30 protein-coding genes and 3 pseudogenes (1 of these 33 only partly in view) are annotated in these 57,671 nt (G+C 75.4%); 18 read left to right on the top strand and 15 right to left on the bottom strand.

Going from position 1 to position 57,671, the window contains the following annotated elements; translation table 11 throughout:
• The 3 genes from ACGFT1_RS30135 to ACGFT1_RS30125 all read right to left on the bottom strand — a co-directional run.
• Positions 1 to 17,381, bottom strand: the 5' portion of a protein-coding gene (locus tag ACGFT1_RS30135) for a non-ribosomal peptide synthase/polyketide synthase (RefSeq protein WP_373912142.1). It extends 1,597 nt beyond the left edge of the window; only the first 17,381 of its 18,978 coding nucleotides appear in the window; it begins with the start codon at positions 17,379 to 17,381; the stop codon falls past the left edge of the window.
• Positions 17,382 to 17,677: 296 nt separating this feature from the next.
• Positions 17,678 to 19,030, bottom strand: coding sequence for a serine hydrolase domain-containing protein (locus tag ACGFT1_RS30130; RefSeq protein WP_373912141.1), 1,353 nt, complete (start codon positions 19,028 to 19,030; stop codon positions 17,678 to 17,680).
• Positions 19,031 to 19,129: 99 nt separating this feature from the next.
• Entirely contained in the window at positions 19,130 to 20,254 is a 1,125-nt protein-coding gene (locus ACGFT1_RS30125; protein ID WP_373912140.1) for a cytochrome P450, read from the bottom strand.
• 1,489 nt (positions 20,255 to 21,743) lie between these two features.
• On the opposite strand from ACGFT1_RS30125, the gene ACGFT1_RS30120 reads away from it, so the two are divergent.
• Entirely contained in the window at positions 21,744 to 23,894 is a 2,151-nt protein-coding gene (locus tag ACGFT1_RS30120; protein WP_373912139.1) for a SpoIIE family protein phosphatase, read from the top strand.
• Between the two features lie 105 nt (positions 23,895 to 23,999).
• Here the strand turns inward: ACGFT1_RS30120 and ACGFT1_RS30115 are convergent, their stop codons facing one another.
• Entirely contained in the window at positions 24,000 to 25,502 is a 1,503-nt protein-coding gene (locus ACGFT1_RS30115) for a S1 family peptidase (RefSeq protein ID WP_373912208.1), read from the bottom strand.
• A 664-nt stretch (positions 25,503 to 26,166) separates the two neighbouring features.
• Between ACGFT1_RS30115 and ACGFT1_RS30110 the strand changes: the two genes are divergently transcribed.
• From ACGFT1_RS30110 to ACGFT1_RS30095, 4 genes are all read left to right on the top strand, one after another.
• Positions 26,167 to 26,382, top strand: coding sequence for a type A2 lantipeptide (locus ACGFT1_RS30110; protein ID WP_361991322.1), 216 nt, complete (start codon positions 26,167 to 26,169; stop codon positions 26,380 to 26,382).
• Between the two features lie 108 nt (positions 26,383 to 26,490).
• Positions 26,491 to 27,297, top strand: coding sequence for an HlyD family efflux transporter periplasmic adaptor subunit (locus ACGFT1_RS30105; RefSeq protein WP_373912138.1), 807 nt, complete (start codon positions 26,491 to 26,493; stop codon positions 27,295 to 27,297).
• The gene (locus tag ACGFT1_RS30100) at positions 27,294 to 29,516 is read left to right on the top strand and encodes an NHLP family bacteriocin export ABC transporter peptidase/permease/ATPase subunit (RefSeq protein ID WP_373912137.1); all 2,223 of its coding nucleotides are present in this window, start codon (positions 27,294 to 27,296) and stop codon (positions 29,514 to 29,516) included. The genes ACGFT1_RS30105 and ACGFT1_RS30100 overlap by 4 nt, the downstream gene beginning before the upstream one ends.
• A 1-nt stretch (position 29,517) precedes the next feature.
• Entirely contained in the window at positions 29,518 to 32,334 is a 2,817-nt protein-coding gene (locus ACGFT1_RS30095) for an NHLP bacteriocin export ABC transporter permease/ATPase subunit (RefSeq protein WP_373912136.1), read from the top strand.
• 44 nt (positions 32,335 to 32,378) lie between these two features.
• On the opposite strand, the gene ACGFT1_RS30090 is transcribed toward ACGFT1_RS30095, so the two are convergent.
• Positions 32,379 to 33,302, bottom strand: coding sequence for a ribonuclease BN (locus ACGFT1_RS30090; protein WP_373912135.1), 924 nt, complete (start codon positions 33,300 to 33,302; stop codon positions 32,379 to 32,381).
• Positions 33,303 to 33,529: 227 nt separating this feature from the next.
• On the opposite strand from ACGFT1_RS30090, the gene ACGFT1_RS30085 reads away from it, so the two are divergent.
• Positions 33,530 to 34,576 (top strand): galactosyldiacylglycerol synthase, encoded by a 1,047-nt coding sequence (locus ACGFT1_RS30085; protein ID WP_373912207.1) that lies wholly within the window; start codon positions 33,530 to 33,532, stop codon positions 34,574 to 34,576.
• 71 nt (positions 34,577 to 34,647) lie between these two features.
• On the opposite strand, the gene ACGFT1_RS30080 is transcribed toward ACGFT1_RS30085, so the two are convergent.
• From ACGFT1_RS30080 to ACGFT1_RS30070, 3 genes are read right to left on the bottom strand one after another with little or no spacing between them, the layout of a single operon-like run.
• Positions 34,648 to 35,415, bottom strand: coding sequence for a polysaccharide deacetylase family protein (locus tag ACGFT1_RS30080; protein ID WP_373912134.1), 768 nt, complete (start codon positions 35,413 to 35,415; stop codon positions 34,648 to 34,650).
• A 49-nt stretch (positions 35,416 to 35,464) separates the two neighbouring features.
• Positions 35,465 to 36,391, bottom strand: coding sequence for a DMT family transporter (locus ACGFT1_RS30075; protein ID WP_373912133.1), 927 nt, complete (start codon positions 36,389 to 36,391; stop codon positions 35,465 to 35,467).
• Positions 36,392 to 36,397: 6 nt separating this feature from the next.
• Positions 36,398 to 37,249 (bottom strand): SDR family NAD(P)-dependent oxidoreductase, encoded by an 852-nt coding sequence (locus ACGFT1_RS30070; protein ID WP_373912132.1) that lies wholly within the window; start codon positions 37,247 to 37,249, stop codon positions 36,398 to 36,400.
• Between the two features lie 251 nt (positions 37,250 to 37,500).
• Between ACGFT1_RS30070 and ACGFT1_RS30065 the strand changes: the two genes are divergently transcribed.
• The 4 genes from ACGFT1_RS30065 (at position 37,501) to ACGFT1_RS30050 (ending at position 39,632) form a co-directional block, all read left to right on the top strand.
• Entirely contained in the window at positions 37,501 to 37,668 is a 168-nt protein-coding gene (locus ACGFT1_RS30065) for a hypothetical protein (protein WP_373912131.1), read from the top strand.
• Positions 37,669 to 37,741: 73 nt separating this feature from the next.
• The gene (locus ACGFT1_RS30060) at positions 37,742 to 38,779 is read left to right on the top strand and encodes an iron-containing redox enzyme family protein (protein WP_373912130.1); all 1,038 of its coding nucleotides are present in this window, start codon (positions 37,742 to 37,744) and stop codon (positions 38,777 to 38,779) included.
• A 45-nt stretch (positions 38,780 to 38,824) separates the two neighbouring features.
• The gene (locus ACGFT1_RS30055) at positions 38,825 to 39,454 is read left to right on the top strand and encodes a HemK2/MTQ2 family protein methyltransferase (RefSeq protein ID WP_373912206.1); all 630 of its coding nucleotides are present in this window, start codon (positions 38,825 to 38,827) and stop codon (positions 39,452 to 39,454) included.
• Positions 39,435 to 39,632 (top strand): CDGSH iron-sulfur domain-containing protein, encoded by a 198-nt coding sequence (locus ACGFT1_RS30050; RefSeq protein WP_373912129.1) that lies wholly within the window; start codon positions 39,435 to 39,437, stop codon positions 39,630 to 39,632. The genes ACGFT1_RS30055 and ACGFT1_RS30050 overlap by 20 nt, the downstream gene beginning before the upstream one ends.
• Before the next feature lie 205 nt (positions 39,633 to 39,837).
• Here ACGFT1_RS30050 and ACGFT1_RS30045 read toward each other — a convergent pair whose 3' ends face one another.
• A complete protein-coding gene (locus ACGFT1_RS30045) occupies positions 39,838 to 40,272 on the bottom strand; it encodes a protease inhibitor (RefSeq protein WP_373912128.1) in 435 nt (144 codons plus the stop codon).
• Between the two features lie 417 nt (positions 40,273 to 40,689).
• On the opposite strand from ACGFT1_RS30045, the gene ACGFT1_RS30040 reads away from it, so the two are divergent.
• Positions 40,690 to 41,859: a lactate 2-monooxygenase gene (locus ACGFT1_RS30040; protein ID WP_373912127.1), complete on the top strand. Its 1,170-nt coding sequence runs from the start codon at positions 40,690 to 40,692 to the stop codon at positions 41,857 to 41,859.
• 95 nt (positions 41,860 to 41,954) lie between these two features.
• On the opposite strand, the pseudogene ACGFT1_RS30035 reads toward ACGFT1_RS30040, so the two are convergent.
• The 3 genes and pseudogenes from ACGFT1_RS30035 to ACGFT1_RS30025 all read right to left on the bottom strand — a co-directional run.
• A pseudogene (locus ACGFT1_RS30035) lies at positions 41,955 to 42,920 on the bottom strand (RICIN domain-containing protein); the annotation flags it as partial.
• Between the two features lie 1,634 nt (positions 42,921 to 44,554).
• The gene (locus ACGFT1_RS30030; RefSeq protein ID WP_121785572.1) at positions 44,555 to 44,932 is read right to left on the bottom strand and encodes a toxin Doc; all 378 of its coding nucleotides are present in this window, start codon (positions 44,930 to 44,932) and stop codon (positions 44,555 to 44,557) included.
• 3 nt (positions 44,933 to 44,935) lie between these two features.
• Positions 44,936 to 45,175 carry a hypothetical protein gene (locus ACGFT1_RS30025; protein WP_373912126.1) on the bottom strand — a complete coding sequence of 80 codons (240 nt, stop codon included), beginning with the start codon at positions 45,173 to 45,175 and terminating at the stop codon, positions 44,936 to 44,938.
• Positions 45,176 to 45,335: 160 nt separating this feature from the next.
• Between ACGFT1_RS30025 and ACGFT1_RS30020 the strand changes: the two genes are divergently transcribed.
• On the top strand, positions 45,336 to 45,854 hold the full coding sequence (locus tag ACGFT1_RS30020; RefSeq protein ID WP_373912125.1) for a methylated-DNA--[protein]-cysteine S-methyltransferase: 519 nt from the start codon (positions 45,336 to 45,338) through the stop codon (positions 45,852 to 45,854).
• Between the two features lie 118 nt (positions 45,855 to 45,972).
• On the opposite strand, the pseudogene ACGFT1_RS30015 reads toward ACGFT1_RS30020, so the two are convergent.
• A pseudogene (locus ACGFT1_RS30015) lies at positions 45,973 to 46,370 on the bottom strand (DUF4982 domain-containing protein); the annotation flags it as partial.
• A gap of 539 nt (positions 46,371 to 46,909) precedes the next feature.
• Between ACGFT1_RS30015 and ACGFT1_RS30010 the strand changes: the two are divergent.
• A complete protein-coding gene (locus ACGFT1_RS30010) occupies positions 46,910 to 49,291 on the top strand; it encodes a SpoIIE family protein phosphatase (RefSeq protein WP_373912124.1) in 2,382 nt (793 codons plus the stop codon).
• 3 nt (positions 49,292 to 49,294) lie between these two features.
• On the opposite strand, the gene ACGFT1_RS30005 is transcribed toward ACGFT1_RS30010, so the two are convergent.
• Positions 49,295 to 49,843, bottom strand: a complete 549-nt coding sequence (locus ACGFT1_RS30005) for an RNA polymerase sigma factor (RefSeq protein WP_373912123.1) — start codon at positions 49,841 to 49,843, stop codon at positions 49,295 to 49,297.
• Between the two features lie 47 nt (positions 49,844 to 49,890).
• Here ACGFT1_RS30005 and ACGFT1_RS30000 point away from each other — a divergent pair, with 47 nt between their 5' ends.
• From ACGFT1_RS30000 to ACGFT1_RS29980, 5 genes and pseudogenes are all read left to right on the top strand, one after another.
• Positions 49,891 to 51,285, top strand: a complete 1,395-nt coding sequence (locus ACGFT1_RS30000) for a serine/threonine-protein kinase (protein WP_373912122.1) — start codon at positions 49,891 to 49,893, stop codon at positions 51,283 to 51,285.
• A 148-nt stretch (positions 51,286 to 51,433) separates the two neighbouring features.
• On the top strand, positions 51,434 to 52,153 hold the full coding sequence (locus ACGFT1_RS29995; protein WP_373912205.1) for a DUF4232 domain-containing protein: 720 nt from the start codon (positions 51,434 to 51,436) through the stop codon (positions 52,151 to 52,153).
• A 189-nt stretch (positions 52,154 to 52,342) separates the two neighbouring features.
• Positions 52,343 to 53,577: pseudogene (locus tag ACGFT1_RS29990) on the top strand (hypothetical protein).
• 63 nt (positions 53,578 to 53,640) lie between these two features.
• The gene (locus ACGFT1_RS29985; RefSeq protein ID WP_373912204.1) at positions 53,641 to 54,894 is read left to right on the top strand and encodes an SLC13 family permease; all 1,254 of its coding nucleotides are present in this window, start codon (positions 53,641 to 53,643) and stop codon (positions 54,892 to 54,894) included.
• A 33-nt stretch (positions 54,895 to 54,927) separates the two neighbouring features.
• Positions 54,928 to 55,443: a universal stress protein gene (locus ACGFT1_RS29980; RefSeq protein WP_373912121.1), complete on the top strand. Its 516-nt coding sequence runs from the start codon at positions 54,928 to 54,930 to the stop codon at positions 55,441 to 55,443.
• 4 nt (positions 55,444 to 55,447) lie between these two features.
• Here ACGFT1_RS29980 and ACGFT1_RS29975 read toward each other — a convergent pair whose 3' ends face one another.
• Positions 55,448 to 57,607, bottom strand: coding sequence for a ricin-type beta-trefoil lectin domain protein (locus tag ACGFT1_RS29975; protein ID WP_373912120.1), 2,160 nt, complete (start codon positions 57,605 to 57,607; stop codon positions 55,448 to 55,450).
• Between the last annotated feature and the right edge of the window lie 64 nt (positions 57,608 to 57,671).

The following is a 57,671-nucleotide window of genomic DNA, read 5'->3' as shown; positions in this document are numbered from 1 at the left end:
CGCTCCTCGGGGTAGGCGGGGTCGACGGGCAGGAACGCGGCGCCCGTCTTCGCCACCGCCAGCTGGGCCAGCACCATGTCCGCCGAGCGCGGCAGCAGCAGGGCGACGAGGTCGCCGGGGCCCGCGCCGCGGGCGATGAGCGCGTGTGCCAGCCGGTTGGCCGCCGCCTCGGCCTGCGCGAAGGTGAGCAGGGTGCCGGGTCCGGCGAGGGCGGGGGCGGCGGGCCACCTGTCGACGGCGGCCTCCACGAGGGCGGGCAGCGTCGCGGCGGGTACCGGTGTGCGCGCCGGGCGGGCCGGCGGGTGCAGCAGCCGGTCCCGTTCGGCGGGCGGGAGGACGTCGATGTCGTCGAGGCGGGTGGTGCCGTCGGTGGCCGCCAGGGCATGCAGGGTGTGCAGCAGCTGGCCGGCCAGGGAGCCGGCGGTGGCCGGGTCGAAGCAGCGCGGGTCGTAGCCGAGTTCGACGGCGAGCCGGTCACCGGGGGAGACGACCACGGTGAGCGGGTAGTTGGTGGCTTCCCGGGCGTCGAGGTCGCGCACGGTCAGACCGTGGGCGCCGGCCGTCGCGTCGCCGACGGGGTAGTTCTCGAAGACGACGAGGCTGTCGAACAGTTCGGTGCCGGGCGGCAGTTCGGTGAGACCGTGCAGCTCGTTGAGGGGCATGTGGTCGTGGCGGCGGTCCTCGGCGCGGGCCTCCTGCACGGCGCGCAGCCAGGCGGCGCAGGGCGCGGCGCCGTCGACGGCGGTCCGGGCCGGCAGGGTGGTGATGAACAGGCCGGTGATGGTGTCGGCGCCGGGCAGGTCGGCGGGCCGGCCGGAGACGGTGGTGCCGAAGCACACCTCCCGCTCCCCGCTCCACCGGGCCAGCAGCAGCGCCCAGGCGCCCTGCACGAGGGTGTTGAGGGTGAGGCGGTGGTGGCGGGCGAACTCCTGGAGCCGGCTCGTCTCCTCGGCACCGAGCCGCTGGGACAGCCAGGTGCCGGAGCGGGCCGTGGTGCCCGGCGCGGGCCTGCGGTCGTACGGCAGCGGGGTGGGGCCGCTCAGGCCGGCGAGGACGCCGCGCCAGTGCTCCGCCGCCCGGCCGGTGTCGCGGGCGGCCAGCCAGCCGGCGTAGTCCGCGAACGGCCTGCGTTCGGGCAGCCGGGGCGGCTCGCCGCGGACCAGGGCGGCGTGCGCGGCCATGACGTCGGACAGGACGTGGAAGACGCTCCAGCCGTCCAGCAGGACGTGGTGGAAGGTCCACACCACCCGCACGGCGTCCGGGCCGAGCCGGACCAGGGCGAGCCGCAGCAGCGGGGCCCGGTCCAGGGCGAGGCCCCGGGCCCGTTCGCCGGCGAGCAGCCGCTCCAGTTCGGTGTCCCGCCGGTCCGCCGGCACACCGCTCCAGTCGTGCTCGGTGACCGGCAGGGTCACGTCGCGGTGGACGATCTGGAGGGGCACGGGTACGCCGTGCAGGGCGACGGAGGTGCGCAGCACGGGGGTGCGGTCGACGACGTGCTGCCAGGCGGCGGCCAGCTGCCCGGGGTCCCGGGCGCCGTCCGCCACGAAGGTGATCTGCTCGACGTACAGGCCGTGTCCGGCCTCGTCCAGGCCGTGCACCACCATGCCGGTCTGGGTGGGCGTGAGCGGATACACGTCCATGACATCCGTTCCGGTGCCCACGAGCCGGTCCACGGCGGCCTGGTCGAGCGGGGCCAGCGGGAAGTCGGACGGGGTGCGGCCGCCGGCGCCCGGCTCGGCGCAGTGCCGGACGATCTCCCTGAGTTCGGCGGTCAGTTCGGCCGCCAGCCGGGCGACGGTGTCGTGCCGGTGCAGCTCGCGGGAGTAGGACCAGGTGAACTCCAGCCGGCCGTCGCTCACCCGGCCCAGCACGTCGAGGAGGTGCGGGCGTTCGGCGGAGGTGTCCATGCCGCCGCCGAGCGCGCCGTGGGGCGCGTGCAGCAGGCCGCCCGGGGCGGGTGTCCAGTCCTGCTGGCCCAGGTAGTTGAAGCAGACCTGGGGCAGGCCGGGCAGGGCGGGGCCGGCCGTGGGGTGCAGGTGGCGCAGCGCGCCGTAGCCCAGTCCGCCGTGCGGGACGGCGCGCAGGTTCTCCTTGACGGCCTTCAGGACGGTGCCGGTGTCCGCGTCGCGGGGCACGTCCAGGGCGACCGGGTACATCGCGGTGAACCAGCCGGCGGTGCGGGCGAGGTCGGTGTCGTCGAACAGCTCCTCGCGGCCGTGGCCTTCGAGGGTCACCGCGACCCGGTCCCGGCCGGTCCAGCGGGCCAGGACCCGGCCCAGCGCGCACAGCAGGACGTCGTTGACGCGGGTGCGGTACGCCTCCGGTACGTCCTGGAGCAGCCGGCGGGTGTCCTCGGACCCGAGGACGGTGGTCACGCTCTCCTCGACGGCGGCGGTGTTCGCGCCGCCGGTGTGGTCGGTGGGCAGGGCGGTGGCGGCGTCCAGGTCGCGCCAGTGGGCGAGTTCGCCGTCGAAGCCGCCCGCCGCGGTGTGGTCGGCGAGCCGCCGGGCCCAGGCCGCGAACGAGGTGCTCTTGGCGCCGAGGGCGGGCCGTTCGCCGTCCCGCAGGGCGCGGTAGGCGGTGTCCAGGTCCTCCAGGATCAGCCGCCAGGACACCGCGTCCACGACGAGGTGGTGCGCGGCGAGCAGCAGCACCGGCCGGCCGCCGTCCCCGGGACGGCACAGCGCGGCCCGCAGCAGCGGCCCGGCGGCCAGGTCGAACCCGGCGGCGAGGGCGGCGGCCACCTCGGGCACGGCCGCGTGGTCGTGCACCTCCAGGTGCGGGGCTTCACCGCCGGGCGGGGTGCCGTACTGCCGCCACCGCCCGTCCCCGGCCGGTTCGAAGCGCATGCGGAGCGCGTCGTGGTGCTCCAGTACGGCGGCCAGAGCGGCGCGCAGCAACGGCTCGCCGGGGTCTTCGGCCAGCTCGAAGGAGACCGTCTGGCTGAAGTGCGCGGGGTCGCCGGTCAGGGTGTCGAACAGCCAGTGCTGTACGGGGGTGAGCGGGGCGTCGCCGACGACGGGTCCCTGTTCGGCGGTGACGGCGGTGCCGTGGAACTCCGTGGCGGCCGAAGCGAGTTCGGCGAGGGTCTGGTGGGTGAACAGGTGCCGGGGGGTCAGGGCGAGACCGGCGCGGCGGGCGGCCGAGACGATCTGGATGCCGAGGATGGAGTCGCCGCCGAGGGTGAAGTAGTTGTCGTCGGCGCCGACTTCGGGCACGCCGAGCACCTCGCACCAGATCGCCGCGAGGGTCTGTTCCGCCTCGGTGCGCGGCGGCCTGGCGGTGGCGCCGGTGGCCGGTGCGGCCCACTGCGGTGCGGGCAGTGCCCGCCGGTCCAGTTTGCCGGTGACGCCGAGCGGCAGCCGGTCCAGCGGCACGACCAGGGCGGGGACCAGGTGGTCGGGGAGGCTGTGGGCGAGGAAGGCGCGCAGTTCGGCGGGGTCCGGCAGGGCGGCCCCGCGGGGCACGGCGTAGCCCACCAGCCGGCGGTGGCCGGCGTGTTCGACCACCCGGGCCGCCGCGGCGGCGACGGCCGGGTGCCGGGTCAGTGCGGCCTCCAGCTCGCCGAGCTCGATGCGGAAGCCGCGCACCTTGACCTGGTCGTCGCCGCGGCCGAGGTAGCGCAGGTCGCCGTCGGACGTCCAGCGGACCAGGTCGCCGGTGCGGTACATGCGGGCGCCGGGCGGGCCGAACGGGTCGGGCAGGAAGCGCGACGCGGTCAGGCCGGGGCGGCCGAGGTAACCGCGGGCGACGCCGGTGCCGGCGAGGAAGAGTTCGCCGGGCGCGCCGGCGGGGACCGGGCGCATGTGCGCGTCCAGGACGTAGGCGCGGGCGCCGCCGACGGGGCGGCCGATCGGCGGGTCGCGGTCGGGGTCGGCCGGGTCGCAGGTGAAGGCGGTGGCGTAGACGGTGGCCTCGGTGGGGCCGTAGATGTTCATGACCCGGCAGCCGGGGACGGCCTCCCGGACCCGGCGTACGGTGCGGGCGGGCAGCCCCTCCCCCGCGAGGACGACCGTGTCCGCGCTGACCCGTACGGCGTCCTCCGCGAGCAGCCGGTCCAGGGCGGAGGGCACCGCGCTGAGCAGCCCGGCACGCCAGGGTCCGGGGCGTTCGGACAGGGCCAGGAGGTCGCGGACGATCTCGACGCAGCCCCCGGACAGCAGCGGGGAGAAGATCTCGAACACCGACACGTCGAAGTTGAGGGAGGTGGAGGCCACGACGTGGGCCAGTCCCCGGCCGGTGAACTCGGCCGCGGCCCAGTCGGTCAGGGCCAGCACCGAGGCGTGGGTGACGACGACGCCCTTGGGGCGGCCGGTCGAGCCGGAGGTGTGGATGACGTAGGCCGGGTGGCCGGGCAGCAGCGGGCCGTGCCGCTCGTCGTCGCCGACGGGCGGGTCCGGGACGGCCGCGGCAGGGGCCTGGTCCTGGTCCAGCAGGATCCGGGTGTACGGGCCCTCGGGCAGCCGGCCGGCGGTCGCCGCGCTGGTGATCACGGCGTCGGGCCCCACGTCCTCGAAGAGGAACGCGACGCGCTCGGCCGGGTACTGCGGGTCGACCGGCAGATAGGCGGCGCCGCTCTTGAGCACGGCCAGGAGCGCCACGACGAGGTCCTCGGTGCGGGGCAGGCACAGGGCGACGAAGCGCTCGGGTCCCGCGCCGGCCGCGATCAGCCGCCGCGCCAGCCGGCTGGAGCGGGCGTCGAGTTCGCGGTAGGTGAGGCACGCGTCGCCGTGGCGGACGGCCGGGGCGTGCGGGGTGCGCTCGGCCTGCCGCCGGAACGCCTCGGGCAGGGTGTCCCGCGGCGCCTCCCGTACGTGTCCGCCGAACCGGCCGACGAGGTCCCGGCCGCCGGCCGGGTCCAGGAGGGGCAGGTCGGCGAGGCGGCGGTCGGGGTCGGTGGCCATCCCGGTCAGCAGGGTGCGCAGGCTCTCGCCGAGCGCCTCCACCGTCGCGGGGTCGAACGCCGCGGGGTCGTAGTCGAGGTTCACGGCCAGGCTGTCGCCGGGCGCGATGACCACGCTGAGCGGGTAGTTGGTCGGCTCGAGGTCCCGTTCCTGTTCCATGGCCAGGCCGTGCCGGGCGAGCGAGCCCTCGTCGAACGGGTAGTTCTCGAACACCACGATGGAGTCGAACAGGCTGGTGCCGCCGGGCACCTCGCTCCAGGACTGCACCTGGGCCAGCGAGACGAAGTCGTGGCGCCGGGCCTCCGACTGGGCGGCCTGCAGGTCGCGCAGCCAGTCCGGCAGCAGGCGCCGTCCGTCGACGCGGGCCCGGGTGGGCAGGGTGTTGATGAACAGGCCGACCATCGAGGTGACACCGGGCAGGCCGGCGGGCCGGCCGGAGACGGTGGTGCCGAACACCACGTCGTCACCGCCGCCGTAACGGGCCAGCAGCAGCGCCCACGCGCCCTGGAAGACGGTGTTGAGGGTCAGTCCCGCCCGTTGGGCGGTCTCCCGCAGCCGCGCCGAGACGTCTGGGCCGAGGGTCACCCGCACCGTCCCGGAGGAGGCGTCGCGGTGGGCCTGGGCGGGCCGCCGGTCGCGGGGCAGCTCGGTGGGCGCCTGGAAGCCGGCGAGGGTCTCGCGCCAGTACCGTTCGGCCTGGCCGGTGTCCTGCCCGGCGAGCCAGTGCAGGTAGTCGGCGAAGGGCCGGCGCTCGGTCAGCCGCGGGCGGCGCCCGGAGGTCAGGGCCGCGTACCGCTCGCACACCTCGTCGAAGACCTGGGCCGCGCTCCAGCCGTCGAGCAGCACGTGGTGGAAGGTCCACACCAGGCGCACCCGGTCCGGCGCCAGCCGGATCAGCGTCAGCCGCATCAGGGGCGCCGCACCGAGGTCGATGCCCGCCTGCCGGTCCTCGGCCAGCAGCCGGTCCAGGTCGTGGGCTCCCTGGTCGGCGGGCCGTCCGGACCAGTCGTGGTGGGTGACGGGCACGGTGGCCCGGTGCCGCACGACCTGGAGCGGTTCGGCGGTCTCCTGCCAGACCAGGCCGGTGCGCAGGACCGGGTTGGCGTCCGCGGTGTGCTGCCAGGCCGTGGCAAGGGCCCGCGGGTCGGTGACGCCGGACAGCACCAGCTGCACCTGGTTGACGTAGGTGCGGCCGTCGGGGTCCAGCAGGCTGTGGAAGAGCATGCCCGCCTGCATCGGCGTCAGCGGGTACACGTCCGCGACCTCGCGTCCGTCGCCGGCGATCCGGTCCACGGCGGCCTGGTCCAGCCGGGCCAGCGGGAAGTCCGAGGGCGTACGGCCGCCCGCGCCGGGGCGGGCGCAGTGGGCGACGAGCTCCTCCAGCGCCCGCAGCATGCCCTCGGCGAGCGCGGTGACGGTGTCCTCGCGGTGCCGGCCGGGGCTGTAGTGCCAGGTGATCTCCAGCTCGTCGTCCTCGACGCGGGCGATCACGTCCAGCAGGTGCGGCCGTTCGGTGCCGGGTGCCTCCGCGCCGCCGAGCCCGCCGGGCACCGCGCCGATCAGGGTGCCTGCGCCGGCGGACCAGTCGAAGCGGCCCAGGTAGTTGAAGCTGATGCCGGGCATCGGGGTGCCGGTGAGGGCCGCGTCGCGGGCGAGGTGACGCAGGACGCCGTAGCCGAGACCCCGGTCGGGTACGGCCCGCAGCTGCTCCTTGACCGACTTCAGGGCGGCTCCCCAGTCGCCCTCCGGGACGGTGAGGGCGACCGGGTACAGGGAGGTGAACCAGCCGACCGTGCGGGACAGGTCGACGTCCTCGAACAGCTGGTCCTCGCGGCCGTGCCCCTCCAGGCCGACGGCGACGGTGGCGCGTCCGGTCCAGTCGGCCAGGACCCGGCCCAGCGCGGTGAGCAGGACGTCGTCGATCCGGGTGCGGTAGGCGCCGGGTACGCGGCGCAGCAGGTCGTCGGTGCGCCCGCGGTCCAGGCGCACGCTGACCTCGCGGACGCCGGCCATGGTGGCGTCCCCGTCGCCGTCGGCGGGCAGCGGGGCGGCGCAGTGCCGGGCGGTCTCCTCCCAGTGCTCGCGCCGGGCGGCGAAGCCGGTCCCGGCGCGCTCGCGCAGCCGGTGCGCCCACTCGCGCACGGAGGTGGTACGGGCGGGCAGCCGTACGGGTTCGCCCGCCGCCGCCTGCCGGTAGCCGGTCTCCAGGTCCTCCAGCAGGATCCGCCAGGAGACCCCGTCGACGACCAGGTGGTGGACGACGAGCAGCAGCCGGGCGGGCCGGGTGCCGTCGGCGGTGAACAGGCGGGCGGCGCACAGGGGTCCGGTGGCGAGGTCCAGTCCGGCGTGGGTCTTCGCCGTGACGTGTTCCTCGGCCTGCGGGCCGTGGATCCGCAGCAGTTCGGGGACCGGGCCGTCGGCGGCCGGTATGTGCTGGCGCCAGGTGCCGTCGCCGTCCAGGTGGAACCTGGCGCGCAGGGCGTCGTGGTGCGTCCACAGGGCGGTGAGGGCCTGGCGCAGGGCGTCCTCGTCGACCGGGCCGGCGGCCTCGATGACGACGGACTGGTTGAAGAACCCGGCCTGGGCGGGCCGCGGGTCGAGGAACCAGTGCTGGATGGGGGTGAGGTCCGCCTCGCCGCTGACCGGTCCGGTGCCGGCGACGGCGGGCGCGCCGGCCCCGCCGGCGGCGAGCCCGGCCACCGTGGGGCGCCGGAACAGGTCGCGCGGGGTGAGGGTGAGGCCCGCCGCCCGGGCACGGGAGACGACCTGGATGCTGAGGATGGAGTCGCCGCCCAGCATGAAGAAGTTGTCGTCCACGCCGACCCGTTCCACACCGAGCAGGTCGGCCCAGATCCCGGCGAGCAGCCGTTCGGCCTCGGTGCGCGGGGCCCGGTAGGCGTCCTCGGCACCCGCCGACCAGTCGGGGGCGGGCAGCCGCCGCCGGTCGACCTTGCCGTTGGCGGTCAGGGGCAGCGCGGACACGGTGACGAACGCGGCGGGCAGCATGTAGTCGGGCAGCCCGCCCGCCAGGTGGTCGCGCAGTGCGCCGGCGGAGGGCACCGCGGCGCCCTCGGCCGGCACGAGGTGGGCTGCCAGCCGCTTGCGGCCCGCGTCCTCGTACAGGGAGACGACGGCCTCGGCGATGCCGGGGTGAGCGGTCAGCCGGGCCTCGATCTCGGCGGGTTCGACGCGGAATCCGCGGATCTTGATCTGGTCGTCGGCGCGGCCGACGAAGTGCAGTTCGCCGTCGGCGCTCCAGCGCACGACGTCACCCGTGCGGTACATCCGCGCGCCGGCCGGTCCGAAGGGGTCGGCGAGGTAGCGGGCGGCGGTGGCGCCGGGCCGGCCGGCGTAGCCGCGGGCGAGTCCCGCGCCGGCGATGTACAGCTCGCCGGGGACACCCGGCGGCTGGGGCTGGAGGGCGCCGTCCAGGACGTACACGCGGGTGTTGTCCAGCGGGCGTCCGATGGGCAGCACGGCGGGCAGCGGGTCGCCGGCGCGGAAGACGCGGCGGGTGGCGAACGTGGTGGTCTCGGTGGGGCCGTAGCCGTCCACGACGGTCAGGCCGGGGCAGGCGTCCAGCACCCGGCGCACGACCGCGCCCGGCACGGCCTCGCCGCCCGTCCACACCTCCCGGGCGCCGCGCAGGCAGCCCGGGTCCTCCTGGGCGAGGAGGCGGAACAGCCCGGCGGTGAGCCACAGGCAGCCGACGCCCTGCTCGGTGACGGCACGGCGGACCGCGGCGGCGTCCAGGTCGGCCGGCGGGGCGAGGACGGCCGTGCCGCCGCGCAGCAGCGGCACCCACACCTCGTAGGTGGCGGCGTCGAAGGCGTGCGGGGAGTGCACGAGGACCCGGTCGTGCCCGGTGAACGCCCGGTCCAGGGCGAGCGCGACGACGTCCCGCTGGCGCACCGCGACCCCCTTGGGTACGCCGGTGGAGCCCGAGGTGAACATCAGGTACTGGACGTTGTCGGGGTGGACGGCGTGGGCGGGCGCGGGGTGGTCCGCCCCGGCCGGGACGTCGACCCGCAGGACGCGGTCGTCCGGCAGCAGGCCGCGGGCGGTCTCCTCCCAGGCGGCGTCGGTGAGCAGCAGGTCCGCTCCGGCCTCGGCCAGCATCCGGCGCAGCCGCTCGCGCGGTGCGCGGCCGTCCAGCGGGACGTACACCCCGCCGGTGCGGACGAGGGCCAGCTGGGCGACGACCAGCTCCACGGAGCGGTCCACGAGCACGCCGACCGGGTGTTCCGGCCGTACGCCGAGCGCGGCCAGCCGGGCCGCCCGGCGCGCCGACCGCGCGTCGAGTTCCCGGTAGGTGACGCGCTCGGCTCCGGCCTCCAGCGCCACGGCGTCGGGGGTGCGCCGCACCTGGGCGGCGAAGAGGCCGGCGACCGTGGTGTCGGGCAGGTCGGTGGCGGTGTCGTTCCAGGCGTGCAGCACCTGTGCGCGGCGGTCCGGGCCGAGCAGCGGCAGCCGGGCGGGCGGGCGCTGGGAAGCGCCGGGCATGCCCGTGAGCAGCACGGTCAGGTACTCGGCCAGCCGCCCGGCGGTGCCGGTGTCGAACAGTTCCGGGTCGTAGCCCAGGCGCAGGGTCAGCTCCGGGCCCGGGTAGGCGGTCAGGCTCAGCGGGTAGTTGGTGGTCTCGATGCCCTCCAGGCCGCTGAGGCGCAGTCCGTGGGCGGCGGCGAGACCGTCGTCCACCGGGTAGTTCTCGAAGACGACGATGCTGTCGAACAGGCCGACGCGCTCCGGGAGTGAGGTGAACGTCCGGATCCGGGTGAGCGGCACGTGGTCGAAGCGCCGGTCCTCGCTCTGGTCGCGCTGGAGGGCGCGCAGCCAGTCCACGAGGGTGCCGCGGTCCGGGACGGTGACCCGGGTGGGCAGGGTGGTGATGAACAGGCCGGTCATGGCGTCGGAGCCGGGCAGCTCGGGCGGCCGTCCGGACACGGTGGTGCCGAACACCACCTCGTCACGTCCCGCCTGCCGGCCCAGCAGCAGCGCCCAGGCGCCCTGCACGAGGGTGTTGAGGGTCAGGCCCGAGGTCCGTGCCAGCTCCTCCAGCGCCCGGGTCGCGGCGGCGGGCACGGTGGCCCGGACCTCGTGCGTGGACTCGGCGCGGTGGCTCTCGCGCGGCTCGCGGTCGTACGGCAGGGGGGTGGCCTCGGTCAGGCCGGACAGGCGGTGCCGCCAGTGCCGTTCGGCCTCGGCCGTGTCGCGTCCGCGCAGCCACGCCAGGTAGTCGCGGTAGGGCGGGCGGTCCCGGCCGGTCTCCGGCGCGGTGCCGGCGTGCCGGGCGAAGACGTCCGTGAGGACCTGGAACAGGCTCCAGCCGTCCAGGAGCAGGTGGTGGAAGGACCACACCACGCGCACGGCGGTACCGGACACGCGGGCGAGCAGCAGGCGCTGGAGCGGGGCCCGGGTCAGGTCGATGCCCTCCGCGCGGTCGCGGGCCAGGACGTCGTCCAGCCGGGCTCGGCGCTCGTCCTCGGGCAGGTCGCGCCAGTCCAGGTGGGTGACCGGCAGGGCGGCGTGGCGCTGCACCACCAGCAGCGGCTCGGGTATGTCCTGCCAGACGACCCGGCCGCGCAGCACCTCGGTGCGGTCGGTCACGTGCTGCCAGGCGGCGGCGAGGGCCTCCGGGTCCGGCACACCGTCCAGGACGAAGGTCAGCTGCTGGAAGTAGACGCCGCGGTCGTCCTGGGAGAGCCCGTGGAAGAGCATGCCCGCCTGGGTCGGCGTGAGGGGCAGTACGTCCGCCACGGCGGCCGGGTCCGCGCCGGTGACGCGGTCCACGGCGGCCTGGTCGAGCCGGGCCAGCGGGAAGTCGGACGGGGTGCGCCCGGCGGCGCCCGGTGACGCGGCGTACCGGGCGAGGTCCGCCAGCGCGTCCGCGAAGCCTTCCGCGAGGGCCCGGACCGTGTCGTGCCGGTGCAGCCGGTCGGAGTAGAACCAGGTGAACTCCAGGCGGTCGCCGTCCAGGTGGCCGACGACCTCCAGGGCGTGCGGGCGCTCGGCGGCCGGGTCGGCGTCCAGCTCCAGCGGCCGGACGGTGCCCCGGTACAGTCCGTCGCCGCCGTCCGGCAGCCCCATCCGGCCAAGGTAGTTGAAGCTGATCTGCGCGTGCGGGGCGCCGGGCGCGGCACCGGGAGCGGCGAGGTGGCGCAGCGCGTCATGGCCGAGGCCGTGCCGGGGTACGGCGCGCAGCTGCTCCTTGACCCGCTTCAGGACGGTGTCCCAGCCGGCGTCCCCGGGGACGGTCAGGGCGACGGGGTAGCGGGTGGTGAACCAGCCGACCGTACGGCTGAGGTCCAGATCGGGGAAGAGTTCCTCACGGCCGTGGCCCTCGACGTCGACCACCACCCGCTCCCGCCCGGTCCCGGCGCACAGGGCGCGGCCGAGGGCGCCGAGCAGTACGTCGTTGACCTGGGTGCGGTAGGTCTCGGGCAGGGTGCGCAGCAGGGCCGCGGTGTCCTCGGGGCTCAGGCGGACGGTGACCGCGCGCTGGGAGGCGTAGGTGTTGATGCCGTCCCGGTCCTGGGGCACGGCGGGAGCGGTGTCCGGGACCTGGCGGGTCCAGTAGTCCCGCTCGTCGTCGAAGCCGCCGTCCGCCGCGTGCGCGTGCAGCCGGCGCGCCCACTGCCGTACGGGGGTGGACTTCGCGGGCAGGGCCGCCGCCCCGTCGTCGCCCGCGCGGCGGGCCCGGTAGGCGGAGTCCAGGTCGTCCAGCAGGATCCGCCAGGACACGCCGTCGACCACCAGGTGGTGCACGGCGAGGTGCAGGACCCGTGGCAGGCCGGGGCCGCGGTCGTGCAGCACGGCCCGCAGCAGCGGCCCCGCGGCGAGGTCGAAGGGGCCGAAGTGGGGGGTGTCCTCGTCCGGGCCGGTGTGCCGGCCCAGGACGACCCGGGGCGCCCGGTCCGCGACGGCCCAGCTGACCCGCTGGGTGCCGTCACCGGCGGTGAAGCGGGAGCGCAGGGCGTCGTGGTGGGCGGCCAGGTCGTTCAGCGCGTCCTCGAGTGCCGCCGCGTCCAGGTCGTCGGGCACCTGGACGGACAGCGCCTGCGCGAAGTGGGCTGCCCGCTCGGCGGCCGTGCCGAACAGCCAGTGCTGGATCGGCGTCAGGGGGGCCGCTCCGGTGGCCGCCTCCGGTGCCGGGGCCGAGGCGCGCGGGCTTCCGGCGGCGTCCGCGCGGCGGGCGAGGGCGGCGACCGTCTGGTGCTGGTAGAGGTCCCGGGAGGTCAGCATCAGGCCCTCCTGCCGGGCCCGGGCCACCACCTGGATGCTGAGGATGGAGTCGCCGCCGAGTTCGAAGAAGTTGTCGTCGACGCCGATCCGCTCCACGTGCAGCACGTCGGCCCAGATCGCGGCGAGGGCGTGCTCGGTGGGGGTGCGGGGGGCGACGTGCCGTACGGCCCGCACGGCGGGGCCGGGGTCGGGCAGGCGTGCGCGGTCGATCTTGCCGTTGGGGTTGAGCGGCAGGTCGTCCAGCACGACGACGACCGCCGGGACCATGTAGTCGGGCAGCGTACGGCCCAGTTCCCGGCGTACGGTCTCGGGGTCGACCCGCGCTCCTGGGGCGGGGACGACGTAGCCGGCGAGGCGCCGGTGGCCGTCGGTGTCGGCCGCGATGGCCGCGGCCTCGGCCACGCCGGCGCAGCGGCGCAGCGCCTCCTCCACCTCGCCCAGTTCGATCCGGAAGCCGCGCACCTTGACCTGCTGGTCGATCCGGCCGAGGTACTCCAGCCGGCCGTCGGCCCGCCGGCGCACCAGGTCGCCGGTGCGGTACATGCGCTCGCCGGGCGCGCCGAACGGATCGGCCACGAAGCGGGCGGCGGACAGTCCCGGACGGTTCAGGTAGCCGCGCGCCAGGCCGCCGCCACCGAGGTACAGCTCACCCGTGACGCCGGGCGGCTGGGGCCGCAGGGCGCCGTCCAGGACGTAGGCCCGGGTGACGGCCACGGGTTCGCCGATGGGCGGGGACTGCTCGGGCAGCCTGCCGTCGGCGAACCAGGCGGTGGCGTACACGGTGGCCTCGGTGGGGCCGTAGATGTTGGCGATCCGGGCGGCGGGCATGGCGGCGCGGACGTCGTGCACCGTCTGGGCGGGCAGGGCCTCACCGGCCAGCACGACGGTGTCCGCCGTCACGGGTGCCGTACCGCCCGCGACCAGCCGGGAGACCACGGAGGGCACTCCGCTGAGCAGCCCGGCGCTGCGCGGGGCCGGCGTGTCGGCGAGGGCCGGCAGGTCGGCGACCACCTCCACGGAGCCGCCGGCCAGCAGCGGGCACAGCAGCTCGAAGACCGAGACGTCGAAGTTGAGGGAGGTGGAGGCGATCACATGGGAGAGTCCGTCGGGTCCGAACCGCTCCCCCGCCCAGGCGGCCAGCGCGGCGACACTGCGGTGGGTCACCACGACCCCCTTGGGGCGCCCGGTGGAACCCGAGGTGTAGATGACGTACGCGGGATGGTCGGGCAGCAGCGGCCGGATCCGGTCGGCGTCGGTCAGGTCCTGGTCGGCCTGTTCCTGGCCGGGCACGTCCTGGCCCGCGCAGTCCTCCAGGAGCAGCGGGACGCAGTCCTCGGGCAGGGCGGACGCGGTGTCCCGGGTGGCGAGGACGAGGGCGGGCCCGGCGTCGCCGAGCATGAAGCGGATCCGCTCGGCGGGATAGGCCGGGTCCACCGGCAGATAGCCCGCGCCCGACTTCAGCACCGCCCACAGCACGGGCACCAGGTCGACGGAGCGCGGCAGGCACAGCGCGACCAGGGTCTCCGGGCCGGCGCCGCGCGCGACGAGCAGCCGCGCCAGCCGGCTGGCGCGCCGGTCGGTCTCGGCGTAGTCGAGCCGCTCGGGGCCGCAGACGACGGCGGTCCGGCCGGGGGTCCGGGCGACCTGGGCGCGGAACAGCCCGGGCAGCGTGACGTCCCCGGTGTCCCGGCTCCGGCGCGCGGGCGGGTTCCAGGCGTCCACCAGGGTGTGCTGCTCCGCGGCCGACAGCATGGGCAGCTCGGCCAGCGTGCGGCCCGGGCCGTCCGCCATCCCCTCCAGCAGGCGGTGCAGATGACCCGTCAGGCGGCCCACTGTCGCCGCCTCGAACAGGTCCGTGTTGTACTCGACGGTCAGCGCGCAGCCGCCGTCGGCGTCCGGCGTGAACTCCAGGACCAGGTCGAAACGGGCGGCCGGGCGGGGCAGCGGATGCTCCTCCAGGCGCAGGCCGCCGGCGAGTGGTGGCACGCCGAGAGGCGTCTGCTGGACGACGAGCGCCTGCACCAGCGGTGTGCGGCTGGGGTCCCGGGTGGGCGCCAGCTCCTCCACCACCCGGTCGAACGGCACGCCGTCGTGGGCGAAGGCGTCCAGCACCGTGGTCCGCATGCTCTCCACGAACCGGTCGACGGTCGCCCGCTCGTCCACGTCCGTGCGCAGCACCACCGTGTTGGCGAAGAAGCCCGGCACGTCCTCCAGTTCCCGGCGGCCCCGCCCGTTGGTGACGGTGCCGAACGCCACGTCCCGCTGCCCGGAGTAGCGGGCGAACAGCAGCGCCGCGGCCCCCGCGAACAGGGTGAACACGGTCGTGCCGCGGCCCGTCGCCAGATGCCGCAGCCGCGCCGTCAGCTCCGCGGGGAGACGGTGGTGGTGTGCCGCTCCGGCGGTGGTGCGCACCGCCGGACGCGGCCGGTCGGTGGGCAGCTCCAGGTGCTGGAGGTCCGACAGGTGCCGCCTCCAGTAGGCCAGGTCCGCGGCGTCTGTGTCCCCGGCGTTCCCGGCCCGCTTCCCCTGCTCCCACACGGCGAAGTCGGGGTACTGCACGGCCGGCCGGGGCAGTCCGTCGGGCTCGCCGGTGGCCTCGGCGCGGTAGAGGGCGGCGAGTTCCCGGGTGAGGACGCCCACCGACCAGCCGTCGGTGACGATGTGATGCTGGGCCAGCAGCAGCAGGTGGTCGTCCTCGGCGAGCCGGACGAGCAGCGCGCGGGTGAGCGGGCCCGCCTCCAGGTCGAAGGGGCCGCACAGCTCCCCGGTGAGCAGTTCCTCGGCCGCCTCGGCCCGGCGCGCTCCGGGTACGCCGGTGAGGTCGGCCGTCCGCAGGGGCAGGTCGGCGTCGGCGGCGACGCGCTGGACGCCCTGTCCGTCGACGGTGGTGAACGTGGTGCGCAGCGAGGCGTGCCGGGCGGCGAGGCGGTGCAGGGACCGGCGCAGCGCGTCCTCGTCCAGCGCGCCGCGCAGCCGCAGGGACACGCCGGTGTTGTACTCGGTGCCGCCGTCGGTCAGGTCGTCCAGGAACCACAGCCGGCGCTGGGCGCTGGACAGCGGCAGGACGCCCTCACCGGGGGCCGGCGGGATCGGCTCCGGTGGCGCGGCGGCGGACGGGTCCCCGAGCAGGGGCGCCAGAGCGGCGATCGTACGGGCGGTGAAGACGTCCCGTACGGTCAGCCGCACTCCCAGCTCGTCCCGGATGCGGGACAGGGCGCGCGCGGCGAGAACCGAGTCGCCGCCCAGGTCCAGGAAGTCGTCCGTCACGCCGATCCCGTCGACGCCCATGACATCGGCCCAGATGGCGGCGAGGGAGCGCTCCCGGGGTGAGCGGGGCGGCACGCGGCCCGCCGTGGACACCCTCTCCGGAGCGGGCAGGGCCCGCCGGTCGATCTTGTGCTGCGGGGTGAGCGGCATCCGTTCCAGCACCACGACGGCGGCCGGCACCATGTGCCCGGGCAGCACGGCGGCCAGGGCGGCCCGCAACGCGGCCGGATCGAGGGGGCGGGCGGGGGTGGAGACACCGGCGGTGCCGAGCTGCTCCACGGAAGCGGAGGGGCCGGAGGAGACGGGCGGGTGGCCCACGGCCGCCGAACCCGAGGGCCCCTCCTCGCCCACGACACCGGGTCTTCTCCCGGCCCCGGCGGCCCTGCTGGCGGCCCCGGCGCCATCGGACTCGGCCACCCCGCCGGCGGACTCCTCCCCGGCGGCCCCCGCCGAGCCGGCCACCCCGCCCCCGGAACCGGCAGCCCCGGAGGAAGCCACCGCACCCCCGGTCCCAGCCGCTGCGAAGGAACCCACCGGATCCCCGGTCTCGGTCGCCCCCCGCGGGTCGTTCGGGGTGACGTAGGCGACCAGGCGGCGGTGGCCCGGTTCGTCCTCGCGGACCACGACCACGGCCTCTCCGACGGCGTCCCCGGCCAGCCGGCGCAGGGCCGCCTCGATCTCGCCGGGTTCGATCCGGAAGCCGCGGATCTTCACCTGCCGGTCCAGCCGGCCCAGATACTCCAGTTCCCCGTCGGCGGTGCGGCGCACCCGGTCGCCGGTGCGGTACAGACGGGTTCCGGGCGGGCCGAAGGGGTCGGCCACGAAGCGGGCGGCGGTCAGGCCCGGCCGGCCCAGGTAGCCGCGGGCCACCGCGTCGCCGCCCACGAACAACTCGCCGTCCGTGCCGGGCGCCACGGGGCACATCGCGGTGTCGAGGACGTACACCCGGGTGTGCGGCAGCGCGTCGCCGATCGTCGGGGTGCCCCGGCCGGCGGTGAGGGGCCCGGTCCAGGTGGCGACGATGGTGGCCTCGGTCGGGCCGTAGGAGTTGATCATGCGGCGGCCGGGGGCCCAGCGGTCGACGAGCCCGGCCGGGCAGGCCTCGGCACCCACGATCAGGGTGCGCAGCGATCTCGCGGTGCCCTGCGCCGGGTCGGGGAGGGTGGCCAGCGCGGCCGGCGGGATGAGGGCGTGGGTGATGCGGTGCTCGTCCACGACCGCGGCGAGCTCGTCGCCGAGCCAGGGCCCGTGCGGCGGTACGACCAGCGTGGCACCGGACAGGACGGAGACGCACAGCTCCAGGACGGAGGCGTCGAAGCTGGGTGAGGAGAACTGGAGCACGCGGTCGCCCGGACCGACGGCGTACCGCTCGGCGGCGGCGGCCGTGAAGCCGCCGATGCCGCGGTGGGTGACCGTCACGCCCTTGGGGGTACCGGTGGATCCGGAGGTGTAGATGACGTAGGCGGCGTGGTCGGCCCCGGCGCCGGCCGGGTGCTCCGTGCCGTCCGCACCGTCCGCGCCGTCCGTGCCGTCCAGCAGTTCGCCGGTCCGCCGCGGGTCGTCGAGGACGACCGCGGGTGCCGCGTCGGCGAGCATCAGCGCCCGGCGGTCCGCCGGGTAGGCGGGGTCCACGGGCAGGAAGGCCGCTCCGGCCCGGGCGACGGCCAGCTCTGCCGCTATCAGCTCCATGGAGCGCGGCAGCACGAGCGCCACCACCCGGTCGGGGCCCGCCCCGTGCCGCGTCAGGTACCCGGCCAGCCGGTCGGCGCGGGCGGACAGTTCCCGGTAGGTCCAGGTCCGCCGGCCGTCGGTGAGGGCCGGTGCGTCCGGGGTGCGGGTCACCCACGCGCTGAACAGCTCGCCGAGCGTCGGGTACGCCGTCGCCGCGGCGCTCTCCGGCGCCCCGTCGGTGTCGCCGGCCCGCGGCAGGGAGGACGCCGGCGCGGGCTTGTCGTGCAGGTCCGTCATGGGTGAAGTCCTTAGGAGGGCGGGACGGTACGGCGCGGGTTACGGAGGCGGACGCGGGCAGCGCCGCGCCCCACCGGGACAGTGCGGTGGGTCGCGGCGGCACGGCGGGCGTGCGCGACGGAGGGACTGCGGGCCGGGGGCGGTGGCCCGGGCCGGTGGCGGTCCGGCGGCAGTGCGTGCCGGCCGCCGGCGGCGCCGCCCGGCCGGTCGGCGCGGGGGCCGGGGACGGGCTCGCGGTCCGCGGGCGCGGGCCACCTGGCCGGTGACCGGCCGCCGGGTCCGGTGGTGAGCGCGGGTCAGCCGTCGTCGGTACGGCGTGCCGTGCGCCCGGATATCTGCACCCGGTCGATGCGGCCGGTGGCGGGATCGCGGTGGAAGCGGCCGCCGGGTTCGAGGCGGCCGGTGGCCGGATCGACCAGGTCGCACGTGAGGTCGGCGTAGCACACCAGCGGAAGGGCCAGGTCACCGTCCACGGACAGGGCCGGCGTTCCGTCCGGCCTGGGTGCGACGCGGTACGTCGTGGTGCCGTTGCGGTAGCTGCCCAGGCACTCGGGCAGGGCCACGGGGCGGCCCCGGTCCGTGTCCTGGGCGGCGGCGGGCACCCGGATGCCGGTGAGCCGGGCCAGTTCGCCGGTGAGGTCGCGCCAGAGAGCGGTGGCGCTCGCGGCGTTGCCCGTGAAAGCGACCACGATCCCGGTCTCCGGGTCGGCCCGCAGGTGGCAGGAGGTGCCCTGGGCGTTGCCGTCGTGGCCGCACCACACACGGTCGTCCTGCCGGTACAGGGCGAGGCCGGGGCCCCAGCCGTCGGCCAGCGCGCCGGGGCGGGCGGCGGTCTCGGGGCGGCGCATCTCCTTGGTGACGGCGGGCGGCAGGACGTCGGAGCGTCCGATCAGCGCGTTGCCGAGCGCGGCCAGGTCGAGGGCGCTCGCCAGCAGGGCACCGGCCGGTGCCTCCAGCGGTGCCAGGGTCTGCCGGGCGGGACGGGGCAGGCCGGTCGCGGTGTTGACGGCGTGTCCGGAGGCGACGGGACGGCGGGGCGTGCTGTCGCCGATGAACGCGGGTGCCGTGCCGAGTGGTTCGAGGAGCAGGGCGCTCACCGCCTCGTGCCACGGCATGCCGGTGACGGTCTCGGCCAGCCGGCCGGCGGCGACGTAGCCCGCGTTGGAGTAGGAGAAGTCGGTGCCCGGGGCGAACAGCAGGTCGCGGGCGGTGCAGACGGCCGCGAGGCAGCGGGCGGCCGTGGTCCCGGCGGCGGTGTCGGAGTCGGGCCCGGTGGGCAGGCCGCCGGTGTGGCTGAGCAGCTGGCGGATCGTCACCCCGGGCGTGTCTCTCAGCTCCGGGAGTTGCCCGGCGGCGGACTCGTCCAGGTCGAGGTCACCGTCGTCGGCCAGCAGCATGACGAGGGCGGCGGTGTACGGCTTGGTGAGTGACCCCAGGGGGACGGCCGTGTCCGCGGTGAAGGGCGTACCGGTCGCCGCGTCGGCGAGGCCGGTGTGCACGGCTATGAGGTCGGTGCCGGTGTCCAGGACGAGCTGGGCGCCGGGTACCCGGTGGGCCCGGGCGAGCGTGTCGAGGCGGTCCTGTAGCTCCGCCCTCAACAGCGGGGGCGTCCAGGAGGCGGCCGGAGCGGTGGGGATGGAGTACGGCATGAGAAGGGGACTCCCGTTGGGTGGGTCTCATGTGCGGGTGTGCCGGTGCGGCCCTGGCGAGCGGAGCGGGGGCCGGCCGGGGATGTGCGCGTGCTCGGGTTACGGCCTGCTGACCTCGACGGGCAGATGCCGTACGCCGATGATCACGGCCGGGTTCTGGAAGACGATGTCCTCGTGGGAGGGGACCGTCAGGATGCGGAATCGTTTATGCAACATGTGAAGAGCGATCCGCGCTTCCAGCCGTGCCAGGGGCGCGCCGAAGCAGAAGTGGATGCCGTGCCCGAAGGTCAGATGCGGGTTGGGGTCGCGCGTCAGGTCGAGGACGTCGGGGTCGTCGAAGCGGGCGGGGTCCCGGTTCGCGGCCCCGAGGTGGGTCATCAGCAGGGCGTCCGCCGGGATGTCCTGACCGCCGAGGACGACCGGGCGGGTGACCCGGCGGCCCAGCTCCGGGAAGGGGGGCAGCCAGCGCAGCACCTCCTCGACGGCGGCCGGGATCCCCGCGGGGTCGGCGCGCAGCGCGGCGTCCGTGCCGGGGTGCAGGTCGAAGGTGACGATGGCGTTGCCGAGCAGCGCGGTGGTGGTGATGTGCCCGGCGACCAGCAGGAGGGCCACGAATCCGACCATCTCCTGGTCGGCGAGGCGGACGCCGTCGACCTCGGCGGCGATGAGCCTGCTGGTGAGGTCGTCCCCGGGATCGGCGCGGCGGGCGCGGATGTGGTCCAGCATGTAGCCGTTCATCTCGCGCACCGTGGGGGCGATGGCCTCCAGGGCGCGTTCCAGGTCGGCCATGTCGGGGGCTTCGCCGAGCTGGTCGCCGCCGAACAGGACGCTCGCCCACTCCTGGAAGAGCCGGTGTTCCTCGGCGGGGATGCCGAGCAGTTCGGCGATCACGATGATGGGGAGCGGATAGGCCAGCGCGTCGACCAGGTCGAAGCGGTCCTGGTCCGCGACGGCGTCCAGCAGCCGCGCGCAGACGGCCTCGATGCGGGGTCCGAGCCCCTGCACGACCCGCGGGGTGAACGCCTGACTCACCAGGGTGCGCAGCTTGCGATGCTCCGGGGGGTCCATGCCGACGAAGTTGCCCTGCCGGAAGGTCTCGAAGTCGGCCTGGGTGGGAGCGAGGGCGGAGAGGTCGGAGGAGTACGTCGCCGAATCGGCGAGTACGGCGGCGACGCTCGCGTGGTCGAGAACCTGCCACACTCCCTGCGCATCGTCGTAGCGCACCGGCCCCTTCTCGCGTAAGCCCCGCCAGCGGTCGGGTAACACCTCCAACAGGAGCTGCTCGCCCGTCGGTTGCTTACCTATCACCTTGTCTCCTTGGTAGCGGCGTGCGCGGCACGGAGGAGTCGCGCGGACAGGGGTGGTGCGGGAGGCCGGCGGCACGTGGGCCCGGGCCGGTCCGGGCACGGCTCGGCCACCAGCACTGGAACGTGTACCGGGCGGGAAGAGCGCGTGACCCGCGTCGCTTCCCCCTGCGCGGCCGGGCGGTCAGCCGCCGTCGGACCGGTGCCGGAACGGACCTCGGGTCCTCAGCAGGTCCGGTGCGGGACACCGTGGCTTCGCGGCCGGCCACGGCCCCGCGTCGAATACCGGCGTGCGGCAGACCAACCCGACATGACTCATCCCCCTCGGCGATACCTCCCGCGCGCCAAGCGCACGGGCCCTCCCGGCTCGTGAAGCGGCAGCGGAGCACCCGACTCCGACTGCCCGAAACGCGGTGTGAGAATACGCAGCTTCCGCCCACGCCGCCCCATGATTGGCATGATCCGCGCTCCACATAACCTTCGTTTCGATGGAACTCGGCCACAGTCTTCACGGTGAGTCACCCGTAAGCAACCCCCTGAAGTTGAACGGAGAGTGATCATGCGATGCAATCACGTCACCGTTCGGCGGCTTCGGCGGGACCACGCCGCAGTACAACGACGCGGCCGGATCGCCGCTGCCGCGGGTGCCCCCGCCTTCCTCCCGCAAACCTCGCGCACCGGAAGAAGATGCCGCTGGACGCCCACCGCTACGCCGGCGGCGCCTGCGCGCTCACGGCGCGGGAACTCCGTTGCTACGCCGGATGGTTGGCCAGACCTGCCCGCTGATCTGGGACGACGATTCGGCCGGCGCAAGAGGCCCGGACCGGCGCCCGGACCGGGACCGGAAGACGCCGCCGGCGGCTCCGGCCGGCCACCGGCGCGATCCGGCCGCACCGGCGCGCCGCCGTCGTCCGGCATCGCACGGCCCCCGGCGCGCCCGGGCCGGCTCCGGCCTCGCCGAAAGAAATCGGCCATTGAGGCGCGGTAGGGGCGCACACTTCAGCCGCGTACACCACCTCGTGCTCCCGCCGCAGTTGTCCACGCCCCCGCCCGGCGACCTCGGCACCGGGGGGAGAGAACACGCCGCACGGCGTGCGGACCGGGACGCCGGACCGGGGTGCCGGACCCGCGTGCCGGCCGTACGCGGCGCCGCGCGGCTCCCCGGGCGGCCCCGGACCGCGCGGCGTGTCGTCCCGGCGGGACGTGGCCGTTTCCCGCCGCCGGCCCGTGCGTCGCGCCCGCCCGCGCCTCACCTGGTCGCCTCCAGGCATGAGAACCGGTCTCACGGGGTATGCGGAGCCATCCGCCTTCGGGGGCGCGTTCCCGGGTCACCGGGACGCTCGCCGTGCGCGGGGCGCCGCCGCGAGGGAGCCTGGTCCCCGGGATGCGACGCGCGGCCGTACGAGGAGGTGGTCGGCGTGTCCGACGGGCCGGAACCGGGACGGGCGCGGGCGGCCGACGGGGCACGGGCCGGACGGCCGGTGCTGTCGCTCGCGCTGGCCGCGATCCTGGAGGAGGTGCACGCGCACTCCGGCGCGGTGTATCTGCTCCGGCCCGACGAGCCGGTCCTGGAGATGGCGGTGATGGCCGGCATGCCGCGGGCCTTCGCGGCGCCCTGGGAGCGGGTCGGGCTGAGCGCGCCGATCCCGGTCGCGGACGCGGTGCGCGAGCGGCGGCTGGTGTGGGTGGGCGGCGAGGATCAGATGGCCCGCCGCTATCCACGGATCTCGGTGGTGCTGCCGTACCCGTTCGCGCTGGCCGCGGCTCCCCTGGCGACGCGCCGCGCGGTGTACGGCGCGGTGTTCGTGACCTGGCCGGGCGCGCATCCGCCGGAGCTGTCGGACTGGGAGCGGGACCGGTTGACGGCGGCCTGCGACCGGCTGGCGCTGCGGCTGGAGGGGGCCGAGGAGGAGAACAGGCCGCTGGGCCATGAGCCTGACGTGCTCGCGGCGCCGTTCTCGGTCGTGGCGGGCACGCTGGGCTCGGCCGAGGCGGCGCGGATGGTGTCCCGGTTGCCGTACGGGCTGGTGTCGCTGGATCTGCACGGCCGGATCGGGTTCGTGAACACGGCCGCCACCGAACTGCTCGGCAGGCCGGCCGGGGAGCTGCTCGGCACGCTGCCCTGGGTGTCGGTGCCCTGGCTTAAGGACCCGGTGTACGAGGACCGGTACCGGGCCGCGCTGCTCAGCCAGCAGGTGACGTCGTTCGTGGCGCTGCGCCCGCCGGGCGACTGGCTGTCGTTCCGGCTCTATCCGAGCACGAACGGGCTGAGCGTGCGCATCAGCCGGGCCCGGGCGGTGGCGGAGATGGCGCGCGCCGCTCCGCAGGCGGACCCGGGCCCGTCCCGGCTGGTGACGATCTCCCAGCTGCTGAGCCTGGCGGGCGCGCTGACCGAGGCCGTGGGGGTGCAGGACGTGGTGCAGCTGGTCTGGGACGAGGTGGCCCCGGCCGTCGGCAGCCGGGCCCTGGCGCTCCTGCGCGCCCAGGGCGGCCGGCTGCACGTGCTGGGGCACCGCGGCTTCCCGGACCCGCGCGTCGCGGAGCGGTGCGGCAGGCTGCCGCTGTCCGGGCGCACCCCGGAGACGCAGGCGCTGAACAGCGGGGTACCGGCGTTCTTCGAGTCCCGGGAGGAACTGGAGCGGCTGTATCCGGACCGCCGCGCGACCCCTGACGGCTTCGCGGCCTGGGCGTACCTGCCGCTGATCGCGTCCGGACGGCCGGTCGGCACCTGTGTGCTGGCCTACGCCGGACCGCACGCCTTCCCCGCCGACGAGCGGGCGGTACTGACCTCGCTCGGCGGGCTGATCGCACAGGCCCTGGAGCGGGCCCTGCTCTACGACGCCAAGCTCCGGCTGGCGCACGGCCTCCAGCAGGCCCTGCTGCCCAGCTCGCTGACGCCACCGCCCGGCATCGAGGCGGCGGCACGCTACCTTCCGGCCACGCACGGCATGGACATCGGCGGCGACTTCTACGACCTGGTGCCGACCCGGCCGCTGGCGGCGGCGGTGATCGGGGACGTCCAGGGGCACAACGTGACCGCGGCCGGCCTGATGGGGCAGATCCGCACGGGGGTCCGGGCGTACACCACGGTGGGGCAGGCGCCGCACGAGGTGATGAGCAGCACCAACCGGCTGCTGATCGACCTCGGCACGGAGCTGTTCGCCAGCTGCCTGTACCTGCGGCTCGATCCGGCGCGCGGGCGGGCCGTCATGGCGCGGGCGGGTCATCCGCCGCCGCTGCTGAGACGGCCGGACGGACGGGTGCGGGTGCTGGACCTGGCCGGCGGGCCGCTGCTGGGGATCGAGGCGTCCGCGGTGTACCCGACGACCGAGGTCTCCCTGGCTCCCGGTTCGGTGCTCGTCCTGTACACCGACGGCCTGGTGGAGTCCCCGGGTGTCGACATCGAGGACGCGCTGGCCGATCTGGGCGGGCTGCTCGCCGAGACCGGCGACCGGCCGCTGGAGGATCTCGCGGACATCGTCGTCCGGCACAGTGCGGCGGCCCGGGAGCGGGTGGACGACGTGGCGGTGCTGCTGCTGCGGGCACGTGACGACGGCTGACGCGTACGGCCGTGGTCCGGCCCTCCCGCCGGAGGGCCGGACCGCTCCCCGCCGGCCGGAACCGTGGGTGGAGCCGGGCGGGGAGTCAGGGGACCGCCGGTCCGCTCAGCGCGTGCCGGTCAGGGACGTCGCCCCGTGGCCGGCCGTACCGGCACCCCCGCCGGCCGCGTGACCGGCACCGGACGCGTCACCCGCGCCTGCCTGGTCACCGGCGCCGGACTGGTCACCGGCACCCGCACCGGACTGATCACCGGCACCCGCCTGGTCACCCGCACCCGCACCGGACTGGTCACCGGCACCCGCCTGATCGCCCGCACCCGCACCGGACTGATCACCGGCACCGGACTGGTCACCGGCACCGGCACCGGCACCGGCACCCGCTTGGTCACCCGCACCCGCACCGGACTGGTCACCCGCGCCCGACTGGTCGCCGGCGCCCGCGCCTGCCTGGCCACCCGATCCGTCGCCGCCGTTGCCGAGGGTGGCGCCGGTGGCCTGGAGGGCGGCGGTGACGGGCTGGAAGAAGGTCTCGCCGCCGTTGGTGCAGTCGCCGCTGCCGCCGGAGGTGAGACCGACGGCGCTGCCGTCCTGGGTGAACAGGGAGCCGCCGCTGTCGCCCGCCTCGGCGCAGACGTCCGTCTGGATGAGTCCGGTGACGGTGTCGACGCCGTTCGGGTCAGTCTCGCTCTGGAAGTTGACGGTGGCGTCCAGGCCGGTGACCCGGCCGTCGTGCAGCCCGGTGGTGGAGCCCATCCGGAACACGCTCTCGCCGACGGTGGCGTCGGCGGCCTGGTTGATCTGCACGGTCTGCCCGTTGCCGGTGTTGACCTCGCTGGGCGCCTGCGTGGCGGGGTCGTTGTACTTGACGAGGGAGAAGTCGCCGGCGCCGGGGAAGGTGGCCTGGTCGACGGTGGCGAGGGGCTGGCCGGTCTGCGAGTCGGACCAGTCCTTGGCGGCGACACCGCAGTGACCCGCCGTCAGGAAGGCGGGACTGCCGTCGGAGGCGGTGACGTTGAAGCCCAGGGAGCAGCGGACGTTGCCGCCCTGCACCTGGGAGAAGATGGCGTCGCCGCCGGAGAGGAGGGTCTTGAAGGTGCCGGAGGACCTCTTCACGGTGGCCATGCCGGAACCGAGGCCGCGCACGGTGGACCGCAGCCGGTTCCACTGGGCGCCGGTGACGGTGCTGTCGGCGGTGACGAGGACCTTGTCGGTGCGCGGGTCGACGGCCCAGGAGGTGCCGGGAATGGTCGCCTTGGCCTTCAGCGTCCTTGCCGCGGCCTTGAGTTCGGCGGTGCTGTTCGCCACCTCGCGGACGACCGCGCCGGCCTTCTTGGCCTGGACGACCACGTTGTCGTCGCCGCTGACCACGTTGACGACGAGCTGCTGCTTGGCGCTGTCGTAGTACGACCCGGCGAAGGCGTCGCCGAGGATCTTCCGCACCTGGGCGCTGAGGTCCGAGGCGTCCTTGGCCTTCAGGGTCTTCGCGGTGCCGGCTGCGCTCGACGCCTGGTCCTTGTCCTGGGAGGCGTTGGCGTTGGGCAGCAGGAGGGCCGCCGCTCCGAGTGCCGCGACACCGCCCACCGCTATCGCGGCCTTGCGCTTGGGCATTCGCTTGTGACTCAACCTTCTCGACCTCCTGGGGACGGGAGCCTGCCCCTGAGGGGCAGTTGGTAGGGGGGTTACCGGGGCGCCTGGATGGCCGTAGGTACGCGCCGGCCGCGCGGTGCGTTCAATTCCGCTTCCCAACGGCCCTACCGGTGCGGTGATTCGGCCACACTCCCCGGAACTTCGGCCAGAATCCGACACCCCGTCCAGTCGGCACGCTCCGTGATCGACCGGTGACGATCGGCGTGGAACAGGAAGCGGAATCTCCCCTTCAGGAAATCTGCACATCGAATACCCAGGCACGTCACGGGTGCCAGGGGATCTGCACATCCGCGCACCCCGCGGCACACCTTTGGTGCGGAGTGCCGGTTTCGCGGCCCGGCGGGCGGGGCGCCCGGTGCGGCGATGCCGTGCCGCATGTGAAGGAGTCGCCGACAAGGCGTGCGCACACCTGCACGGTTAGACCCCTCGACGAGCCAAGTGCGCAGGTGAGAGCCCTGGTTGATTGGAAGCGCATCCGCCGTGCGTGCTTTGATCCAACGCACCGCGGGGGTCCGCCGGGCTCCCGGAGACGGGTGCCCGGCACCCGCGGCCGCGGCCGTCCGTCTGTCCCCAGAGGGGGCCGCTCTCCCCCTTGAGAAATACCCATACGAAGGGAAGTTCCACCATGAACTCCACCCCCCAGGTCCAGACCGCCGAGATCTCGGACGCCGAGCTGGACAACGTCTCCGGCGGCCTGTCCGTGAACGCCCTGACCACCGTGACCGGCACCGTCAACGGCATCGCCCCGGTCTCCGGCCTGGTCGACACGGTCGTCGGCACCGTCGAGGGTGTCACCGGCCTGCACACCCAGCCGGTCACCAACCTGGTCGCCGGTCTCTGATCGCACCCCGGTGTCACCGACGTCCCGGAGCCGTCCCTCGGCTCCGGGACTCTCGGATGCCCCGGCACACCGCCGTTCCGCCGTCTCCCCCCGGGTGAGGGAAGTCCCGTGCAGTTCCGCCAACAGGCCCTCGCCAAGCTCCAGTCACCGGAGGAGCTGGACCTTCCGGTGCGGCTCGCCCGCCCGCAGGGCTGGCTCGCGCTCGCCGTCACCGTCGTCGTCCTGGCGGCGGCATCCGTCTGGGCGGTGACCGGTTCGGTCGCCTCCACGGTCGGCGCGCCCGCCATCCTCACGCACGGGCAGGGCAGTTACCTGCTCCAGAGCCCGGTCGCCGGACAGGTGACGGCGGTCCTGGCCCGGCAGGGCCAGCGGCTGCCCGCCGGCGCGCCCGTCGTCAAGGTCCGTACGGACCGGGGCGACGCCGTGGTCCGCACCGTCGCCGCCGGCCGCGTCACCACACTCGCGGCCACCATCGGCCAGATCGTCCGGACCGGCAGCGGTGTCGCCGCCGTCGAGCGGACCGCCCACGCCTCCGACCCGCTCTACGCGACCGTCTACGTGCCCGCGGAGAACGCCGCCGCCGTCCCGGCGCACGCCCCGGTCGACCTGACCCTGTCCTCCGTACCGGCACAGCGGTACGGGGTGCTGCGCGGCGAGGTGAGGTCGGTGGACCGCGGCGCGCAGTCCGCCCAGTCCATCTCCGCGTTCCTCGGTGACAGCCAGCTCGGTGAGCAGTTCACCCGCGCCGGCCGACCGGTGGCCGTCCTGGTCGAACTGGAGACCTCCCGGACCACGAAGAGCGGATACCGGTGGTCCACCGCCGACGGCCCGCCGTTCCGGCCGGACTCCATGACGCTCGCCACCGCCTCCGTCCGGCTCGCCGACCAGCACCCCGTCGATTGGCTGCTCCCGTGACCACCGCCCAGGAAACCCGCGGCCGCAGACGGGCGGCTCCCGCGAAGCGCCCGGCCCCCGCCTCCCGTACGGGCACGGTCCGCACCCCCACCGTGCTCCAGATGGAGGCCGTCGAGTGCGGCGCCGCCTCCCTCGCGATGGTCCTCGGCCACTACGGCCGGCATGTCCCGCTGGAGGAACTGCGCATCGCCTGCGGTGTCTCCCGCGACGGCTCACGCGCCTCCAACCTGCTGAAGGCGGCCCGCGGTTACGGCCTCACGGCCAAGGGCATGCAGATGGACCTGGCCGCTCTCGCCGAGGTGCGGGCGCCGGCCATCCTGTTCTGGGAGTTCAACCACTACGTCGTCTACGACGGCATGGGCCGCCGCTTCGGCCGGCGCGGCGTCTACGTCAACGACCCCGCCAAGGGCCGCCGTTTCGTGCCCATGGAGGAGTTCGACAGCGGGTTCACCGGTGTGGTGCTGGTGCTGGAGCCGGGTGACGGCTTCACCCGGGGCGGGCGCCGGCCGGGCGTGCTCGGCGCCATGCCCGCCCGGCTGCGCGGCACCGCGGGCACGCTGCCCGCCGCGGTACTGGCCAGCCTCCTGCTGGTCGCCGTCGGCGCCGCCGTCCCCGCGCTCGGCCGCACCTACATCGACACGTTCCTCATCGGCGGCCAGACCTCGCTCCTGGGCGTGCTGTTCACCTCCATGGCCGCGTGCGTCCTGCTCACCGTGGTGCTGACCTGGCTCCAGCAGGCCAACCTGCTGCACGGCCGGATCATCTCCTCCACCCTCTCCAGCGCCCGCTTCCTGCGCCATCTGCTGCGGCTGCCGGTGACGTTCTTCGCCCAGCGCTCCCCCGCCGACCTGGTGCAGCGCCTCCAGTCCAACGACCAGGTCGCCGAGACCCTGGCCCGCGATCTCGCGGCGGCGGGCGTGGACGCGGTCGTGGTCGTGCTGTACGCGGTGCTCCTGTACACCTACGACCCGCAGCTGACGTACGTCGGCATCGGCGTGGCCCTGCTGAACGTGGTCGCCATGCGGCTGGTCGTACGGCTGCGCGCGACCCGTACGGCGAAGCTGCGCGCGGACAGCGCACGGCTCACCAACACCGCTTACACCGGGCTCCAGCTGATCGAGACGATGAAGGCGACCGGCGGCGAGGACGGGTACTTCCGCAAGTGGGCCGGGCAGCACGCCACCACCCTGGAGGAGCAGCAGCGGCTCGGCGTGCCGAGCGCCTGGCTGGGCGTGGTCGCGCCCACGCTCGCCACCGTCAACAGCGCGCTGATCCTGTGGATCGGCGGACTGCGCGCGGTCGAGGGGCACCTCTCGATCGGCCTGCTGGTCGCCTTCCAGGCGCTGGTCACCCGCTTCACCGCGCCGCTGACCCGGCTCAACGGCGTGGCGGGCCGCATCCAGGACTTCGCGGCCGACGTGGCGCGGCTGAAGGACGTGGAGAACTTCCAGGCCGACCCGCTGTACGCCCGCCCCGGCGGCGCCGACTCCACCCGGCGGCTGCACGGGCACGTGGAGCTGGAGAACATCACCTTCGGCTACAGCCCGCTGGACAAGCCGCTGCTGTCCGGCTTCGACCTGACGGTCGGCCCCGGGCGGCAGGTGGCACTGGTCGGCGGCTCCGGCAGCGGCAAGTCCACGGTCTCCCGGCTGATCTCGGGCCTCTACACGCCGTGGGACGGGGTCATCCGCATCGACGGCCGGCGGCTGGAGGACATTCCGCGCGGGGCACTCGCCGCCTCCGTCTCCTTCGTCGACCAGGACGTGTTCCTCTTCGAGGGTTCGGTCCGCGACAACGTGGCCCTGTGGGACCCGTCGATCCCCGACGAGGCCGTGGTGGAGGCGCTGACGGACGCGGCCCTGTACGACGTGGTGACGCGCCGGCCCGGCGGCATCCACAGCCGGGTCGAGCAGGACGGCCGGAACTTCTCCGGCGGGCAGCGCCAGCGCCTGGAGATCGCGCGGGCGCTGGTGCGCCGGCCGAGCATCCTCGTGCTGGACGAGGTGACCAGCGCGCTGGACGCGGAGACCGAGCAGATCGTGATGGACAACCTGCGACGGCGCGGCTGCGCCTGTGTGGTGATCGCGCACCGGCTGAGCACGGTCCGCGACAGCGACGAGATCGTCGTGCTCCAGCACGGCACGGTGGTGGAACGCGGGCGGCACGAGGAGCTCGTGGCACGCGGCGGCGCGTACGCGGCACTGGTCAGGGAGCGGTGAGATGACGTCCGTGCACGAAGGCGACCTCGTCCTCGGGGCGCTCGGCGCGCTGGGCACGCGGCTGGACTGCGCCGGCCTCGGCCGCCTGGACCTGGCGGGCCCGCAGGTGCTGTGGCTGGTCGCGTCCGGTGCCCTGGATCTGTTCGCGGTGGACGCCGCCGAGCGGGGCCACTGGCATCACCTCGGCCGGCTGGAGGCGGGCACGCTGCTGCTCGGCCCGGTCACCGGGCCCCAGCACACCCTGGTGGCCCGCCCGGTCCGCGACTGTGTGGTGCACCGCGTCGGCCTGCGCGAGCTGTACCAGCCGGCGCACACGCAGACCTGGTCCTACGACGCGGACGGCAACCCGCAGTACGTCCCGCCGGCGTCGAGCCCGCTGGAGTACGCGGTCGCCCTCGGCGTCGGCAGGGGCCTGTCGGTCCTGTTCCAGGCGCCGATGGCCGAGGAACGGGCCGCGGCACCGGCGGACGACGACGTCTTCTGGATGCAGGTGCCGCCGGGCAGCGTGCAGTACGGCTCGCTGTACGGCGCCGAGGCCGCCGCCGACCTGCTGATGGACCCGGCGCTGTGGCAGAGCATGGTCGACCAGCAGTACCGGCTGCTGACCGCGCTCGACCGGTGGATCGAGCAGCTGGAGCGCACCCACGAGACCCGTGCCGCGGCCGGGATCAAGGCCGGTGAGGCCGTGCGCGCCCAGGCGGACCGGACCCTGCTGGCCTCCATCGGCGGGCACTCCTCCCGCCGTACGACCACCGCCGACACCGACGCCACCCACGCGGCGTGCAGGCTGGTCGCCGAGGCGGCCGGGATCACCCTCGCCGAGCCCGCGCAGAGCGGTGCCGGCAGCGACCGGCTGGACCCGGTGGAACGCCTCGCGCTGGCGTCCCGGGTGCGCACCCGGGCGGTCCGCCTGGACGGGCGCTGGTGGCGGGAGGACGTCGGACCGCTGGTCGGCCACCGGGCGCTGTCCGGGGCACCCGTCGCCCTGCTGTGGCGGCGCGGCGGCTATGTGGCCGTGCACCCCGGGACGGGGCGCGAGACGCCGGTGGAGAAGGCGAACGCGGCGGAGTTCGAACCGCGCGCGGTGATGTTCTACCGGCCGCTGCCCGACCGGCCGCTCGGGCCGCTGGGGCTGCTGCGGTTCAGCCTGCGCGGCACCCGGGGCGACCTGCTCCGGCTGCTCCTCGCCGGGCTGGTGACGGTGGCGATCGGCGCGCTGGTGCCGATCGCGACCGGCAAGGTGCTCGGCGAGTACGTGCCCGAGGCCCGGACGGGGCTGATCGTGCAGGTGTCCTTGGCGGTCATGGTCAGCGGCGTCGTCGCGGCGGCGTTCACGCTGCTGGAGAACCTGTCCATCCTGCGCTTGGAGGGCCGTATCGAGGCGGCGCTCCAGCCGGCCGTCTGGGACCGGCTGCTGCGGCTGCCCACCCGCTTCTTCACGCAGCGCTCCACGGGCGAACTGGCCAGCGCGGCCATGGGGATCAGCGCGGTGCGGCGGATGCTCGCGGGCGTCGGCCCGGTGGTCGCCCAGTCGGTGACGGTCGGCGCGATGAACCTCGGCCTGCTCCTCTGGTACAGCGTGCCGATGGCGATGGCCGCGCTCGGCATGCTCGTGGTCATCGCGGCGGTGTTCCTGGGGCTCGGGCTGTGGCAGGTGCGCTGGCAGCGGCGGCTCGTGGTGCTCGGCAACAAGCTGAACAACCAGGCGTTCCAGACCCTGCGCGGCCTGCCCAAGCTGCGCGTCGCGGCGGCCGAGAACTACGCGTACGCGGCGTGGGCGCGGGAGTTCGCGCGCAGCCGGGAACTCCAGCAGAGGGCCGGCCGGATCAAGAACCTCACCACGGTCCTCGGCGCCGTGTACCTTCCGGTCTGCACGCTGCTGATGTTCATGCTGCTGGCGGGCCCGGCGAAGGGCGCCATGTCGGCGGCGGACTTCCTTGCCTTCAACACCTCGGTGACCATGCTGCTGACCTCGGTCACCCAGCTGACCGGCGCGTTCGTGTCGGCGGTGGCGGCGCTGCCGCTGTTCGAGGAGATCAAGCCGGTGCTGGAGGCCACGCCCGAGGTGCGCACGGCGAGCACCCGCCCGGGCCCGCTGTCGGGCGCGCTGGAGGCCCGCAGGCTGTCGTTCCGGTACGCCGACGACGGCCCGCTCGTCCTGGACGACGTGTCGTTCGCCGTACGGCCGGGAGAGTTCGTCGCGGTCGTCGGGCCGAGCGGCTGCGGCAAGTCCACGCTGCTGCGCCTGCTCATCGGCTTCGACCGGCCGGTGTCGGGCAGTGTCCTGTACGACGGCCAGGATCTCGCGGCCCTCGACCAGTCCGCGGTGCGCCGCCAGTGCGGTGTGGTCCTCCAGCACGCGCAGCCGTTCAGCGGTTCCATCCTGGACGTCATCTGCGGCACCGGGCCGTACACGCCCGAGGAGGCGATGGCGGCGGCCGAGCTGGCGGGGCTCGCGGAGGACATCCAGCGGATGCCGATGGGGCTGCACACGATCGTCGCGGGCAACGGCGCGATCTCCGGCGGACAGCGGCAGCGCCTGATGATCGCGCAGGCGCTCGTCCGGCGCCCGCGGATCCTCTTCTTCGACGAGGCGACCAGCGCCCTGGACAACGACACCCAGCGCATCGTCATCGACAGCACCCGCAAGCTGAACGCCACCCGGATCGTCATCGCCCACCGCCTGTCGACCGTCCTGGACGCCGACCGGGTGATCGTGATGGAGGACGGCAAGGTCGTCCAGCAGGGCGCCCCGGCCGACCTCCTCGCCGACACCGCGGGCCGCCTGCACGAACTGGTGCGCCGCCAGCTGGCGTAGGGCCTCTCGTCAGGATCATGCCGGGCTCGGTCCGAACGAAGGACCTAGCCGGGTCCCCCCGAGGTCCCCGGCGGCCCTTCCGGGGGGTCCGCCAGTTCGCCCAGCGAGTCCGGCAGGTGGGCCGGGGGTTCCGCCAGACGGGTCGGCGGCTCGGGCCGGTCGTCGCCGTACCCCGGCCCGTCGTAGTGGGACGGCATCCAGTGGTGCCGGCAGAACCAGCGGCCGAAGAGGGCACCGCCGTAGATGACGAAGCCCACGCCGATGAGCCACGACTCGACCACGAGCACGGTGCCGACGGCGCCGTAGCTGAGCGCGTTGGTGACGATGAGCGGGGTGAACACCAGGGAGGAGAACGCCCGCAGGCCGGCCAGGCCGATCACCGTGGCCAGCGCCCCCGGCAGCAGGGCGCGCCAGCGGATCTGCCCGCCCAGCAGGAAGCGCTGCCCCCACCAGAAGAAGAGCACGCCGCTGACCGCGGAGAGCGCGATCCGCTGGGTGCCGTGCAGCGCCGCCTTCGTCGCCACCTCCTGGTAGAGGTAGGCCGTCAGCACCACCAGCCAGGTCGCCTGCCGCCAGACCCGGTGCCAGGGACCCGCCACGAGCTGCCAGATCCGCTCGTAGGCGTTCTGCACGCTGCCGCCGAAGGACACGCCGAAGACGGCGAGCAGGACCCCGCTCCAGACACTGGTGGTGCCGATGACCTTGCGCGGGGGGCTGATCACGTCGGTGAGCACCCGGGCGGAGCGGCCGGACAGTCCCATGCCGTCGGTGAGCCAGGAGGCGAACCCGCCCCGCACCAGGGGGTCCGCGGCGGCCACCACGATCAGCAGTGGCGCCAGCGTCACCAGGGCCAGCGTGGCGAACCCCATGGCCCGGTGCATCAGCTCCAGCTCGCGCCCGTGCGTGAACAGCGCCCGGACGCCGAGCCACTCCCACGCGCGGTGCAGGCCGCGCCGCCACCGCTTCACGGCTCCTCCCGTACTCGCCGCCCACACGCTTCCCTGTGCCGATTCATCCACCCCGGCCCGCACCGGGCAACTCGCGGCCGGGCCGGGGGCACCGGCACGGCGCCACGGCGACACGGCCGGGACGTCCGCCGTTTCCGCGCCGCGCCACCGGAGAATCGGAAGCCGTGCGGACCAGGGACCCTCATGCGCCGGGCGGCCGGCGCAGGACGCTGATCGTGAGCGCCGGCATGGGCGCCGGCCACGACACCGTGGCCGCCGAACTCGCGCGGCGGAGCGCCGCGGCCGGGCACGACGCGTACGTCGTGGACCTCCTGCGGCTCCTGCCGTACGGGCTCGGCACGGGCCTGCGCCGCGGCTACCAGGCGTCGGTACGGCACCTGCCCTGGGTGTACGCCGCTCTGTACGGCGCGTTCCTGCGCGAGGGGCCCGGCCGGCGCCCGAGCGGGGTCCCACTGGCGCGGCTCGCCGGGGACCGGCTGACCGGCCTCGTGGACCGCACGGGCGCCGACGTGGTGGTGTCCGTCTTCCATCTGGCCGCGCAGCTGACCGGCCATCTGCGGGCCCGGGGCCGGCTGCGGGTACCCAGCGCCGTCTTCCTGCTCGACTTCGCGGTGCACCGGCAGTGGCTGCATCCGGGCAACGACCGGTACCTGTGTCTGACGGACGCGGCGGCGGCCGCCGTGCGCCGCTCCCTCGCCGTTCCCGTGGTCACCACCGGACCGGTGGTCGCGCCGGCCTTCCGCGCGCCGGCCCCCGGGGCGGCGCGGTGGCGGGAGCGCTTCACGGCCCGTGCGCCCGGCCGGCCGGCGGTCCTGCTGTCCGCGGGTGCCTGGGGCGCGGCGTCCCGCCCCGCCGGCACCGCCTCGCTGCTGGCGGCGGCCGGTTATCTCCCGGTGGTGCTGTGCGGCCGCAACGACCGGCTGCGCGCGCGGGTCTCCAGGGAGCCCGCCGTGCTCGCCCTGGACTGGGTCGACGACATGCCCGGCCTGCTGGCCGCGTCCTACGCCCTGGTGGACAACGCCGCCGGGCAGACCGCCGTCCAGGCTCTCGCCGCGGGGCTGCCCGTGATCGGCCACCGCCCCCTGCCCGGCCACGGCGCGGACGGGGTACGCCGCATGGCCGGCCTCGGCCTGTCCGAACTCGCCCCGGACGGCCCCGCCCTGCTGGCGGCACTCGCCCGGCTCACGGACGACGCCCGCGAACGTGCCGAACGGGTGACCCGCGGCCACGCCCTCTTCCGCCACGACCCACTGGACCACCTCACCGACCTCTGATCCCGCCCCGCCCGGAGACGGCCCCGTGTCGGCACGGGAGCGACCGGACCGGGGCCGGCACGCCTCCCCGCTCACCGGGTGAGGATGCCGGACCGTGCCGCCGGCCGGGGTGGGGCGTGCTCACGGAGGGGGCCGACCGAGAAGCCCGCTTCCCGGCAGTCCCGGACCAGGGCCGGCAGCGCGCCCAGGGCCGCGTGCCAGCAACCGGGGGCCGAGTACCGGTCGCAGTCGTGCAGCAGCACGGTGCCGCCGCCGCGCAGGTCCGCCGCGATCCGGGCCCGTACGGACACCGGGGTGGCGTCGGCCGTCCAGTCCTTGCCCCAAGCGGACCACAGCACCGTCCGCAGCCCGGCCCGGCGGGCCGCCCACCAGCGGCTAGTGGTGAGGATGCCGTACGGGGGGCGGTACCAGCGCGGGCGCCGGCCGGTGATCTCGTGCACCGCGCGGACGCTCCGCTCGACCTCCTCGGCGGTCCGGGTGAACGCGGGACGCCACGGGCGGTCGTGGGTCCAGCCGTGCACCCCGAGCTCGTGTCCGCGCCGTACCGTCTCCCGGACCAGCGCCGGATGGCGCACCACGCGCTCGCCCAGCACGAAGAACGTCGCCCGGACCCCGAGCCCGTCCAGCGCGTCGAGGAAGCGCGGGGTCGAGGCCGGGTCCGGTCCGTCGTCGAACGTGAGCGCGATGTGGTGGCGGTGCCCGGTGCCGGAGAGCCCGGGGAACAGCGGCAGCCGTACGCCGGGGAGCCAGGTGGCCGCCGGTCCGATGTGCGCGGCGGCGGCACCGGCCGGCAGCAGGAAGGCCGCCGCCCGCCACGCGCGGCCGGAGCCGAGGGACATCGGTGACCATCTCCTTCGGTGCAGCGGATCGGCGGCGGACGGCAGCGGGTCAGTGTCTGCGTGGCGCCGGCGCCCGGGTCCCGTCCCGTTCCGGCGGGCGGTCCGGGGCGGCCGTGTCCCACTCCCCGCCCACCGTCTGGGCGTGGGCCAGGCCGATGCTGCCCGCGCCGATCAGGGCGATGCCGATCGCCTCCGGGAGCAGACTCAGGCCCAGGTGGATCGTCTCGGCGAACAGGACCCAGCCCAGGACCACACTGGTGAGCGCGTCCCCGAGGGTGAGGGCCGGCTGCGAGGCCGTCAGCGAGCCGGCGCCGAGCGCGCCCTGCAACAGCAGGAAGGCGACGAGTCCGGCGACCCCGGTGGCGTACAGCGACCAGTGCCCGAACATCGCCCCGAGCCCCTCGCCGAGCCGCCCCACGGCCTCCTTGAGGAGCGCGGCGGTGGCGGCGAAGGACACGGCGGAGGCGAGGCCGAGCAGCGCCGCCCGGGACGCGCCCTCGGCGAGGCGGGCGGCCGCGGCGAGCAGGATGACCGCACCGAGCACCCCGGCCCCGCCCAGGAGCCAGGCGCGGGGCGGCGCGCTGGTGCGGCCCGCCGTCGGCGCCGCCGCGAGGAGGAACAGGGCCAGCCCCACGGCGAGCGCGGCGAACGCCAGCCAGGTACGGCCGTCCGGCCGGCGCCGGAAGACGAGGCTGCCCACGGCCAGCGTGAAGAGCAGCTCTGCGGCGAGGAGCGGCTGGACGAGGGACAGGCTGCCGACGCCCAGCGCGCCGGCCTGGAGCAGGCCGGACAGTGCCAGCAGGCCGGCGCCCGCCAGCCAGGAGCGGCGGCGCAGCACATGGGTGAACCGGCGTACGACGGACCCCGCCCCGCCGCCGTCGTCCGGTGCCTGCACGGCGGCCCGGCGCTGGAGCACCGAGGCGGACGCGTTGGACAGGGCGGCGAGCAGGGCGAGCAGCACCGTGACGGCGGTCATGGCCGCTCACCCGAAGCGGGCGGCGAGCCGCCGGTAGAGTCCGGGCGCGGCACCGTGTATCCGGGCGGGCAGCCGGAGCCACCCGGGGACGTACACCTCGTCCCGGTCGTGGGTGACGGCGGACCACACGGCGCCGGCCACGCGTGCGGCGGGTACCGGCCGCGGCCAGGACCGCGTGTACGGCACGCCCCGCCGGTCGAAGAACGGCGTGTCGACCACGCCGGGGATGACATGGCTGACGCCCACTCCGGTACCGGTCAGCTCGTAGCGCAGGGCGTCGGCGAAGGTGGCGAGGGCGGCCTTCGCCGCGGAGTAGACGGCCTCGCCGCGTACGCCCACGCTGCCGGCGAAGGAGCCGACGAGGACGACGCGTCCGGAGCCGGCCGCGACCATGTGCGGCAGCAGGGCGCGCACGAGGTGGACGGTGGCCAGCAGGTCGACGCCGACGATCTCGTCGATGCGCGCGGCGGGCATGCCGGCGAAGTCCCCGGCCCAGCCCACGCCGGCGCCCGCCACCAGCAGGTCGAGGCGGCCGAGGTGGTCCAGGGCGAGGTCGGTGAGCCGGTGGTGGGAGCCGGGCCGGGTCAGGTCGGCGGGCAGGGCCAGGGCACCGGCCTTCGCGGCCACCTGCTCCAGTCGGGTGACGTCACGCCCGTTCAGCACGAGGCGCCAGCCCTCGGCGGCCAGCCGGCAGGCCACGGCGGCACCGATGCCGGAGGAGGCTCCCGTCACCAGGGCGGTACCGCCACGGCCGGCCGGGGGCCGCGCCGGGCGGGGGGCTGAGCCGGGCTCCGAAGCGAGGTCCCGCACCGGCCGGGCGCGGTTCGACGGGCCTGCGGGGGGCGGGGCGTGGGACATGGCGGCGACCTCACTGCGACGGTGTGCACGGGCGCGCGGGCTCCGGTACCGAGTCCTCGCGGTGTATCCAGGGCGCCACACCCTGAAACACCGCGCACGGCGGAGGTCCGCACGCGCCGGGCGTCAGGTGGCTGCCCGATCATGGGCCACCGCTCCTGCCCATGGACGCCCCCGTCCGGGCGCCACGCTTGAGACGGCGTCGGCGGGTAACTCGCAGGGGAAGTTCGGCAGGACGGCGGAAGGAGATCACGATGTCCGGCGGCGACGACCGCGAGAAGAAGCCCGAGACGGCGGTGGAGGAGGTGCTCCGGGAGGTCGAGGAGGCCGGCGAGCGCCACGGGGACCGGGACGCCTCGGGCGAGGCCGGTGACGCCATCACCCCGAACACGGGAGCGCAGGAACAGGCGCACGGCGAGTAGCGCGGCCGGGCGGGGCGGGGCGGGCCGCCCGGCACGCGGTCGTGCTTCGGCGCCGGCCGGGTACCCGGGTCCCATGAACCACCACCTGCGAGGACCCCAGCTGCCCCCGCCCCGGGGCCCGCTCTCCGCCGCGGTCGACGCCTACCTCCGCGGCACGGGCCCCCTTCCCGGCCCCGCGGACGCCGAGGCGGCGGACCCGTACGGCGACGACCTCCAGCTCGCCCTGTACCTGTGCTACGAGCTGCACTACCGGGGATTCGCCGGCGTCCCCCCGGAAGCCGAGTGGGACCCGGACCTGCTGCGGGTCCGCGCGGCGCTGGAACAGCGCTTCCTGTCCGCGCTGCGCACCGATACGCCCGCCCACGACAGCCTGGACGACGCGCTGGGCGCCCTGCTCGTCGAGCCGGCCGAGGGCACCGGCGTCAGTCACTTCCTGTGCGGCGAGGGCGAGCTGTGGCAGGTACGCGAGTACGCCGCCCAGCGTTCCCTGTACCACCTGAAGGAGGCCGACCCGCACGCCTGGGTGCTGCCCCGGCTGTGGGGCCGGGCCAAGGCGGGGATGGCTGCCGTGGAGTTCGACGAGTTCGGCGGCGGCCGGGCCGACCGGGTGCACGCGCGCCTGTTCGCCGACCTGATGACGGACCTCGGCCTGGACACCGCATACGGCCGCTACCTGGACGCGGCCCCCGCCGAGATGCTGGCCGTGGTCAACCTGATGTCCCTGTTCGGCCTGCACCGCCGGCTGCGCGGCGCGCTGGTGGGCCACTTCGCCGAGGTGGAGATCACCTCCTCGCCCGGCTCCCGCCGGCTCGCCGGGGCGATGCGCCGCACCGGTGCCGGCCCGGCCGCCGAGTTCTTCTACGACGAGCACGTGGAAGCGGACGCGGTGCACGAGCAGGTCGTCCGGCACGAGGTGATCGGCGGGCTGCTGGAGGAGGAACCGGAGCTGGCGCCGGACGTGGCCTTCGGGATCGACGCGACCGAGTTCCTGGAGGACCGGCTGGGCCGGCGGCTGCTCGCCGACTGGCGGGCCGGCCGCTCGTCCTTGCGTACCCCCCTGGATCCGGACCGGACGGCACCCCGGAAACAGGAGATGTCTCATACATCCTGATCCTGCGGGTACCCGCGCGATGTGATCGCTTTGGTACTTCCGGGTGTGTACGCCCCGCAGGACGACACCGAGCTGCTGGCCGAGGTCCTCCACGAGGAGAATCCCCCGCCCGGCGCCCAGGTGCTGGACGTGGGCACCGGCAGCGGTGCGCTGGCCCTGGAGGCGGCCCGGCGGGGCGCCCGGGTGACCGCCGTGGACGTGTCCCGGCGGGCGGTGTGGACGGCCCGGCTCAACGCCTGGCTGACCCGGCTCCCGGTGCACATCCGTCGCGGCAACCTCTTCTCGCCGGTCCGCGGCCGGACGTACGACGTCATCCTGGCCAACCCGCCCTACGTGCCGGCGCCCGACGCCGGTCCCGGGCCACGCGGCCGGGCCCGGGCCTGGGACGCGGGGCTCGACGGGCGGCTGCTGCTGGACCGGATCTGCCGGGACGCACCACCGCTGCTGCGTCCCGGCGGAGTGCTGCTGCTGGTGCACTCCGCGCTGAGCGGTCCCGAACGGACCCTGGAGCTGCTGGAGGCGGCGGGCCTGAAGGCCACGGTCGTCCGGCGCCGCTGGATCGCCTTCGGTCCGGTGCTGCGCTCCCGGGAGGACTGGCTGCGCCGGCGCGGGCTGCTCGCGCCGGCCGACGACAGGGAAGAGCTGGTGGTCATCCGTGCCGAACGACCCCGCTGACGAGGTCCGCAGGATCACCATGCAACGGCGCGGGCCGCTGCTGGTGGAGGGGCCCGTGGAGATCGAGTTGGAGGACGGGACGACGGTCTCCTCGGACCGCTTCCGTGTCGCTCTGTGTACCTGCCGGCGCAGTCGCCGCTACCCCTGGTGCGACACGAGTCACCGGCGCAAGGCCTGAGTCTCTGGTTGAAACCGGTTGTTTTTCGCCGCTCCCCGGACGGCCCCCCACGGGCCGGCCGGGGAGCGGCTGTGTTCCCGGTGCCGGCGGGCGGCCCCACTCCGCCCGCCTGCCCCGGTGCGAGATCGCGGGTTCCCCGCTCCAGAGGCCGCACTCCCCAGTTGCGGGCCTGTTCCGGCGTCCACGGGGACTCACGATCCCGGTCTCAGAAGGCGAAGAGGCTGCCGCCGACGGCGTCCTTCATGCACGTGTTGCCGAAGGTCCGCTCGTACGCGACGCGCTTGCCCTGCCAGACGCCCTGGACGGTCACGACCACCGGGTCGTAGACCTTGGTGCACATGACGTCGTTCGCCGCCTTCAGGGCGTCGAAGTCACCGCCGACGCCCCGCAGCTCGGCGCAGGCCTGAGCCGCGGCGGGGTGGGTGCCCGACGCCGAGGGGGCGCAGTTCAGGGTGACGGCGCGCTCCGGAGTGGCCGTGGCCGCGTCGTTGCCGTGGCCCGTGGTGAGCACCAGGGACGAGGGGGCGTAGAGCGACGACGGGGCGGCGCCCGGTGCGGCGACGGCGGCCCCGGTCAGGGGTCCGCAGACGGCGACGGCCGTGAGGCCGAGGGCCGCTGCCCAGCGCGCGGTGTTCCGCATTGTGTGCATCCTTCCGCTCGAGATGACAGGGTGCCGGCTCCGGATCCGGTCGGGCACCGGAGCGGCGAGCGCCACTCTGCCGAGTCCGCCAGCGAAATACACATCGAACCCATGGGTTTCAGTAACCTTTCGTGTTGAATCAGTGGCGTGAAGTAACGGAGTCCGACCGGCGCGGGCCCGGAACTGAGCGGTTCCCCCGCCCCTGAAGCGGCCGGTTGGCTGAAAAACAGCGGTTAGTTAATCGTCCTGAAACATTCCGGCCGGGTCCCCTCCGCGCCTCTTGATGACTCCTCGTGTTCATGAAGTGATCACCAGGAGCCGGCGCCTCCGTCATTCCGCGCCGGCGGTACCGGCCGGGCACCGACTTACCGGTCGGTATCGTCGGGTGCCCGGACGGCCGACGACGCGGGAGGGACGATGGCCAAGCACTGGGCGGATTTCCAGTACGAGATCTATCTGAACGGGATGACCGGGGTGGTGCCCCGGCTTCCCACCGACCTCACCCGGTTGGAGGACCTGGCGGAACACCGGCTCGGCCCGGGCCCGGTGGGTTACGTGGCGGGCAGCGCGGGAGACGGCGGCACGGCCCGCGCCAACCGGGCGGCCCTCGACCGGCGCCGCATCGTTCCGCGGATGCTCCGGGACGTCCACGAGCGGGACCTGACCACCGACGTACTGGGACGCACCTTGCCGGCACCGCTCGCCCTGGCGCCCGTCGGGGTGCTGTCGATCATGCACCCGGACGCCGAGTCCGCCGCCGCCCGGGCCGCCGCCGCGCAGGGCGTCCCGTACGTCCTGTCGTCGGCGTCGAGCACGCCGCTGGAGGAGGTGGCGGAGGCCATGGGGGACGCCGAACGGTGGTTCCAGCTGTACTGGGGCCGGGACCGCGAGGTGACCCGGAGTTTCCTCACCCGGGCCCGGGCGACCGGGTTCTCCGTGCTGGTCGTCACACTCGACACCCCGCTGCTGGCATGGCGCCCCCGCGACCTGGACCAGGCGTACCTGCCGTTCCTGCGCGGCGCGGGCACCGCCAACTACTTCACCGACCCGGCGTTCCTGGCCGGCCTGGCCAAGCCGGTGCACGAGGACCCCGACGCGGCGGTGCTGCACTTCCTCGGCCTGTTCGGGGGCCCCGGCCACACCTGGCCCGACCTGGCCTTCCTGCGCGAGCACTGGGAGGGGCCGATCGTCCTCAAGGGCGTCCTGCACCCGGACGACGCCCGGCTGGCCGCGGACGCCGGAATGGACGGTGTGGTGGTCTCCAACCACGGCGGCCGGCAGGTGGCCGGCTCGGTCGCCGCGGCCGACGCCCTGCCCCGGGTCGTGGACGCGGTCGGCGACCGGCTGACGGTGCTCTTCGACAGCGGGGTGCGCACCGGTGCCGACGTCTTCAAGGCGCTCGCCCTGGGCGCGCGGGCGGTGCTCCTGGGGCGCCCGTACGTCTACGGGCTCGGCCTGGACGGCCAGGCGGGCGTGGAGCACGTCATCCGCTGTGTCCTGGCGGAGTTCGACCTCACCCTCGCCCTCTCCGGGCACGCCGGCCCGGCGACGGTGACGACGGCCGACCTGACCGAGACCCCCGCCTGAGGCTGCCCACCCGAGGCGCGTCGCGGTACCGGCGGGTGGGTGACCGGCAGGGAAGCGGGGTCCGCCGCCGGCGTGTCGGTCCGCCAGCGCCGGTCGGCGGAGCCGTCCCGGACCTTGACGACGAGGTCGGCACCGGGCTGGTCGCCGGCCGCGGCGAGGGCGAGCGTAGGGTCCCAGCGGGGCAGCAACTCGCCTTGGGCGGTGCGGTCGTACCGCACGTCGTCGCCCCGCCGCGAGCCGGCGCCCGCGCAGCCGCCGAGGATCACCACTCCGGCGTCGGCGTGGGAGTCCAGGCACAGGTCCGGGCCGGCCGCGCTGCGCAGCAGCCCGTCGGAGTCGTACGTCCACCGCTGCGTGGCCGCGCCGGAGCAGACGGCGAGGACGGCGCCCGCCCCGGCCCGGGGCCTTCCCTTGACGTCCAGGCACCGGCCGGTGGCGTCGCGCCAGCGGGCCGGGCGGCCGACGGCGGGCCGGCCCGCGGTGCCGGGTGTGGAGGCGGAGCCCGACGGGGACCGGGTGCCGGGGGTGGAGGACGAGCCCGACGGGGACCGGGCGCCGGGGGCCGCGCCGGTGCCCGCGCCGCCGGCCGGCCACAGGGTGATCGCGAGGACGGTCACGAGCAGTACGGCCGAAGCCGCACCGACTCCGGTCAGCAGCGTCCTGGACGACCAGGCGGGGGCCGCGGGAGCCCGGCGGGACCCGCCGCCCCCGGCCGCCCGTGCGCCCGAACGGCGGCCGGCGCGAAGCGGCCGGCTGGGCCCGCCGGACAGGCCACCGTGTCCACCGTCGTCGGCAGCGCGAAACGACCGGCTGGGCCCGCCGGTCGGGCCGGGTCCACCGGTCACGCCGGGTACGCCACCACCGGCGGGAAACGAGGGGCTCGGTCCACCGGGCAGGCCGGGTCCGTCGCCGCCGGAGCCGAGCGACCGGCCAGGCGCGCCGGTCAGGCCGAGTCCGCCGCCGGTGACAGCCGGCGCGCCGTTCAGCCCTGGTCCGCCGCCGGTGGCGCCCGGCCCGCCGGGCACGACGGGTTCGTCGGTGCCGGGCGACCGGATCGGCATGTCGGGGAGGCCGGGTGCGCCGTGGTCGGCGGAGCGGCGGCGTCCGCCGGATGCGGCGGTGGCGACGGTCCGCGCCAGGAACCCCGGCCGCCCGCCGTCGCGTCGGCGCCCGCCGGAGCGCCGGGGGGTGCCACGGGTACCGGTGGCGTCCTGGAGGCGGCCGGGGCGCGTGTCGAGGTAGCGGCGGGCGCCCCAGCCGAGGACGGCCTCGGCGAGCAGCACGCCCAGGGCCGCGTCGGACTGGCCCAGTTGTTCGGCGGCGTGTCGGCAGTGCGCGCAGCCGGCCAGGTGCTCCTGGACGTCGGGAAGCAGTGCGCCGCCCCGGCGGATCGGGATGTCGAGCAGGCGGTTGTGGTGACGGCACTCGTTGCCGGGCGCGAGTTCCCGGTGGGCGCGCACGAGGCCTTCCCGGAACTTCTCCCGGGCCGCTTCCAGGGCGGCCGTCGCGTTCTGGGTGTCCACACCGAGCAGTCCGGCGGGCACGCGCACCGGCTCGGCCTCGACCTCGGTGTGCCACAACACGGTCTGCTCCAGCCGGGGAAGGCCGTGGAAGGACCGGTCGGTGAGGGCGCGGTTCTCCGGTGTCAGCGTGGGCGCGGCGCGCATCGCGCGGCCCCCGGCGGGTCTGGTGAGGACGGGCAGTACGGCGGTGATGCGGTCGGTGCCGGACCAGTTGACGACGGTGTCCCGGACGGCCACCAGCAGGCGCGGCCGCAACGCCTCGGCGGGCTCGCCGAGCGCAAGCCGGCCCAGGACCTGGTGGAAGGCCGTGGCGGTGACCATGTGGGCCGGCGAGCCGGAGGCGGCCAGGCAGATGACGGCGTAGTCGTGGGCGGACCGCCAGTGCCGGGCCATCAGGAGGGCGGTGGACCGGGCGGCTTCCGCGTCGGAACCGGCCCGCAGCGGGCCGGCGAGCGACTCGTCGGATTCTCCGGGATCGCCGCCGGGCGGCGGACCGGCAGGCCGAGGGGGCTGGGGGGTGTGCACGGAGCGGATTCCTTCGGTGCGTGGTGCGTCGGTGCGTGGCTTGCGAGCTCACGGGCGCGGAAGGAGCGGGAGATGTGCACCGCGTGCCGAACCCTTGCACAACTGCCACAGGGGCAACAAGGCGCGCGTACGACATCCACGGGTGTGGGGGAAGGCCGGAAACCAGCCGTCGGCGACGTACCGGAGTGCCCGGTGGATTCCCCGTGCGCGCACCCCGCGCGCACCCCGTGCGAAGGGCGTGCGCCCACTCCCCTGGCGCGCACGCTCCCGGAGCCCGCGGCCCGGTGGTGGACTGTGAGCCGGCCTGCGCGCCAGGCCCCGCGGGGGACGGCGGCTCCCCCGCGCGCGACCGGCCGCCGGCCCTGTTCGTGCCGCCCGGCCGGCGGTCCCCGCGGCTTCCCCCGCCGGCCGGAGCCGGGCCGGCTGCCCGGAGCGCTCCCCGGAGTGGCACGGGGCTGCCGTGACGGGTCCGGGCTGTTCGTCGCGGACCGGACGCCCCAGGCGGGTGCCGGACACACTTCGGCCGGACGGCACGCCCCCGGCGCGGATTGGGCGACGCCAGTACGGACCGGACGACCTGCGCGTGAACCGTACGCCCCCGGTGCCGGTCCGGACGACCTTCGCCCGGGCCGTAGGCCCTGGTGGAATCAGATCTGCCAGGAACGCAGCCGGTCCGCCGCGCCGTACACGTCGGTCTTGCCGGAGATCAGATCGCGGGCGAGGTCGACGAGGGCGCCGTAGGGCGGGTCGATGCCGACGCCGCTGACGAACATGTAGGCCACGGCGGTCGCGCAGGCGAAGCGGGCGTTGGCCGCGGGCAGCGGCTTGAGCACGGCGAGGGTGTGCAGCAGCGCGGCGGCGCGCCAGGCGGCGTCGGAGTCGACGCCGAGCCGGGGCGGGTCCACCCGGTGCCGGGCGACGGCGGCGACCAGCGCGGAGAAGTCGTCCACGGCGGGCTGGTCGGGCAGGACCTCCTCATGTCGCTGGAGGAGCCAGGGGACGTCAACGTGAATGAGGGAGGGCATCGGTCAGGCGGCCTCGCCCCGGACGGGGAGTTCGTCGTCCGGGAAGGCCGCCGCGAACTCCTCGGCGTGGGTGGCGAAGAAGCGCCGGAAGGCCTCCGCGCCCTCCTGGAGCGCCCGGTGACGGGCGATGTCGGCGGCTGCGGCCTCACGCACGAGGGCCTTCATCGACGTACCGCGCTCCTTGGCGATCTGCCGCAGGTCCTCGAGTTCCCGTTCGCTGAACTCCACGTTGAGAGCTGGCATGCTCCTCACGGTACCGCGCGGGTACTCACGCGTAAATACCCGCAGGTGGGAGCCCCTGCACCAGGGTACCGGCGGGGTCGAGGGGCGGTGTCCGATTCCCGCCGGTCGGCGGGCGTGCGGTACGACAGACTGGGCGGAGGCGACGACCCGGAGGAATCCCATGACCACGCACACCGCCCACCCGGTCCATACCGTCCACCCGAGTCCCCTGGGCGACCTGCTCCTGACCGGGACCGTGACACCGGCCGGCCTCTCTCTCACCTCCCTGTCCCTGCCGGGGCAGCGCGGCACCCCTGTCGTCCGCCCGGAGCACCGCGACGACCGGCCGTTCACCGAGGCGATCCGGCAGCTGGACGCGTACTTCGCCGGCCGGCTGACCCGCTTCGACCTGCCCTTCTCCCCTGCCGGCAACGCGTTCCGGCACGCGGTGTGGCGGGCCCTGGACGAAGTCCCCTACGGCAGGACGACCACGTACGGCGAGCTGGCCGCCCGCCTCGGCCTGGCCCGTGCCGAGGTCCGCTCGGTGGGCCAGGCCCTCGGCGCCAACCCGCTGCTGCTGGTCCGGCCCTGTCACCGGGTGATCGGCGCGGACGGTTCGCTGCGCGGCTACGCGGGCGGGCTGGAGAAGAAGCGGTGGCTGCTCACGCACGAGGGCGCGCTCCAGCCGACGCTGCTGTGACCGGCAGGGGCGTTCCCGCCCGCGGAGGTCGTGCCGCACCCGATCAGCAGTCCAGCCGGCCGATCCGCACGGCCCCCTCCGGCCGGCCCGGGTGGGCGCTGGTGGGCGTCAGCCGCTTGTCGGCGGTGACGAAGGCGGGCGAACGGCCGTCCGCGGCGAGGCAGTCGCGGTCGGCGGTGAGCCGTACGGCGTGCGGGGCGCCGGCGGTGCGCAGCACGTCGGTGGCGACGGTCTCGCCGTCCCGCCGGGCCAGCGCCCGCAGTTCGCCGGGCCGGTAGGGGACGTGCCACGTCAGGTGCAGTGTGCCGGCGCTGCCGTTGGGACTGGTGCAGCTGCCCGGGTGGGGCAGTCGGTGACCGTCCTGTCGTCACCGGTGGCCTCGGTGGTCTCCGGGTAGGCGCGCCCGTCGGTGGTCTTCTTGACGTCGAACTCCCGTACACCGAGGGACTGTCCGTTCAGGAACGGCTCGACGGAGGGCACGTCGGCGTACGCCCGCACCTCGACGGTGTCCCCCCTCCTCGTCGTAGCCGGGCTCGGCGGCCCGCGCCCAGGCGCCGGCCGGGCCGGCGCCGCCGTCCAGGCAGGCCCGCGCGGAGCGCCAGCCGTCCAGGCAGGCCCGCGCGAAGCGCCAGCCGTCCCGCAGCGGCACGGTCCGGCGTCCCCGGCGCCGGTCGCGCCGGGGGCGAGGGCGGCCGGGGCCTCGGAGATGTTCGGCAGCGGTCCGGCCTCGGGCGCCGCCGTGGCGGCGGCCGGAACCGATCTGCGCGTGACCGTCATGCGCGGCCCTCCCTCGTCGAGTTCCCAGAAGTACTCACAAGTGATCGTGAACGAACAGATTCTGACGGCCGGTTGCGCGCGATCGTCAAGGGTGCGGCACCCTGCGGCCGCCCCCGGGCGCGTTTCGGCCGACATTCCTCCTTGCCCGCACCCCGGGCCGCGTTCGACAGGTCGGCCAGGTGGCCGCGATCGGCGTCCACGGGCGCACCGGAAGCACTACGCTGGAACAGGAGTGGTGCCACCTATTCACTGTGAGTGTGCGCTTGGGAGCGGCGACGATGAGCCGGGGCTATCCGTTCGACGACGCGGCGACGGCCCGGGCTGTCATCGATGACGACGGAACGCTGGTGGAGTGGAACGAGGGCGCGCGGCGTCTGCTCGGCCACCCCGCCGAAGCCGTCGTGGGCCGCCCCGCCGCCCGGCTGCTGGCCGCCGTCGCCCCCGGGGCGGCGCCCCCGGGTCCGCGCTGGGAGGGCACGGTGGGACTGCGCCACCGGGACGGCCGCACGGTCTCGGTGTGGCTGCTCGCCCACCGCCGCCCCCCGCAGGACGGCCGGCCGGCCGACTGGCTGGTGGTCACCCCGCTCACCGGCCCGGAACCGCCCGCCGCGGACGACCCGCTCGTCGAGGCGGCCCTGGTCCAGGCACCGTGCCCGGTCGCCCTGTACGACGACGCACTGCGGCTGCGCCTCATGAACGCCGCGATGGCCGACATCATCGGGCTGCCCGAGGAACGGGTCCGGGGACTCAGGCTCCCGGAGATCGGGGGCAAGCCGCAGAGCGACGAGCTGGAACAGGGCATGCTCCAGGTACTCACCTCGGGCAGCCGGCTGGACGTGCGGACCTTCCTGCGCACCGGCGGCGAGGACCAGGCGCACGCCTGGCTCGCCCGCATGGCACCGGTGCGGGACGCCGGGGGCCGGGTGCGGGGGGTGTGCCTGGCCGCGCACGACGTCACCGACAACCAGCGGGCCCGGCAGCGGCTCCAGCTGGTCAACGAGGCGAGCGTGCGCATCGGGACCACGCTCGACGTCACCCGCACGGCGCAGGAACTGGCGGACATGTGCGTGCCCGCGCTCGCCGACTTCGTCACCATCGACCTGCTGGACCTGCGGGAGCACGGCAGCGAGCCCCCGGCCGTCATCACCGCGCCGGTCCTCCTGCGCCGCACCGCCCACCAGTCGGTGCTGGCGGGCGTGCCGGAGGCGGTGATCAAGCCCGGGCAGGCGGACGCCTACCCGGACCTCTCCCCGCAGGCCGACGCGCTGACCGCCGGCCGCACGATCACCACCTCGGTGATCGCCGGTGACATGGACAAGTGGCACTCCTGGCACCGGGCGCGCGGCGAGCGGGTGCGCGCGTTCGGCATCCACTCCTCGATGTCGGTGCCGATCCAGGCCCGCGGGCTGACGCTCGGAGTGGCGGTGCTCACCCGGCACCGGCGTCCGGACGGGTTCACCCCGGACGACGTGCTGCTGGCCGAGGAGATCACCGCCCGGGCCGCCGTCTGCATCGACAACGCCCGCCGCTACTCCCGGGAGCGGGAGACCGCGCTCGCCCTCCAGCGCAGCCTGCTGCCGCGTTCGCTGCCGCGCACGGCCGCGCTGGACGCCTCCTCCCGCTATCTGCCGGCCGCGCGGGCCGGGGTGGGCGGGGACTGGTTCGACGTGATCCCGCTCTCCGGACTGCGGGTCGCGATGGCCGTCGGGGACGTCGTCGGGCACGGCATCCAGGCCTCGGCCACCATGGGCCGGCTGCGCACCGCGGTCCGCACGCTCGCCGACATCGACCTGGCCCCGGACGAGTTGCTCACGCACCTGGACGACCTGGTGCTGCGGCTGTCGGAGGAGTCCGGTGTCGAGGGCAGCCCGGGCGAGGTCGGGGCGACCTGCCTGTACGCCGTCTACGACCCGGTGTCCCGCCGCTGCACGCTGGCCCGGGCCGGGCATCCGCCGCCCGTGCTTCTCAGACCCGGCGGCCCGCCCGCGGTGCTCGACCTGCCCGCGGGCCCCCCGCTGGGCCTCGGCGGGCTGCCCTTCGAGTCCGCCGAGGTGGAACTGCCCGAAGGCACCGTCCTCGCGCTGTACACGGACGGCCTGGTGCAGTCCCGGGAGCGGGACCTGGACGCCAGCCACGAATTGCTGCTGGAGGCGCTCGGGCAGGACGCGGACTCCCTGGACAGCGCCTGCGACAGCGTCCTGCACGCCCTGCTGCCATCCGGCGGCGCCGCCGACGACGTGGCACTGCTGCTCGCCCGCACCCGGGGCCTGCCCCCCTCGCAGGTGGCGACGTGGGACATCCCCGCCGACCCCGCGCTGGTCGCGCCGGTCCGCAAGCAGGTCGTGGGACAGCTGGCCGCATGGTCGCTGAGCGAGGCGTCGTTCGCGGCGGAGCTGGTGGTCAGCGAGCTGGTCACCAACGCCATCCGCTACGGCTCCCACCCGATCCGGCTGCGGCTGATCCACGACGCGACCACGTTGATCTGCGAGGTCTCCGACACCAGCCACACCGCCCCGCACCTGCGCCGGGCGAAGACGCTGGACGAGGGCGGCCGGGGCCTGCTGCTGGTCGCCCAGCTCACCCAGCGCTGGGGCAGCCGGCACACCACGGAGGGCAAGACCATCTGGGCGGAGCTGCCGCTGTTCGAGGTGGACCGGTAGCGGTCAGGACGCCGACAGCCAGGGCCGTACGTGCTTGCGTGCCTCGTGCAGCCGGGACTTGAGGGTGCCGAGCGGGATGCCGACGCGCTCGGCGGCCTCGGCGTACTCCAGCTGGCAGATGTCCCGGTAGACCAGCGGCGCGACCAGGTGCGGGTGCTCGCGCTCCAGGCGGTCCAGGGCCTCCAGCAGGTCGACCCGGGAACCGGCGATGACGCTGGTCGTGCGCGGATCGACGACGTGCGCGGGCTCGATCGCGGCGGGCTGCTCGACGGCCCGCCGCTTCAGCTCACGGTACTTCTGCCGGCAGCAGTTGGCGACCACCGTGTACAGCCAGGTGCCGAACCGGCTGCGGCCCTGGAACGCGGTGATGTGCCGGGCCACCTGGAGCAGCACGTCCTGGGCGGCCTCCTCGGCGTCCTCCCGGCAGGGCAGGAAGCGCGCGCAGCGCCGCACGACCTCGGGCCGGATCTCCATCAGCAGCCGGTCCAGGGCGGCTTCGTCACCGGCGGCGGCGCGCCGGGCGGACTCCTCCATCGGCGCCTGGTCCTGCACGAAGGCCTCCCCCTGGAAGTCGATCTCAGGGCAGGCATGATAGTCGTATGCACCCCCTGGAGCGGATCGGCCGCCACCGCCTCGAACGGCCCTTGGGCAGCGGCGCCTTCGCCACGGTGTGGCTCGCCCACGACCCGGAGCTGCGAGCCCCGGTGGCGGTGAAGGTCCTCGCCGAGAACTGGGCGCACCGGCTCGACATCAGGGAGCGTTTCCTCGCCGAGGCGCGGCTGCTGCGGCAGGCCGGTTCCAGCCGGGTGGTGCAGGTCTACGACATCGGTGAACTCCCCGACGGCAGACCGTACTTCGTCATGGAGTACGCCGACGGCGGCACCCTCGCCGACCTGCTGGCGGGCGGCCCGCTGCCGGTGCGGGACGCGCTCGCGCTGACGGCCGAGGCCGCGCGCGGTGCCGCCGCGCTGCACGAGGCGGGCATCGTGCACCGCGACATCAAGCCGACCAACGTACTGCTGCACACCGCCCCGGACGGCACCCGGCGGGTGCTGCTGGCCGACCTGGGGCTCGCCAAGAGCCTCGCGCAGGCCTCCGCACTGACCCTGGCCGCGGGCTCGGCGGGCTACCAGCCGCCGGAACAGGCCGAGCCCGGCGCGGGCATCGACGAGCGGGCCGACGTCTACAGCCTCGGCGCGGTCGGCTACGAACTGCTCACCGGGACCGTGCCGGGACCGCCGGGGAAGGTCGTACCGCCGGGCCGGTCGCGGCCGGAGCTGGGTGAGGGCGTGGAGCGGGCGGTGCTGCGGGCGCTGGAGCCGGACCGGGCCCGGCGCTGGCCGGGCGCCCTGGCCTTCGCGGACGAGCTGGACCGGCTGGCGGCGGACCCGTCGGCGCCGCCCGCACCGCGGCTCGACCGGGTCCGTGGCCGGCTCGGCACGGTGACCCTGGTCCTCGCCGCGGTCCTCGCCGCCACGGCCGCCGCGGTCACGGTGACCGTGGCCCTCCAGCACCGCGGCGCCCCGGCGGACGACGAGGTGCGGGTCGCGGACGCCACCGGGCGGGTCACCCTGCGCGTGCCCGCCGGCTGGGGCCGCCAGCTGCGCGGCTCCGGCTGGGATCCGCACGCGCTCGGGCTGTCGGCGGGTCACGAGCCGGGGCTGGTGGTGGCCGACGACCTGGCCCACTGGCCCGACCTGGGGGACGCCGTGGACGGGGTGTTCGCCGGGGTCAGCGCGCACGGCGACGTCACCGCCGCGGTGCGCGCGCTCACGCACTCCGGCTGCCGTTACGCCGGCGACCGCGCGTTCACCGGCGGCGCGTGGCACGGCGTGGTCCGGGCCTGGGACGGCTGCCCGGACGGCGGCTCGGTCACCGAGTCCGCGCTGGTCCCGGCGGCCGGCTCCGCGCAGCCGCAGGTGTACGTGCAGGTCCGCCAGCACGGGGGCGGCGACGCTACCGACGGCATACTGCGCTCCCTGAAGGTGGCCTGAAAGCACCGGCACGGTCAAGACGGGGAAAAGATGCCGGTGTGTCCCGAACTTTTCCGGCGACCCGTGCATCGGACTGTGATGACGGCGCATCCGGCGCCGACGGCGCGCGTCCCGCGCGTGCCGGGACGACCCTGAAGTGGTGAGCGACATGGTGAACACCCCCCGGTCCGCGCGGCAGGGCGCCCTGCTCCTGGGCACGGTCGCCGTGCTGGGCCTCCTGACCGCCTGCGGCGGCACCGACGTGCACGGCAACGCGCCGGTCACGGCTCCCGGTACGGCCGCGCCCGCGCGGGAGAGCACGAAGAGCCCGGCGTCCGCCCCGTCCGCCTCCGGGGCCGGCACGTCGGCCCCGTCGACGGCGACCGCGTCCCGGGGCGGCACCGCGACCACGGCACCCCCGGGTACGGCCCCGGCGGCCCCGGGCACGGCGGCCACCCGGGCCGCGACGGGCAAGCGCTGCCACACCGGCGAGCTCCGTGCCTCCGTGGGCCGCGGCGATCCGGGCGCCGGCCAGGAGAACTTCCCGGTGGTGCTCACCAACACGTCCGCCCGGACCTGCACCCTGCACGGCTATCCGGGCGCCGCCTTCGTGGCCGCCTCCGGCACCCAGCTCGGCCCCGACCCGCACCGCGCGCCGGGCTCCCCGGCGACCGTCACGCTCAGGCCCGGGCAGAGCGCCTGGGCCGGACTGACCTTCTCGAACCCGGGCATCAGCGAGGCGAAGACGGCCACGCCGGCCGCGCTGCTGGTCACCCCGCCGGACGAGCACGACCCGCTGAGGGCCGCCTGGACCGGCGGGCCGGTGCCGGTCTCCGGTAACTCCTCGTCCGTCCGTCTGACCGTGCTCAGCCCCGGCACCGGCCCCTGACCGGCTCCCCTCCCCCGCCCCGCTGTCTCCGCCGAGGCAGCGGGGTTCGTCATGACCGCGCCACAACTGTCACAGGACGGCAACAGCCGCCGCCCACCGCGATCTTTCCTCCCCCACCCGCCATCGAACCCGGTCGACCACACGGCGAGCGGGCCCTGAGGGGCCCTGACCAGGGAATCGGGGACGACAATGAGCGGGATCCCACGCAGGCGGCTACTGACGGCGGGGGCGGCGGGCGCCCTCGGAACACTGGCCGCCTGCTCCTCCGGCACCGGCCTGCGGGTCGGCGGACCGGACCCGGGCGGCCGGAGCACCGCGCGGGCCCGGCCCGTGAGGCCGATCGGCGACGGCTCCACCGCCGACACCGGAGCCCAGCCGCGCCAGCCGGAGCCGGTGCGGCTGCGGCCGGGCCGGCGGCCCCCGCAGTTCGTGGTGTTCTCCTGGGACGGCGCGGGCGAGCTGAGCAACCGGCTGTTCTCCCGGTTCCGCCGGTGGCCGCCGACCACGGCGCCCGGATGACCTTCTTCCTCAGCGGCATCTACACGCTGCCCGAGTCGAGGAAGCACCTCTACCGGCCGCCGCAGCATCCGGTCGGCGCCTCCGCCATCGGCTACCTCGCCGACCGGCACATCCACGCCACCCTCCAGCAGATCCGCGCGGCCTGGTTGGAGGGCCACGAGATCGGCACCCACTTCAACGGGCACTTCTGCGGCGCCACCGGCGTGCGCCGCTGGTCCCCGGCCGAATGGCGCAGCGAGATCGAGCAGGCGGTCGACTTCGTGACCACCTGGCGGACCAACACCGGCTTCACCGACCTCGACCCGCTGCCCTTCGACTACCGCAAGGAACTGACCGGCGGCCGCACCCCCTGCCTGGAGGGCCAGGCGGCCCTGCTGCCCACCGCCGCCGCGCTCGGCTGGACGTACGACGCCAGTTCCCCCGGCGGCCTCCAGATCTGGCCCGGCAAGGTCCAGGGCGGCCGGATATGGGACTTCCCGCTCCAGTCCATACCGTTCGCCGGCCACTCCTCCCAGGTCCTCTCGATGGACTACAACATGATGTTCAACCAGTCCGGCGGCAACCCGCTCGGCGACCGCACGCGGTACGGCCTCTGGCGCGCCCAGGCCCGCGACACCTATCTGGCCGGTTTCCGGCGGGCGTACGAGAGCAACCGCGCTCCCCTGTTCATCGGCAACCACTTCGAACGCTGGAACGGCGGCATCTACATGGACGCCGTCGAGGAGGCGATCGGGACCATGGCCGCGTACGACGACGTGCGGTTCGTGTCGTTCAAGCAGCTCGTCGCCTGGCTTCAGGCGCAGGACCCGGCGGTGCTGCGCCTCCTGCGCACACTGCCGCCCGGGCAGGCACCGGCGGGCGGCTGGGCGGAGTTCCTGGGTGCGGCGGGTACCCGGTCGTCGTAGCCGACCGGAGACGTCTGTTTTCATGGGCGGGCACCCCGTGATCCGTTCCGGAAAGGACCCGCCCTGAATACCGCGCTCGCCGAGGCCCTGTCCGCCGTGCTCCTCGTCGCCGTGCTGGCCTGGGCGGTCGTGCGGCCCTTCGGCCGTACGGAGGCGGTCATGGCCGTACCCGCCGCCGGGATCGCGATCGCGACCGGTGCGATCTCCCTCGGTCACGCCCGGGCCGAGGCGGAGCGGCTCGGGCCGGTGGTGGGGTTCCTCGCGGCGGTGCTGGTCCTCGCCCACTTCTGCGACGTGGAGGGGCTGTTCCAGGCCTGCGGGGCGTGGACGGCCCGGTGGGCGGGGGGCCGCCCGGTGCGGCTGCTGACCGCGGTGTTCGCGCTGGCGTCCGCCATCACCGCCGTCCTGAGCCTGGACGCGACCGTCGTGCTGCTGACCCCGGTGGTGTTCGCCACGGCCGCGCGCACGGGAGTACGGCCCAAACCGCATGTCTACGCCTGCACCCATCTGTCCAACACGGCGTCGCTGCTGCTGCCGGTGTCCAACCTGACGAACCTGCTGGCGTTCACGGCGAGCGGGCTCGGCTTCACCCGGTTCGCGGCGCTGATGGTGCTGCCGTGGCTGGCGGCGATCGGCGTCGAGTACCTGGTCTTCCGGCGGTTCTTCGCCCGGGACCTCACGGCGGCGGCCCCCGCGGAGCGCGATTTCGGGGAGCCGCCGAAACTGCCGCTGTTCGCGCTGGTGACCGTGGGCGGCACGCTCGCCGGGTTCGTGGTGGCGTCGGCGTTCGGCGTGGATCCGGCCTGGGTGGCCGCGGCGGGCGCGCTGGTGCTGGCCGGGCGGTCGCTCCTGCGGCGGCGGGCGACCGTGCCGAGTGTCGTACGGGCGGCGGCCCCGGCCTTCCTCGTGTTCGTCCTGGCCCTCGGCATCGTGGTGCGGGCGGTCGTCGACAACGGGCTCGCCGACGCGCTCGGGCGCGTGGTGCCGGACGGCACCGGGCTGCCGGCGCTGCTCGGGACCGCGGCGCTGGCCGCCGTACTGGCGAACGTGATCAACAACCTGCCCGCGGTGCTGGTCCTGCTGCCGCTGGCGGCGCCCGCCGGGCCGGGCGCGGTCCTCGCCGTACTGCTCGGCGTGAACATCGGCCCGAACCTCACCTACGCCGGGTCGCTGGCCACACTGCTGTGGCGGCGGATCGTCCACCAGCACGAGCACGACGTGGACCTGGGCGAGTTCACCCGGCTCGGCCTGATCGCCGTGCCGTCCTCCCTCGCCGTCGCGGTGGTGGCACTGTGGGGGTCGCTCCGCATTCTGTGAGGGGCGCGGACCGAGCCGAGGGAGGCCGACCGGATGCGTGTGATCGCCTGGCTCGTCGAGGGCACCTGGCCCGCCTGCGTGGACGCCGTCCGCGCCCATGCCCCGGACGGCGTCGAGGTGGTGCTGCTCCACGTCAGCGGGCCCGACGTGCCGGCGGTGGCGCACGGGGCCTTCGCCGGGCTGCTCGGGCGCGGCGGGCGGTGGGGGCACCGCCCGGCGGAGGGCTGGGAGAGTGACCCCGGTGACCGGCTGGAGGCACTCGGCGGCACGTCGGCCGCGGCGCTCCTCGACGCGGCGGCCGAGCGGCTGGGCCGGCCGTGCACGCGGCTGGAACGGTCGGGCCGCGTCGAGCGGGAGGTGGTGGCCGCCGCGGAGGGAGCCGGTCTGCTGGTACTGGCCCGGGACGGGGACCGGTCCCGGCTCGGACCGGGCAGCCTCGGCCCGGCCGTCCGGTTCGCCGTCGACCACGCGCCCTGCCCGGTCCTGCTGGTGTGGCCGGAACCGGCCCCCGAGCTCGGGACGATCCCGCCCCCGCCCTCGGGACCGTAGTCGCTCAGGACGTCGGCGCGGGTGCGGCGGGCGGTACCGGGACGGTGTCGCCGTCCCAGTCGACGTTCTTCATCCGTAGATCCGGTTCGGCGGTGTCGACGGTCCAGCGGCGCCCGGCGCCCGCGGCGGTACGGGTCTTGAGCACGAGGGCGCCGGAGCCGTCGGTGGCGGCCGGGGTGAGGGCCAGCTCCTGGTTCGAGCGGGGCACCAGGACGCCCTGGAGGGTGAAGTCGTAGCGGATGGTGCGGGCGGCGTCGCCCTTGGCCGCGCACGGGGCGAGGCGGACGGAGTAGCCGAGGCGGGAGTCCAGGCACAGGTCGGGGGCGGCGGCGTTGCGCAGCAGCCCGTCGGTCTCGTACGTCCATTGCTGGGCCGGGGTCGCGGAGCAGGCGGTGAGTTCCGTCTCGGCGCCCTGTACGGCCTTCTTGCCGACGACTGCGACACACAGTCCGGAGGCGAGGTTGCGCAGCCTGCCGTGCAGCGCGCCCTGTCCGGCCCCGCTCCCGCCGGCCCACGACGCGCCCGGCGAGGGTGTGTTCCCGCCCGGCGTCCGGGACGGCGTGCCCGGGGCACCGGGCCCCGGGGCGCCACCGGACCCGTGGACCGCCCACAGCACCAGCGGAACCGCCACCAGCCCCCCGACGGCAAGCACGACCACCCCGGCCTGCCGCCGCCGCGCACGCCGAACGGCCCGGTGGAGGGAGCGGGGCGAGCGGGCGGCCACGGGGGCGGTGGGGCCGGCGGGAGCCTCGAGGTCGTGGGAGCCGGTGCGGTCGGTGGCTCGGGCGGGGGCGGCGGTGTCACCGCGTTCGCCGGTATCGGCGGTTACCGGTGGAGCGGAGGCAGGGGACCCCGCAGCTCGCCCGCGGGGTCCCGGTGCCGAACGGCGGGTCGGGGCGGCGAGCGGCGCAGGGTCGCCGCTCTCGCCGGGCCCACCGGCGTCGGCGGTGCCACGTGGAGCGCCGGGGGCACGGAACCCGGCGCCGCGCCTGCGGGTACCCGGTGCCCCGCGGCCGGGCGGAGGACCGGGGTCGGCGGGGGCGGTCCGCCCTTCGGTGCCGGCGGCTTCGGCGGGAGCCGTGGAGGCACGGAACCCGGCCGCTCGCCTGAGGGCGCCCGGCATCCGGCGGCCCGCGGCCCCGCCTCGGCCGGCCGCTCGCCGGGGGCCGGCCGCCGTACCCGGCGCGGCCGGGTCGGCCGATCGGTCGGCCGCCGCGGGCATCGCCGGTGCCGCGGGCCGGACCGGCCCCGCCGGCTGCCCGCCGGTGAAGGATTCGCCTGCCGGCGGAGCGGCGGCGTCACCGGCGCCGTACGGGAGGGCGGGCTCCTGCGCAGGGGTGACGGTGGCGGCCGGAGGCGGCGTGGCGGTGCGGGTCGTCCGGGATTCAAGGTAGCCGTGGGCGCCCCAGCCCAGGACGGCCTCGGCCAGTGCGGCGCCCAATCCCGTGTTGAACCGGTCCAGTTGGTCGGCGGTGCGGGTGCAGTGGGGGCAGCGGGCCAGGTGCTGCCGCAGGTCGGGGTCGATGTCCGTGCCGCCGCGCCGGAAGGTCACGTCGAGCATGCGCAGGTAGCGCCGGCACTCGTCCTCGGGGGCGAGTTCGCGGTGCGCCTGGAGACATTCGTCGCGGAGCCGTTCGCGGGCCCTGCGCAGTTCGACGCCGGCGCTCTCCACGTCCAGGCCGAGCAGGGCGGCGGGCACGGACAGGGGTTCGGCCTCGACCTCGGTGTGCCACAGCACGGCACGCGAGGTCTCGGGCACCCGCTGGAACGCGCGGGACAGCAGCCGCCGCCCGGACGGCGGCAGCAGCCGGGCCGCGACGCGCTCGCCGGTGGCGTCGTCCGGACGCAGGGCGGGGTGGAGGAGCTCCCGGCGCTCGTCGGTGTCCCACTCGGCGGCGATGCGGCGGACCGCGACCAGGATGTGGGGCCGCCAGGCGGCGGTCGGCCCGGCCTGCCGCAGGGAGGCGCCGAAGAGCCGGGTGAACGCGGCGGTGGTGAGCATCCCGGCGGCGCGCGAGCCGTCGGTGCACAGCCGGGCGTAGGCGAAGGCGGCCGTCCAGTGCCGGTCGAGGAGTTCGCCGACCGGATGCAGCGCGGGTGACGTGCCCGTCCATTTCCTCAGCGCGGCACCGAGCTGCTCGTCCGACGGGCCTGCCTCATGCACGGCTGCATTCCTCCAGACACGAAACGGGAATTAGTCCGTACCAACGAGTACGGGGAGAGGTCGG

Origin of the sequence: Streptomyces sp. Y20 (assembly GCF_043195475.1) — a bacterium.
GTDB lineage: Bacteria > Actinomycetota > Actinomycetes > Streptomycetales > Streptomycetaceae > Streptomyces.
This window is presented reverse-complemented; position numbering and strand designations above follow the sequence as displayed.

Excerpts from the sequence above, each read along its gene's own strand:
- ACGFT1_RS30130 (WP_373912141.1), bottom strand. The coding sequence starts at position 19,030 with ATGCCGTACTCCATCCCCACCGCTCCGGCCGCCTCCTGGACGCCCCCG.
- ACGFT1_RS30115 (WP_373912208.1), bottom strand. The coding sequence starts at position 25,502 with ATGCCCAAGCGCAAGGCCGCGATAGCGGTGGGCGGTGTCGCGGCACTC.
- ACGFT1_RS30110 (WP_361991322.1), top strand. The coding sequence starts at position 26,167 with ATGAACTCCACCCCCCAGGTCCAGACCGCCGAGATCTCGGACGCCGAG.
- ACGFT1_RS30095 (WP_373912136.1), top strand. The coding sequence starts at position 29,518 with ATGACGTCCGTGCACGAAGGCGACCTCGTCCTCGGGGCGCTCGGCGCG.
- ACGFT1_RS30085 (WP_373912207.1), top strand. The coding sequence starts at position 33,530 with ATGGGCGCCGGCCACGACACCGTGGCCGCCGAACTCGCGCGGCGGAGC.
- ACGFT1_RS30080 (WP_373912134.1), bottom strand. The coding sequence starts at position 35,415 with ATGTCCCTCGGCTCCGGCCGCGCGTGGCGGGCGGCGGCCTTCCTGCTG.
- ACGFT1_RS30075 (WP_373912133.1), bottom strand. The coding sequence starts at position 36,391 with ATGACCGCCGTCACGGTGCTGCTCGCCCTGCTCGCCGCCCTGTCCAAC.
- ACGFT1_RS30070 (WP_373912132.1), bottom strand. The coding sequence starts at position 37,249 with ATGTCCCACGCCCCGCCCCCCGCAGGCCCGTCGAACCGCGCCCGGCCG.
- ACGFT1_RS30065 (WP_373912131.1), top strand. The coding sequence starts at position 37,501 with ATGTCCGGCGGCGACGACCGCGAGAAGAAGCCCGAGACGGCGGTGGAG.
- ACGFT1_RS30060 (WP_373912130.1), top strand. The coding sequence starts at position 37,742 with ATGAACCACCACCTGCGAGGACCCCAGCTGCCCCCGCCCCGGGGCCCG.
- ACGFT1_RS30045 (WP_373912128.1), bottom strand. The coding sequence starts at position 40,272 with ATGCGGAACACCGCGCGCTGGGCAGCGGCCCTCGGCCTCACGGCCGTC.
- ACGFT1_RS30040 (WP_373912127.1), top strand. The coding sequence starts at position 40,690 with ATGGCCAAGCACTGGGCGGATTTCCAGTACGAGATCTATCTGAACGGG.
- ACGFT1_RS30030 (WP_121785572.1), bottom strand. The coding sequence starts at position 44,932 with ATGCCCTCCCTCATTCACGTTGACGTCCCCTGGCTCCTCCAGCGACAT.
- ACGFT1_RS30025 (WP_373912126.1), bottom strand. The coding sequence starts at position 45,175 with ATGCCAGCTCTCAACGTGGAGTTCAGCGAACGGGAACTCGAGGACCTG.
- ACGFT1_RS30020 (WP_373912125.1), top strand. The coding sequence starts at position 45,336 with ATGACCACGCACACCGCCCACCCGGTCCATACCGTCCACCCGAGTCCC.
- ACGFT1_RS30010 (WP_373912124.1), top strand. The coding sequence starts at position 46,910 with ATGAGCCGGGGCTATCCGTTCGACGACGCGGCGACGGCCCGGGCTGTC.
- ACGFT1_RS30000 (WP_373912122.1), top strand. The coding sequence starts at position 49,891 with ATGCACCCCCTGGAGCGGATCGGCCGCCACCGCCTCGAACGGCCCTTG.
- ACGFT1_RS29995 (WP_373912205.1), top strand. The coding sequence starts at position 51,434 with ATGGTGAACACCCCCCGGTCCGCGCGGCAGGGCGCCCTGCTCCTGGGC.
- ACGFT1_RS29980 (WP_373912121.1), top strand. The coding sequence starts at position 54,928 with ATGCGTGTGATCGCCTGGCTCGTCGAGGGCACCTGGCCCGCCTGCGTG.